Genomic DNA, 53,337 nt, shown 5'->3' on the forward strand with positions numbered 1-53,337 from the left:
TCCCCATAACACGTGGGGAGCACCGTCGGTGATCAGCGGTTCAGTTCAACGGGGCCTTTCCGCCATCCGGCGGCAACCACCACAGCATCTCGCGCAACCCCGTGTCGCGCCGGATGCCGGAAAAACCCTTTTACGTTAGACCGCACGAGCCGGAGCAGTGACGTCGATTCTCTTGGTTCGGCACGCCCACGCACCATGGTCTACGGATGAGATGCGATCGCTCTCCCGCAGGGGTCAGCTCGATGCCGATCGCCTGGCAGACGAGTTGGCGGTTCTTCCCATCACTGCGGTCTACTCAAGTCCCTACAGACGCTCGCTGGAAACCGTATCACCGCTAGCGGCTCGCCTTGACCTGCCGGTACAAGAGCTGCCGGACCTTCGCGAGCGTGCGCTCGGCTCGTTCAACTCCCGCTCATTCGAGCAGGCCGTGGCATCAACGTGGGCGGACCTTGACTTCGCTCACGCCGGAGGAGAATCCAACCGTGAAGCACGCCACCGCGGCATCTCGACGATTCGATTCCTTGCCACCCGCCATCCAGATGACGTCGTAGTCGCGGGGACCCACGGGAACCTGCTCGCCCTCATCCTCAGCGCCTTCGACGACCGCGTCGCCTTCGACTTCTGGCGATCGCTGAAGTTCCCCGACGTTCTGCGACTGGATCTCGAACGCTCAGGAAAAGGCGCATACCATCGCCTCAGCTCGCGTGCGGTCAACACCTATAAGGCCTCCGTTGTCAAGAAGACGCGGCGGTAGCGCCACGGGGGCGGGGGGCGCTCGCGGGAAGCAGACGCGGCGGGCACGCTGAGGAGGGTGAGCCGACTTCGTTTCACAGCGGGTGCCATGGGCCAAAGAGCGGCGCGATGAACTAGAAGCGGGCAAAATCGACACCGTCCTTGCGGAGCTACGTGTCCATGCCAACATCATCGACGAGGCCCGCAAGTGTATCGACTACCTCACCACCAACCGCAACCGGATAGGCTTCCCGGAGTTCCGCGCCCAGGGGCTATGCACCTCGACCGGCGTCGTGGAGGCCGGCTGCAAGACAGCCGTCGGCACCCGGCTCAAGCGCGCCGGCATGCGCTGGACCGTCACCGGTGCCGACGCAATCATTGCCCTGCGCTGCTGCGTGCTCCCTGGCCGCTTCGAGGATTTCTGGGAGCGGCGCTCAGCCGTGGCTGCCGAGGCCACGTAGTGAGGTCACCTCACAAATGTGTCGTGCGCCCCCACCGCGTGGGTGGCGAGGAAGTTGCTGACGGTGGTGGCTATGCGGCCGCGCGTTCGTGCTGCGGCGCGCGCAGCTCTTTCCAACAGCGCGGCGTGATCGCGTCGATTCGGCTCATCGGGTGAGTGCTGACGAGAATCGATGGGGTGCCGGCTGTTGCTGCGTCAGGCAGTGGAGTGTGCCCAAGCCCCAGACGAGATCGACGGCATGGATACCGATGGTTTCACGGGTCGGAAACAACCGGGCCAGGGTATCCAACGCGAGGCGGTCGTTCGGGTCGTTGAAGGTGGGCACCAGCACCGCCACGTTGGCGATGTAGAAGTTGGCGTAGCTTGCCGGCAAGCGCATGCGCTCGTAACGGATGGCTTGCGGCAGCGGCAGCTCGATCACCTCGAACGGCCGCCCGTCCTGATCGCGCATGCGCTTGAGCCGGCGCAGGTTGTCGGCCAACGGGGCGTAGTTCTCGTCGCGCCGATTGCTCTCGACCGCGGCCACCACCGTGCGCGGGCCGGTGAACCGCGCCAGATCATCGACATGGCCGTGGGTATCATCCCCTGCAATTCCGCACCCCAACCACAGAACGTTGGTCACGCCCAAGCAGTCGCCCAAAACCCGCTCGAGTTGCGCGCGCGATAGGTGCGGGTTACGCGCCTGGATCGGCGAGAGCAAGCATTCCTCGGTCGTGAGCAGCGAGCCGCTGCCGTTGACGTCGATGCTGCCCCCTTCGAGCACGACGGGTCGGCCGGCAACCGCGGGCGTGAATCGCGGCAGCCGTAAGCGCCGCGCCAGCTGCGCATTGACGGCGTTGTCGAGCTGCCAGTTGCGGTACTTCGCCCAGCCGTTGAACTTCCAGTCGGTGATTGCCAGCTGGCGGCCACGCTTGATGAAGAGCGGTCCGAAATCGCGCATCCAGCCGCGATTGGTGGGAATGACGAGGAACTCGACTTGCGCCGCCGGCACGTGCGCCTTAGCCAGCAACTGCTGCGCCCGCAGGCGCGCCGCCGGATCGCGCACGATGATGCGCACGCGCTCGCTGCGCGCCAGCACCCGCGTGATCTCGACGTAGACGAAGTGGATAGCGGCGATCTTTCCGGGCCAGTCCGCCGGCCGGTGCGGCCAGGCTATCCACGTCGCCGCGTGCGGCTCGAACTCCGCCGGCATACGGTAGCCCAGCTCAGCCGGTGTCATCTTGGCCTCTGCAGTTCGTCGCACAGCGGCGTGCCTATCGTCACTGACGAGCAATGACAATACTTTGCAGCGATCATCCGGGTTCCCATGGCGGCGATGCGGACCGGCATCGCCGCCGATGCGAGTGAGCATCGGCAATGCGGCCCCGCGGGGGCGACACCGCCTTTGATCGTGAGCCCGTGGTCGGCGCGCACTTGGCGCCGGCATTGCTCTTGACACTACCCAGCAACGCGCCGGGCAGTACCCCTGCGACCGGCGGAGTGCGTATGCAACGTGATGACAGCCAAGCACCGCCGCCTGCAGCCCTCGGTACCCTGAGAGTGATGGAGTACGGCACCGGTGTCGCCACCGCCTTCTGCGCCCGGCTGCTCGCCGACTTCGGGGCCACGGTCTTCAAGATAGAACCCCCCACGGGCGACCCCCTGCGACATCACGGCCTGTTTCCCGGCGATAAGCCGCATCCCGATCACAGCGCTCTGTTCGCTTACCTCAACGCGGGTAAGCAAAGCGTGGCGCTCACGGGCGATCATGAGGCTGACCGCACGCTGCTAGCCCGGCACGCCGGCGGTGCCGACGTGCTGGTAACCGACCTGCTGCCGGCCGAGCGTGCGACCTGCAATCTCGACGAGATCAGCGCCGGTGGAAACATGGTGACGGTATGCTTGCCCGCCATCGGCTCCTGGGGTGCCTTTGGTGGGCGGCGCGCTTACGACCTACAAGTCTGCGCGCTGTCGGCGGCCAGCATCATCCTGGGTGAACCCAAGCGGCCGCCGCTGCACTTCCCGTTTCACTTGCCGGCGCTGCAAGCCGGTATGCACGGGGCGGCGGCAGCGTTGAGCGCGTTGCTGGCGCGGCGCCGCTGCGGGCGGGGGCAGGCAGTCGAGGTCGCTGCTACCGACGTGCTCGCCTTCTACACCGGGGGCATGTCCCGATTCATTCTCGGCTCCGGCGGATCATGGCGGCGACGTGGCTTCGAGCGCCACGGCACGATGTATCCCTCGGGCTTCTACCCGTGCCGGGACGGCTTCATCTTCATCGCCACCCAGACCCGCGCGCAATGGACCGGTTTCCTGCGCCTGATGGGTAACCCGCAGTGGGCGCAGCAGGACCCCGTGCTGCAAGACGGCGTGCGCATCGGCTGGGCACGCGCCGACGAGGTCGACCTGCACTTCATTCCCTGGCTGACGCAGTACACCCGGCGCGAGTTGGCCGACATGGCCCGCCAGGCCGATTTGGTCCTCGGCCCGATCAACAACGTCGATGACTTGTTTGGCGAGCCGCACCTGGAAGCGCGGCGCTTTTGGGCCGAGGTGAGCGTCGGCGAGACCACCGTGCGCATGCCGGGTATGGGGTACGCGATGTCGGCCACGCCCTGGCGCCTCGGGCGAGTGCCGAGGCTCGGCGAGCATGCCCAGGACGCCGTGGCCAGTGCGGTTGCCCCCGCGCGACCTCCGAGTCGACCGCCGGCGCGCATCCGCCGGCCGCTCGAGGGCTATCGCGCGCTCGAGTTCGGCTTCAACTGGGCCGGACCGCTGGTGGGACAGATCTTGGCTGACCTCGGCATGGAGGTGATCAAGGTCGAGACCAACGCACGGCTCGACTTCATGCGCCATTGGCAGCACGCGCGAAAGTTTTTCCACAACGCCAACCGCGGCAAGCTGAGCGTCTCGGTCAACCTCAAGCAGGCGGGCGGGATCGAGCTGGTGCGCCGCTTGGCCGGCCGGGTCGATGTCGTCTTCGACAATTTCGCCGCTGGCGTCATGGCCCGCAACGGCCTCGGCTACGACGACCTGCGCCAAGTCAAACCCGACCTGGTCGTGCTGTCGATGGCGATGGCGGGGCAAACCGGCCCGCTCAAACACCTGCGGGGATTCGCCACCATCGCCACCGGCTTCGCCGGTTTGGAGTCGGCCATTGGTTACCCCGATACTGGCTCGACCGGCCTGCCCTTGCTCGGCATTGGCGATACCAACGCCGCCATTCAAGGTGTGTACGCCTGCCTGGTGGCGCTGTGGCACCGCGAGCACACCGGTCAAGGGCAGTTCATCGACCTGTCGCAGATCGAGGCCGCCGCCACGCTTGCGGCCGAACCGCTGTGCGACTTCCAAATCAACGGCCGCGTGGCCGCACCGCAGGCCAACCGCCACCCCTGGATGGCCCCGCACGGCACCTACCCCGCTGCCGGCAAGGACCGTTGGGTCGCCGTCGCCGTCGGCAGCAACGCCGAGTGGCAAGCGCTGGTGCAAGCCATGGGCGAGCCGTCGTGGGCCAAAGAGCCTGCCTTCAACGAAGCCCACAGCCGTTACGCGCGACAGGCCGAGATCGACGCGCGGCTGGCCCAGTGGACTGCCGCGTTCGATCGCGACGCGCTGGTCGAAAGGCTGCAAGCTGCCGGCGTCGCCGCCGCGCCCGTGCTCGAGATCGACGAGGTTCGCACCCACCCCCATTTCCAGGAGCGGCAGCTGTGCCAGGAAATCAGGAGTTTCGAAGGCAGCCCAGAGCTAGTATACAACACGCCGTGGCATTTCAGTTTGACCGCACGCGGCGTGGACCGGCCTTCACCGCAGGTTGGGGAGCATAACCACTATGTCTTCGGAGAACTGCTCGGGATGACGGCAGAGGAGATTCAACACCTCGCCGAGCAGCAAGTGATGTGGTGAGCGATGGCGACGTTCCCGACCTTCCCGCCTGAGTATCGCCGGCGCTTTGTCGCGGCCGGCCTCTGGCTGGACCGAACGCTGTACGACTACTTCAGCGAAACCGTGCGCCGCCTGCCCGAGCAGGTGGCCATCGTCGCCGGCGCGCGGCGCATTACTTTCAGCCAGTGGGCGCACGAAGCCGAGCGCTTGGCCGCCGGGCTGGTGCGGCTGGGGCTGGCCAAGGGGGATATCGTCTCGGTGCAGCTGCCCAACTGGCCGGAGCTGTGCGTGCTGCAGGTGGCGCTGGCGCGCATCGGCGCCGTGATTCAACCGATGCACATGATCTACCGCCAGCGCGAGATCGCCGCGATGCTGCGCTTTTGCGACTCGCGCGCGGTCTTTCTACCGGCAAGCTATCGCGGCTTCGACTACGCCGCGGCGCTGGCCGGAATCCGCGGCGAACTGCCCCAGCTGAAGTATGCCGTCACCACGCGCGGCGCTCACGGGCCGTGGCCGCGCTACGACGACCTGGTCGCCGGTAGCGACGGCCTGGCGGCCTACGAGGCCGCTTATCCGGTCGTGGCCGACGACGTCTTCTACCTCAACTTCACCTCCGGCACCGAAGGCGATCCGAAAGGCTTTCTGCACACTCACAACACGTTACTGAGTGCGCTCAAGCGCTTCGCCGACATGCAGGCGCGCCATGATCCGAAATCGGCCGCCGACGTGATCCTGGCCAATAGCCCGATGTCGCACTCCTTCGGCCACCTGACCACGCATCAGGTGCTGCTGCGCGGCATTCGCATGGTTCTGGTCGAGCACTTCGAGCCCGGCGAGACCCTGCACCTGATCGAGCGCGAGCGCGTCACCGCCATCTCCGGCACACCGGCGCACTTGATCAGCCTGCTCAACCACCCCGATTTCGCCAAGCATGACCTCACCAGCGTCAAGAGCGTTGGCGTCGGCGGCGCGCAGTGCCCGCCGCAGTTGCTGGCCGACATCAAAGTCAAGTTCGGCGTCGCGACCGGCAACACTTACGGCATGGGCGAGAACATCGTGCACACCCGCACGCTGCCGTCCGACCCAGCGGAAGTCATCCGCGACACCGTCGGCCGGCCGGTGCCGGGCGCCGAGCTGAAGATCTTCTGCGAGGATCACCGCAGCGAGACCAGCCCCGGCACGGTCGGCGAGATCGCCTTCCGTGGCCCCACCTTGTTCGCCGGCTACTACAAGCAGCCCGAACTATCGCGGGTCACCCGTAACGACGACGGCTGGTTCTTCACCGGTGATCTCGGCTTCGTCGATGAACGCGGCTACCTTCATCTCGCCGGCCGCAAGAAGGACATGATCAACCGCGGCGGCACCAAGATCTTCCCGAAGGAGATCGAAGACCTGCTCCACTCGCATCCCAAGATCCTCAAGGCCGCCGTGATCGGCATGCCGGACTACCGGCTGGGCGAGCGCATCTGTGCTTACGTGGTGCCGCGGCCGGGGGAGACGCTCTCGCTTGATGAGCTGCGCGCGTATCTCACCGGCCTCAAAGTGACGAAGCACAAGTTCCCCGAGCGGCTGGAGGTCATCGACGAGTTGCCCATGACCCCGACCGGCAAGATCAAGAAGGAGCCGTTGCTGCGCGACATCGAGCAGAAGCTCGGCGCAGCCGGTGGCCGTTTCGACGAGTGAGCTAGCGCCAGAGATCGGAGCCAGCATGGAGTTCGGCAAGATTACCGAGGACGCCATCGCCAAGTTGAAGCGCCGCATCGGCGTCGAACGTAAAGGCAGCACCATGCACCGGCGCGGCCCGCTGCGCCTGCCCCGTGACGTCATCCGTCGCTTCGCCATCGGCTCGGGCGACGACAACCCGCTCTACCTCGACCTCGACTACGCCGGCAAGAGCCGCTACCGCACCCTCATCGCCCCGCCCAGCATCATCGGGTTCACCGAACGCACCAACGGCGCCACCGACGGACTGCCCGGCTGCCACACCATCTGGCGCGAAGCGATCTACGAGTGGTATTTGCCGCTCAAGATGGACGACGTGCTCGACTCCAGCACCTACCTGCGCCGCGTCGAGCTGATCCCGAGCCAGTTCGGCGGCGGCAAAGCCGTGGTGCAGGATTACGAAACCTACATCCGGAACCAGCGCCAGGAGAGCGCGGCGAACTACCGCACCTCATGGCACCGCTTCGAGCGCCACAGCGCCGCCAAGGCCGAGAAGTACAAACGCGAGCTGGCCAACTATACGCCCGCTGACATCGACAAGATCAAGGCCGACTACAAGCAGGAACAGCGCCGCGGCCGCGATATCCTGTGGTGGGATGACGTTCGCGAAGGTGACCAGATCCCGTTCGTCGTCAAAGGGCCGACCACCCAGATCAGCAAGTTCGCCTTCGAGAGTTGGGGCGGCCCGGGCGGCTGGTTCGTCGGCCACAAGCTCGCCTTCGCACTGTTCGAGAAACATCCCGGCCTGCCGTTCATCAACGAGCAGGGCATCCCCGAGGCCCCGGTGGCGATCCACTGGTCCAACGAGCGCTCGCAAAAGCTCCTCGGCCTGCCCGGCGCCTACGAGGCCGGTTACGAACGCACCAGCTGGATCGTCCACATGTTGATGAACTGGATCGGCGACGACGGCTTTCTGCATCGCCTCACGCAACGCTACCCGACCTTCAGTCTCTTGGGCGACACCACCTGGTGCCGCGGCACGGTGGCGGAGAAGTACGTCATCGATCAGCCCGTCGACGGCAAACGCCACGCGCTGCGCTGCGAGATCTGGACGGTGAATCAACGCGGCGACACTACCACCACCGGCGAGGCGGTGGTGCTGCTACAAGCACGCAACTGAGTATGCGCGTCGGCTTGCTCTACCAACACACCGGCCCGGACGGCGACTTCGCCCCGGTGATCGAACAGATCGCCAAGGCCGATCACCTCGGCTTCGACACCGTCTGGCTCGAAGAGCACCCCGGAGCGCCCGGCGCCCTGGGCTCGCTCGCCATCGTTCTCGGGGCACTCTCCAAGCGCACCCGTGCCATCCGCCTCGGCGGATTCAGCGCACTCGCCTTGGCGCATCCGATTCGCACCGCAGAGGACTTCGCGGTGGTCGATCTGCTCGCAGGCGGCCGGCTGAACTTCGGCGTCACTCCGTACGCCGATGCTGAAGGCTGCCGCCGTTATCGCGTGCCTGCCGCTGACTGCGCCGACCGCTTCCGCGAGGCGCTCGACCTCGTGCTGGCCGCCTGGGTGTTCGACGAGTTCTCGTACGGCGGCCGCTGCCACCAATTCCCCGCCCACACCACCGCCGGCACCGGCTTGCAACGCAAGCGACTGGGCGACGCCGGCTATCGGCCGCAGTGGGAACGCGGGCCGGAAACGCCCGACTTCCTCACCGTCACCCCCAAGCCGTTGCAGCAGCCGCGCCCGCCGGTGTGGCTGCGCGCGGATCAGCCGGAGTGGATTACCTTTGCCGCCGAACGTGGACACTCGCTGGTGCTGCCGGCCGGCGCGCCGCAACTGCTGCAAGCCGCGGCGCAGGCTTACGACAGCGCCCTCACCCGCGCCGGCCGCGATCGCAGCTCGGTGGAACTGGCAGTGATCACGGACCTGCCCTTCGACGGCAGTCGGCTGGCGGCCCACACCTTATCCGCGCTGCATCAGCTTCACGGCGCCAGCGGCTTGAACCACCTGATCTGGCGCGTGCCCTATCCGCAATTGCCGCAGCCAGACCTCATCGCCGCGCTGGCGCAATTCGCCGCCGAAATTCACCCCATGTTGCAGGCATGACATGAAGACAGCAATCGCGCTTTTCGCGCCGCGGATGTGACCATGGAGTTCTGGAGCGGCATCGGCGGCCTGGCCAAGTCACGGGTGTTCCCCCGCAACCTCGCGCTCGACTACGCCGAACTGGTCGATAGCGCTTGCCTGCTGGAGGAGATGGGCTTCGATGCCTTCAGCGGCTCGGAACATCACTTCATGTACGACGGCTTCTGCCCGTCGCCGCTGGTGGCCTTGTCGGGCTTGGCGCTGAGCACCAAACGGATCAAGTTCGTCACCGGTGCCCTGCTGCTGCCGCTGCACGACCCGCTGCGCATCGCCGAGGACGCGGCGACCCTCGATCGCCTTTCGGGCGGCCGTCTGATCTTAGGCCTCGGCATGGGCTACCGCCCGCTCGAGTTCGATGGGCTGGCGAGCGAGAAGCGCACCCGCGGCGCCCGCTTGGTCGAGATGATTCAGCTGGTGCAGCAAGCGCTCAGCCAAGAGCGCTTCTCGTTTGCCGGCAAGTACTACCAGTACGAGAACATCAGCGTCACCCCGCGCCCGCGGCAGCAGCCGCATCCGCCGCTGTGGCTGTGCGGCGGCACCACGGCCAAAGCCGCACGCCGCGCCGGCCGCGCCGGCCTGCCCTACTGGCTGGCCACTTCCACCTTCGAGCACGCCGAGCAGTGCGTGCACGCCTATCGCGAGGCCGGCCGCGCCGCCGGCTTCCCGCCGCAGGCGCTCAAGGTGGCGGTCTTCAAGGACCTCTGTCTGGCCGCCAGCCGCGAACAGGCCGTGAAACTGCGCCAGACGCTGCTCCGCGCCTTCTACGACGAGCACATCCTGGGCTACGGCTACCTCGTCGATGAAGCCGGCGAGCACCTCTATAACCCGCCGCGCAGCCACCCGCTTTACCAGCAGTTCGTTGCCAGCATCTTCGCCGGCACACCGCAGATGGCGATCGCAGAACTCCAGCGCTACGAAATGCTCGGCATCGAGGCCATGTACGTGGCGACGGTGCAGAAGGAGCTGTTCGTCAAAGAGGTCATGCCCGCCTTTCGCAAACCGTGAAGCGCGCGCCGACGCTGCCCCAGGAGCCCGCCATGGCAGAAGCTAAGCAATCGTATATCCAAGAGCAGATGCTCAGCCTGATCGATCCCAAGCTGGTCGATCAATGGGGTGATCCCAACAAACATCCGGAGACGCAGCTTTCCCAGGAGCAAGTCGACCAGCTGCTCGCGGCCGGACGCGAGATGTTCATTTCGCATCTCACTCGCGACGGCTTCCCCATGGTGACCGTCCACGTCTACTGCTTCATCGACGGCCAGCTGTGGAGCACCACCGTCAAGGGCCGGGTAAAGGCGGCGGCCTACCAGCGCGACCCGCGGTGCGCCCTGTGCATCTCGTCGTCGGGGCTCAAGCTGCCCTTCGGCGGTGCGCTCACGATCAAGGCCCGCGCCACGGTGATCGAAGAGCGCGCGCTGGTCGAGCGCGTCTGCCGCGAGCACGCGCGCCGCTATTACTCCGGCGAGCGGGCGCAGGAGCTGTTCTTCGGCACCCTCTTTACCCCCAATCGCGTCGCCCTGCGCTTCGACATCGACAAGATCATCAGCTGGGCCAACATCGGCGTGCGCCGCGACTGAGCGGGCAAGTCGGCGGAGCGCTTTGCACAACTAGAGGAACACGGATGCGCAGAATGAACCAACCACCGCGGCACCGAGAACACCGAGGAAGAGCTTCCCATTTCGGATTTCGGGTTGTGGACTGAGCAATGAACCGGAATGGACGCCCTAGGGCCGGCTGTGCCGGCCGATTCCGAGTTCCCTCTGCGCCTCGGCGGTTGATTTTCTATTTCCTTTACGGCCATGTCTGACGCTCCTGAAATCTGGGTCGTTGCCGAAGCCGACGGCGAGCGCTGGCGCGAAGTCAGCCTCGAAGCATTGTGCGACGCGCGCGAGCAAGCCGACCGCGCCCGCGGCACGGTGGCGGCGGTGACCTTCGGCCCGGTGCCGCAAGCGGAGCTAGAGCGGCTGGCCCGCTACGGTGCCGACCGGCTGTTGTGTTCGAGCGGCACTGCCGCCGAGGCACGATCCGCCGAGCGTTGCACCGCGGTGCTCGCCGGGGCGCTGGCGCAGTCGCCGAAGCTGGTGTTGTTTGGTGACACCGCGCTCGGGCGCGATATCGCCAGTCGGCTGGCCGCGGCGCACTCCCTGGGGTTTGCCAGCCACTGCAACTGGGTGCGGCTGACCCCTGACGGTTCGGCGGTCGAAGCCGCGCGCCTGGTTTACGGCGGTAAACTTTACGCCCGCGTGCGCATCCGCTCGACGCCGGCGTTGGCCAGTTTGCGCCCGGGAGCGGCGGGCGTGGGCAAGCCGGCGCCGCGTGCGCTGCAAGTCACGCCGCTGCCGCCGCTCGCCAGCGCCGCCACCCGGGTCGAGCATCTGGAGTTCGTCACCGCCGACCCGCGCACCGTGGACATCACCGAAGCCGAGCGCATCGTCGCGGTCGGACGCGGTATCGGTAGCCACCAACAGCTGGCGTTGTATCAGCGGCTCGCCGATCAGCTGGCAGCCTCGCTGGCGGCGTCACGGCCGCTGGTGGACGCGGGCTGGCTCGAGGCTGAGCGCCAGGTGGGCCAGACCGGCCGCATCGTCGGGCCGCGGCTGTACCTGGCCGCCGGCATTTCCGGTGCCAGCCATCACACGTTGGGCATGAAGTCGTCCGAGTGCGTCGTCGCCATCAACCGTGACAAGAACGCAGAGATCTTCAAGCTCGCCGACTTGAAGGTGGCCACTGATCTCAACACCCTGATGCCGGTGCTGCTGGAAAAGTTGGAGGCCAGGCGCAGCCCATGACGCCCGCGCGCGAGATTCTCGGCAACATCCCGCCGGGGCTGCAAGCCGCCATGTACGTGGCCACCCTCGGCGCTGCCGCGGTGGCGGCGCTGAAGATTGCCGCGCAGGTGCGGCGCTGGCGCCGCGGCGGCCCCGAGCCGCGCCTGCTGCCGCGGGCCGAGCGCCTGCGCGCCTTCGCCCGGCGCGCCGTCGCCCAGCGCGACATCGCCGAGCGCGATCGCCTCGCCGGCGCCATGCACCGGATGATCTTCTGGGGCTTCGCCGTCCTGTTTCTCGCCACCGTTCTCACCGCCATCGATCACGACCTCGGCATCCCGCTGCTGCACGGCCCATTCTATCTGTTCTTCGCCTTTGTCGTGGACCTGTTCGGGGTGCTGTTCATTGCCGGCCTGTTGCTGGCGGTCTACCGCCGCTATGTCGTGCGCCTCGCCCAGCTCGGCTACGGCCGTCCCGGCGACGCCGCGGCGTTGCTCTGCCTGCTGCTGGCCGGCGTCACCGGCTTCTGGCTCGAAGGTGCGCGCATCGCGCTCGACGGTTGGCCGGATTATGAACGGCTCTCCTTCGCCGGTTGGTTCAGTGGGCTGCTGCTCGAACCGCTGGTGTCGTCGTGGCCGTCGGCGCATCGGATCATCTGGAGCCTGCACATCGCCGCGGTCAGCGCGCTGTTTGCGTGCCTGCCGTTCACGCGCCTCCTGCACATGCTTGCGACGCCGGCCAACTTACTGTTACGTGCGCGCCCGTTGGGGGGGTTGCGGCCGGTGCGCGGCGAGGCCGCGCCGCAAGCCACGTTCGCGGCCTTCAGCTGGAAGCAGTTGCTCGAACTCGACGCCTGCACCAGTTGCGGCCGGTGCTCGCAGGTCTGCCCGGCCACTACCGCCGGCAAGCCGCTGTCGCCGATGCTGGTGATCCAACACCTGCGCGAAGCGCTTGCGGGCGAGCGGCCGGCCGGCGATCTCATCGGTGCGGTGGTCGCCCCCGACGAGCTGTGGTCGTGCACCACCTGCGGCGCTTGCGAGGAAGTCTGCCCGGTGGCCATCAATCACATCGATCGCCTGGTGGACTTGCGCCGCGTGCTGGTTGACCGCGGCGAAATTCAAGCCACCGGCGCGCGCGCGCTCGAAAGCATGTTGGGCAAGGACAATCCCTGGGACCACGCCCCCGGCGAACGCGCGCGCTGGGCCGAGCGGCTGGGCCTGCGCGTGCTGCGCGAGGGCGAGTCGTGCGACACCATCTACTGGATCGGCTGCGCCGGCGCTTACGACGAACAGGCCCGCAGCGTCTCCGAGGCGGTGGCCAAGCTGCTCCAGCGCGCCGGCGTGGACTTCGCCATCCTCGGCGCCCGCGAAGGCTGCACCGGCGACCTCGCGCGCCGGCTGGGCGAGGAAGGGCTGTTCGCGGAGCTGGCCCGCCGCAACACCGCTGTGATTCGCGCCCACGGCGTGACACGAATTATCACCCACTGCCCGCATTGCCTGAACACTTTTCGCACGGAGTACGATCTCGCGGGCATCGAGATCGTTCACCACAGCCAGTTACTACAGCAGTTGGTGAGCGCTGGCCGCTTGCAGCCGGCGCGGCCGGCGGCTCAGCGCGTCACCCTGCACGACCCCTGCTACCTCGGCCGCTACAACGGCCTATTCGACCAGCCGCGCGCCGCGCTCGCCGCGATCCCGCAGGTCGAGCTGAAGGAGATGCCGCGGGCACGGGCACAGTCGTTCTGCTGCGGCGGCGGCGGCGGCCAGGTGTTGATCGACGTAAAGGGCGGCCAGCGTATCCCCAACCTCCGCTTTGCCGAGGCCGCCGCCCTCGACGTCGACGTGATCGCCACCGCCTGCCCGTTCTGCAAGATCATGCTAGCCCCGGTGCCCGCCGAAGGCGGCCTCGAAGGCCGAGTGGTCGTGAAAGACATTGCCGAGCTGCTGGCCCAGGCGTGCCTATGAACATCGCCGTCTGCCTCAAGCAGGTGCTCGATGCCAGTGTGCCGCTGCGAGTGGTCAATGGCGCGGTGCAGCAGGACGCGCCCCGACCGATCATGCGGCTGGGTGCGGCCGATCGCACGGCGCTGGCGGAAGCGCTGGCGCTGCGGGCGCGCTGCGGCGGGCAGGTCACCGCCGTTAGCGCCGGCGCCGCCGACGCCGTCGACGCTTTGCGCTACGCCCTCGCCCGCGGCGTTGACCGTGCCGTTCAGATGACCGGTGCCGATCCGCTCGATCCCGTTGCCAGCGCCCTGGCGGCGGCGGTTGCGCTGGTTGTAGGCCCCGACCTGGTCCTCTGCGGCAATGCTTCCGGGGATGGCGCCTCGGGGCGCTTTGCGGCGGAGTTGGCAGCTCGTCTGGCGACACCGCTGGTGACGCGTGTCGCGGCGATCACACCCGCGCACGGGCGCCACCTATGGTTGGAGCGCCGCCTCGAACGCGGCGAGCGCGAACGCGTGCGCTGCCCCCTGCCCGCGGTGCTGGCGGTGGAGCCGGCGCTAGCCGAGGCCGGCTACGTGTCACTGCGGGCGCTGCGCGCGGCGGCGCTGCTGCCGATCGAGGTCCAGGTCGCTGTGCCTAGCGGCGCGGAGCCGCTGTGCGAGCTGATTGCCCTCGAGCCGGCACGGCCGCGCCCGAAGCGCATCAGCGCGCCGGCCGCGGGACTGTCGGCGATGGACCGATTGACCCACGCCATCACCGGCGGCATGCAGCACAAGCGCAGCGGTGAGTTCGTCGAAGGCGCCCCGGCGCAGGTCGCCGCCGAGATCGTGCGCTTCCTCGAGGAACGCGGCTTCAGCGGCGAGCGCCGAGGAGGAGGCAATGGCTGACTTCGACTACCTGTTCACCCCGATCAAGGTCGGGACAATGACGGTGCCCAACCGCATCTGCGAGACCACCTATTCCATCAACGCCGGCCGGGCCGACGGCTTGCCCGACGCCGCCTTCATCGAGCACCACTTGCAAAAGGCGCGCGGCGGCGTCGGCTGGATCGGCAGCCAGACCTGGCTGCTGCCCACGCCCTTGCCGCCGGGCCACGCCGGCGAGGTACTGGCGGGACAGGGGGCGATTTCGTTTGCCGTCTACCAGTCGCCGAAGTTCGTCGAGCGAGTCAGGCAATTCACCGACGCGGTGCGCGCCTGCGGCGCGGTCAGCGTCATGCAGCTCACTCACCTGCAATCGCTGATGGGCCCGTCGCCGGTGCCGATCTCTCTGCTGTACGATCACGTCCCCTCCGCACTCGAGCCGGAGCACATCGAGTTCATCCTCGACACTTATTGGAAGGCAGCGGAGAAGTTCCACGAAGCGGGGGCCGACGCGGTCGAGATCCATTGCGCTCACGAGACGCTGCCGCAGTGGTTTCTGTCGCCCTACACCAACAAGCGCGGCGATCAGTGGGGTGGCTCGCCGGAGAATCGCGTCCGCTTCGTCGTCGAAGCCGTCCGCCGCATTCGCGAGCGGGTAGCGCGCGAGTTGAACGTCGGGCTGCGCATCAACGCCGACGAGTACAAAGAAGGCGGCTATACCCTCGAAGACATGAAGGCGATGGCGCAGCTGATCTGCAGCCAGGTGTCGCTCGACTTCCTCAACGTCGACGTCGGCTCGCCCTGGGGCATGCCGAGCTACATTCCGCCGATGCAGTATCCGCTGGCGGCCTTCGCCTACGCCGCCGCCGAGATTCGCCAGGTGGTCAACCTGCCCGTGCTCTACGCCGGCCGCGTCAACGATCCGGTGTTGGCCGAGCGCCTGCTGGCGGAAGGCCAGGCCGATCTGATCGGGATGACGCGCGCCTCGCTCGCCGATCCCGACTTCCCGCGCAAGGCGCGTTCCGGGCAGCTCGACGACATTCGCAAGTGCATCGGCTGCAACACCTGCATCGGCAAGGTCATCCACGACGAGGTCAAGTCGCCGGTGTGCGCGGTCAATCCGGTCATCGGCCACGAACGCGAGTGGGCCGCGGTCGCGCCGGCCAAGACGCCCAAGCGCGTAATCGTGATCGGCGCCGGTGCCGGCGGGCTCGAAGCCGCGCGGGTGGCGGCCATGCGTGGTCACAAGGTGATCGTGCTGGAGCGCAACGCCGAGATCGGTGGCCAGCTGCTGATTGCCGCCAAGGCACCGCGGCGCGAGGGTTTCCTCGACTTTCCGCGCTACCAAGAATTTCAGCTGCGCCGGCTGAACGTCAAGCTGCGGCTCAATACCGTGGCCACGGCCGAAATGGTGCTCGGCTTGCAGCCCGAGGTGGTGATTGCTGCCACCGGCTCGCTGCCGCGAACGCTCGAGGTAGCGGGCAGTGGTCAGGACAACGTCGTGCAAAGCTGGGACGTGCTGCGCGGCACCCGCGAAGTCGGCGGCCGCGTCGTCATCGTCTCGGAGGACGACGGCATGGAAACCCCGAGCGTGGCCGACTTCCTCGCCGCCCAAGGCAAGCAGGTGGAGATCTTGCACAAGTGGCTGATGATCGGCAGCCGCATCGAGCGCTACACCCAGGGCATCGTCTTCTACTGGCTCTATAAGAACGGCGTCGTGATCAGCCCTTCGACCCGCGTGCGCGCTATCGAGGGCTCGACCGTTATCGCGTACAACTCACACACCAGCGCAGAGCGGCGCATCGAAGGCGTCGACCACGTCGTGCTGAGTCTCGGAAGCCAGGGCGACAACGGCTTGTACCGGGCGCTCAAGGGCCGGGTGCCGGAGCTCTACCTGGTGGGCTCAGCCTTCGCCCCGCGCCGCCTGGTCGAGGCCACCCAGCATGGCGCCCGCATCGGCAAGATGATCTGAGCGCATGGACCTGAGTTACAGCCACGAAGACGAAGAGTTTCGTGCCCGCGTGCGCCGGTGGTTGCGGCTGCACCTGGCTGAAGCCGCCAAGGCTCCACGCGAGCCGTCGGCGGCCATTGAGCACGCCAAGGCTTGGCAGCGCCGGATGTACGAGGCCGGCTTCGTCGGCATCGCCTGGCCCGAGGCTTACGGCGGGCAGGCGGCATCGCTCACCCAACAGGTGGTGCTCAACGAGGAGCTGGCGCGCTCCGGCGCACCACCGCTGATCAACACCATCGGGCTCAACATCCTCGGCCCGGCGTTGATCCTGCACGGCAGCGAGGAACAGAAGCGGCGCTTCCTGCCCCGGATACTGGCTGCCGAAGACATCTGGTGCCAGGGCTTCTCCGAGCCCGATGCCGGCTCTGATCTCGCTGCGCTGCGCACGCGCGCGGTCGTCGACGGCGATGTCTTCATTGTCAACGGCCAGAAGCTGTGGACCAGCCTCGGGCCGATCGCCGACTGGTGCTTCTTGCTAGTGCGCACCGACACCGCGGTGCCGAAGCAGGAGGGCATCAGCTATCTACTGATGGATATGAAGTCACCCGGAGTTCGCACGGCGCCGATCCGGCAGATTACCGGCAAGCGCCACTTCAGCGAGTTATTTCTCGACGACGTGCGCGTACCGAGAGCCAATCTGGTGGGCGAGCTCAACCGCGGCTGGCTGATTGCCAAAGCGACGCTATCGTTCGAGCGCTCCGGTTTGGCGGGCGTGGTCGAGCTCGAACACCACCTCGAGGGCGTGCGGCGACTGGCCGGGGCGCTGGGGCGGCTACAGGATCCCCTCATCCGCCAGCGGCTGGTGCAGTTGCTGATTGAGAAGGAGACGTTGAAGTACACCGGCTATCGCGCCCTGACCCAGCAGCTGCGCGGCGCCGCGCCCGGGCCGGAGTCGGCCGTCGGCAAGCTGGCCTCGTCGGAGCTGCGCGCGCGGGTGATGGACCTGGCTCTGGAAATCGAAGGCGCCTACGCCGGCATCGGCCGCGGCAATGCCCGCGCCCTTGATCGCGGCCGGTGGCAGGGGCTGTATCTCGACGCCCGCGCCTACACCATTGGCGGCGGCACCTCGGAGGTGATGCGCAACATCATCGCCGAGCGCGCCCTCGGCCTGCCGAAAAGCACTGCCGGCTAGTTGGTGGTGCGAGGCAGAGAAGACCGGAGGCTTACAACGGATTGAGCGGGTGGGGTGGATTCGGAGCGGATGAGTCCAATGGCGACATCGAAGCCTTGGCCTTTGTGCCAGTCCGTCAGCTGGCTGATCCGCCGAATAGCCGGCGAAAGAAGCCGGCGATGGCCGACCAGATTACGTGCAGGACAATCGGCACGATCCGGATCGGCTTGGCCTCCGCCGCTGCCGGTGGTGACGTCGATTGAGCGGCGCCTGCCTGCGCCACTTCCAGGCGGGCTTTGACGCTGGCGGCGAACTGCTGGAACAGCTGGTGAGCGACGCCCTGGATCATGCCGCGACCGACCTGGACGATGCGGCCGGTGAGATCGACGCTGGCTTCGGCAACTACTTCGGTCTGGCCGTCGGGCAACGGCCGCAGCCGGCTGCTCAGGTTGCCCTTGGCGATGCCGCCGCCGGTCTCGCGCCCCTCGGCTACCATTCGCATGACGTAGCTCGGCTCGTCGATTTCGGTGAATTGGACGCGGCCCTTGTAGGTGGTGGTAATGGCGCCCACCTTGATCTTGACGTTGCCCATGAAGGTCCGCTCATCCACCACGCTGTCGAGCGCAGCGCCCGGCATGCAAGCGACCACCTGCTGCGGATCCATAACGAAGCGCCAGACCTCGGCGATGGGTGCGCGTACTTGAAAGGTTTCCTGTATCTCGATTGCCATCAGCTTTGCCTGCGTTTCCGTGGCTGCCCTTATCTTCTGCCCTCAGTCGGGTCAACGCCGCCGGCAACGGTGCGGTTCGGCAGGTCGGATCTCACCCGCCCAACGCGCGGTAGGCTTTGTCGAACTCCCACACGATCAGCGCACCGGCGAGGGCGACGTGACCGCTGCGGCCGATGCGCACGTAGGCCGCCGTCGCCGCCGGGTTACGGTCACCGAGCACGATCACCAGCGGCGCGCCGCTGGCGGGGTGCAGCTCGATCTCCGCCTGCGGCGATTCCAGTCCGTAGTCGCGCAAGGCCGCGGGGCTGTCATCGAGCCGCATCAGCTCGCCGAGCTGACTGAGGTTATCGAGGAAGTCGGGGATAGCGTTGGCGCGCTCGGCGCCGCTCCAGCCCTCGCCTGCCCGCACCGCTTCCAGCCGGCGTCCCTGGCGGGTCAACACCACGCGCGTGATCTCACGCGCAGTGAAGCTAAGCAACGGTGGCGCTTGCTGCGTCGGGTCCACGGCCTTGGGCTCGCCCAACAGGTCGGGAGGCTGGGGCCGCTCCGGCGGCGGCGGCGGCTCCAAGAGCAATACCGCCGCCCCCGCCGCGACCAGCAGCGCCAGCACCAGCGTGCCGCGCCCGCCGATCATGTGCCGCCCCGCCGGCGCCGGCGGGCGGTGACCACGATACCAATCAGCAGCAGTACCGCCGGCTGTACCACCACCGCGCTCCAGAAGATCATGCGCCCCTGACGCGCGGTGAGCGAGATCGGCGACAGGCTGCCGTGCTGCAGGCCTTTGCGCCGCACCGCCACCAGGTCCTCGTCCTCCGCCAGCACCGCCACCGTGCTCATGAACAGGTCCTTGTTTCCCATCAGGTTCAGGTACAGATTGCCGGCGAAGTCGGAGTCGCCGAACACCGCCACGCGGCCGGGCGCAGCGCTCTGGCCGCCGTCGCTCTCGGCGGTGTTGGTGACGTTTGCCATCACCGCCACCGGCAGCGGTCCGTTCTTATCGACGGTGGGGCGAAAGCGCACGTTGCCCTCCGGCGGCGCCTGGGTATCGATGCGCGCCCAACTCTCCGGGCTGGTCAGCGCCAGCAACGAGACCACCACGCCCGCGCGGTTCTCTTCAACCGGTTCGAGGCTGCGGGCGAGCGAGAAGACGGCCGCGGTCTCGAGGTTCTTGCGGAACGTGCCTTCATCGAAGATCGGCACCCGCGGCATGAAGCTATCGGCGCCGAAGAAACGATTGCGCTCGTCGACGATCAGGTCGGGGTTGAGCTTGATGTTGAAGCGCGCCAGCAGCGCCGCCACCGCGGCCGAGGCCTCGGGATCGACCAGGAAGAAGAGCCGGCCGCCGCGCCGGGCGGCGGCTTCGAGTTGATCGGCCTCGCCGGGAAACAAGTCGCGCGTGGGACCGGCCGAAATCACCACCGTGCAATCCGCCGGCACGCCCTCGGGGGGCAGCCGCTCGATCACGCGCACGCCGAAGTTCTCGCGTTCGAGCGCTTTGGCCACCTCGCTGTAGCCGCGCCGTTCACTGTTCTCACTCGGGCTGTGTTCGCCGTGCCCGGTGAGAAAACAGAGCGTCCGCGGCCCGCGCGCGCTCAGCTTGAGTAGGGCGTTGGTGATCTCTATTTCGTCGAGGGAACTGAGCGGCACCACCCGCTGCCCGCCCTCGATCACGCCGGTGTTGTAGCTGGCGATGGTGAACTTCTTGGCCAGGCCGGGGCTGCGGTCGAGATCATAGAGGCCGAAGTCGATGGCCGGCGAAGCGGCGCTGAACTGCTCCAGCAGGTCTTCCACCTGGCGGCGCTGCCCGGCCTCCTGGCTGCTGCAGAAAGCGTAGATCTTCACCCGCTCGGTCACCTTGCGCGCGATCTTCAACGACTGGTCGGAGAGTACGAAGCTTTGCGTCGGCGTCAGGTCGTAGCGCCGGTTGTGCCGCTCGCTCAACACGATGGCGATGCCGCCCAAGGCCAGCGCCAGCACCACCTGCACCGCCAACAAGGCGGCCTGGCGGGCGGCGTGGCTCGACCACGGCATGCGCGCCATCTGCGCCGCCCCTCACCGCACCCCGCGCCAAGCGCGCGAGCCGAGCGATTGCAGGGTGAAGAACAAGAAGAGCGCGGTGAAGACGGCGAAGAACACCACGTCGCGAATGTCGATCACCCCGCGTGAGAAGTTGAAGAAGCGGTCGAAGAGCGACAGCCGCAGCAGCGCTCGCACGATCCGCTGCTCGGCCACCTCCTCGTTCCAGGTCACGAACCAGAAGAACACCAGGATGCCATAGGTCACCATCGCGCTGACCACCTGGTTCTCGGTCAGCGAGGAGATGAATAGGCCGCAGGCGATGAAGGCGGTGCCGAGCAGCACGATGCCGAGATAGGCCGCCGCCAGCGGGCCGATGTCGAACTGGTAGAAGCGGTAGAAGACGGCCGGATTGAGCAGGGTCGGCAACAGCATCGCCAGAAAGAAGAGCCAGGCCGCCAAGAACTTCCCGAGCACGATCGCCGCGTCGCTCACCGGGTAGGTCCACAGCAGCTCGATGGTGCCGAGTTTCTTCTCTTCGGCAAATAGCCGCATCGTCACCAGCGGCAGCACCAGCAAGGCGCACAGCCGCATGTCGAGGAAGACGTACTGCCACAGCCCGGTCGGCAGCACGTAGCCGCCGAAGAGGACGAAGAAGATCAGATCGCTGTAAAAGAAGTAGCCGCTCAGCAGCAGGAACACCGCCAGTAGCACGTAGGCGATGAACGAGCTGAAATAGGAGCGCAGCTCACGCCGGCAGATGACCAGTGCTTTCATTGGCGCTGATCCGCGGTGGTGGTCTCGGCGGGAGTTTCGGAATGAGACACCATGGTGAGAAAGATGTCTTCGAGCGACAGCGTCAGCGGCCGCAGCTCACGCAGCCCCCAGCCCGCCGCGGTGACCGCGGCGGCGATGTCCGCGCGCAGATCGCACTCCTTGGCGGTGCTGACGGTGAGGGCAACCACGCCGCCCTCTGGTGCCGGTTCGAGTTCGGGCTCGAGGCGCAATACCCCCGGAATAGCGTGCAGCCGGCGGCGAACTTCGGCCGCGGGTCCGATCACCTCGAGATGAATCTCCGAGGTCCGGCGCAGCCGCTGGTTGAGATTGCGCGGCGTGTCCACCGCCAGGACCCGGCCTTTGTTGATGATGATGACGCGATCGCAGGTGGCTTCGACTTCGGAAAGAATGTGCGTCGACAGGATCACCGTGCGTTCGCCTTGCAGGCGGCGGATCAGGGCGCGCATCTCGGCGACCTGCTCGGGATCGAGCCCAGAGGTGGGCTCGTCGAGAATCAGCACCTGCGGCTCTCCTACCAGCGCCTGGGCGATGCCGACGCGCTGGCGGTAGCCCTTCGACAGCGTGCCGATGATACGATGCTGCATCTGGGCTAGGCCGCAACTGGCCAGCAAGTCGGGCAGTTGGCGGCCGGCCTGGGCGCGCGCCATTCCCTTCATCTCGGCGACGTAGGTGAGGTAATCGCGTACCGTCATGTCGAGATAGAGCGACACCCGCTCCGGGAAATAGCCCACCACGCCGCGCGCCTGCTGCGCCTGCGCGACCACGTCGTAGCCCGCCACCAGCGCGCGCCCGGCCGTGGGCGGGAACACCCCGGCCAGGACGCGCATGGTGGTGCTCTTGCCGGCACCGTTGGGCCCCAGAAAACCGACGATCTCACCGCGGCCGACCTGGAACGACACGCCGGCAATGGCGGTGAATGCCCCGAACTGTTTGGTTAGACCTTCGGCCAGGATCATGCGCGTCTGCAATCCTAACGAAGCCCGCGCGCGGGCTCAAATCCGTGCGGCGGCTCGTGCAAGCCGCGTGCAAGTATTGCTCGGCCGGCGGCTTGTCAAGTGCCCGCCGCGGATGGTGCCCACCGCAGATGGCTGCGTGCGCGTGCCGCACTGGCGCACCACGCCTCGGCTGCATACAATGCCGCGCATGACCAAGCTCAGGGCGATCGCTCCCGCCGCGCTGCTGTTGGGTGCCGCGATCTACGCCTGCACCAGCGCACCCTACACCGGGCGCTCGCAACTGGTGCTGGTGTCGGAGTCGCAGGAAGTCCAGCTCGGTATCGACGCCTACCGCCAGGTGTTGAGCAAAGCGGTGCTGGTGCAAGAAGCGCCGGTGCTCGCTTTGGTCCGCCGCGTCGGCGAGCGGGTACAGGCCGCGGCCGACAAGCCCGACTACAAGTGGGAGTTCAACGTTATCGACGACGACAGCATGATCAACGCCTTCGCTCTGCCCGGCGGCAAGGTGGCCGTCTACACCGGGCTCTTCGAGGTGGCGCAGGATGAAGCCGGCTTGGCCGCGGTCATCGGCCACGAAGTCGGCCACGCGCTGGCGCGCCATGGCGCCGAGCGCATGAGCCAGGGGCAGCTGGCCCAGATCTTTGGCACCGGACTGGCGCTGGCGCTTGGCGGCCAAGACCCGTACGCAGCGGAAGCGGTCCTGCAGGCTTTCGGGCTTGGCGTACAGTTGGGGGTGCTGCTGCCGTATAGCCGGGCGCAGGAGTCGGAGGCCGATCACATCGGGATGATTCTCATGGCCAAAGCCGGCTACGACCCCGAGGCAGCGCTACACCTGTGGGAGCGCATGGAAAGGGCGAACGACAAGGTCCCGCCCGAATTCCTCTCCACCCATCCCAGCGCCGGCACCCGGCAACAAGACATCAAGCGCTGGCTGCCCGAAGCTCAGCGCCACTACCAACCCGATCCCAACCGGCAAATCGCCAAGCTGCCGACTCTGGCCGAGCTAGAGGCGTCCGGCGATCACGGCGAGGCGGCGTGCAAACGCTACGCGCGCACTATCGACGAGAAGGCGCGCGCGCCGCAGGCTGCGCGCATCTTGCAGGAGGCGCTCGGCAAGACGTTGGGGATTCCGGCCGCTACCGTGGACCGCCGCCAACTCGACACCCGCATCAGTCTCGGCGAAGTCGCCGTCGCCAGCGCGCTCGCCCAGGCGGGCGCCGGCAGCTTCGACGAAGTCGTCGCCGCCTACAAGCAAGGCAAGCGCTGGTCGGCGATCGCGAAGGATGACGACAAGGTGATCCGGGAGGCCATCGGCTCGCTACGCAGCGCGCTAGTTGAAGCTCGCGCCCTCACCCGCAAGTACAGCCGCCCCCGCGGGCGCTAGCGCCCACTAGCCGGCAACCTTCGTCTCATGCGCTGCCCTGCGCTGCCCTTGCGCTGCCCCCTGAGGCTTTCAGCTCGCAGACAAAAAGTGATATAGGGCATGATCGCGAACGAGGAGGGCATCGTGAGAGCGTCACTACAGCGGGGCTTCGTTCTCGGGTTGGCGGCGCTGGCGGCAGCGTGCAGCCCTACCCGCACCATCAGTGAAGGCGTCGCCGACCGTGGCCCGGCAGTCGCCGCGGCACCGTTGCCCGAAGCCGAGCGGATGCAGATCGCCATCGGCCGCTTCACCAACGAGTCGAGCTACGGAGCCGGTCTCTTCACCGACGAATCCGGCGATCGCCTGGGCAAGCAGGCGAGCGACTTGCTGAGCAACCATCTGGTCGAAACCCAACGCTTCGTCGTTGTCGAACGGCCTGATCTCGGGCGGCTGAGAGCGGAAGCGAAGCTGATGGGCCTCTCCGAAGAGGACTTCAGGAAGAACCTGAAGGGCGTCGATGCGCTGATTCTCGGCTCGATCGCCGAGCTGGGGCGGGAGACCACCGGCCGCTCGTGGTTCTTCGGCCGCTCGAAGCAGCAGCGCGCGCGTGCCCGCGTGGTGTTGCGGTTGGCCGATCCACGCACCGGAGAGATCTTCTATACGCAAGAGGGCAGTGGCGACGCCACCATCGAAGCCGCCAGCACGCTTGGCTTCGGCGGCAGCGCGGGGTGGGACTCGACTCTGGACGGCAAGGCGATCGACGCGGCGATCGTCAACATGCTGAACAACGTCGTGCGCACTCTCGATGCCCGCCGCCCGCTCAAGGGGGCGGCCCGATGACCGCGCCGCGGCCGGGCGGTAAACCGGCGCATCCCGATCACGCACAGAGCTGGCTTTACCTGGCGCTGGCCTTCGCGTGCGTAATCGTCACCGCGGGTTGTGGTCCGACGGCCCTCTACGACTGGGGTCAGTACGAAGACAGCCTGCAGGCCAGCTACGTTGCTCACGACGAGGTCAAGGCGCAGGCCGCCCTCGAGGCGACCATCACCTCGGCGCAGCAGACCGGGCGCCGCGTTCCCCCGGGCGTGTGTGCCGAGTACGGCTTCCTGCTTTACAAGCGCGGGCAGCCCGCGCAAGCCATTCAATACTTCGAGCAGGAGGCCCGGCTGTTCCCGGAATCGAAGCCGTTGATGGACAAGTTGATCACCAAGGTTCGCCAACAGGCCGCGGCTAACATGCCGCCGTCGGCCGGGGGCGGCTCGCTGCAATGATGCCGCGGTGCATCGCTGTCGCCTTGGCTCTGCTTGGCGTGGCCGGCTGCGCCGCCAAGAAGGACTACAGCGCCTATTTCGCGCATGAGCCACGCTCGATTCTCATAGTGCCGGCGCTGAACGAAACGACCACGGTCGAGGCCCAGCCGGTGTACATGACCACGGTGTCGCGGCCGCTGGCCGAGCGCGGCTTCTATGTGTTTCCGGTCTACCTGACGGAGCTGCTCTTGCGCGACCTCGGACTGCCCGAGGCCGGCCTGGTGCACCAGCTCCCGCTCGATCGCTTCCGCGAGCATTTCGGCGCCGACGCGGTGCTGTTCGTTACCATCAAGGACTGGAGCAACCGCTACGCCGTATTGCAGACATCGACCACGGTTACCGCCGCGTTTACACTGAAGGATACTCGCACGGGCACACTGCTGTGGGAGAGCACGCAATCGGTGGCACACAATTCCGGCGACGGTGGTGGCAACTTGATCGGCATGTTGGTCGCAGCCGCCGTTACGTACGCCGTCAACGAGATGATCGAGGTCGACTACCGCCCGCTGGCGCAGCAGGCCAACACGCAGGCGTTCGTCATGCCCGGTACCGGGCTTCCGGCCGGGCCGTATCATCCTGACTTCGGCGGTGACAAAGACCGCTACTCGCGCTAGCGGGCTTCACCCGCAGCCCAAAGCCGAAAGCACCGGCTTCCTCGCGGCCCCAGCTTGACCCGTCCCCAACCCGCCGGTAGGGTCCGTGCCTATGCCGAATTGGGTTCGTGGAACGATGGTGGCGGTCGTGGCCGGTGCGTTGGTGGCGTCGCCGGCGGCCGCGCTGACTTATGCCGGGCGCGTGCGCGAGCAGGTGTTGCCGAACGGGCTCAAGCTGCTCTTGCTCGAAGAGCATAAGGCGCCGGTGGCAGTCTTCCAGGTGTGGTATCGGGTCGGCTTGCGCAACGAGACGCTCGGCCGCACCGGGCTGTCGCACCTGCTCGAACACATGATGTTCAAGGGCACGGAGAAGGTGGGGCCGGAGGAGTACTCGAAGATCATCCAGCGCAACGGCGGCAACACCAACGCCTTTACCACGCAGGACTACACCACCTACTTCGCGACCATGGCCAGTGACCGCATCGGCGTGGTCAACGAGTTGGAAGCCGACCGCATGGCGCACCTGCAATTCCAGGAGGATCTCTTCGCCCCTGAACGGCAGGTGGTCATGGAGGAGCGCCGGCTGCGCACCGACGACAGCCCGGTTGCGGCGCTGTTCGAGGCCATCAGCGCCGCCGCTTACACCGCCCACCCTTACGGCTGGCCGGTGATCGGCTGGATGGAGGACATCCGGCAGTCGAGGCTGGCCGACCTCAAAGAGTACTTCCAGCAGTACTACACCCCCAACAATGCCGTGGTGATCGTGGCCGGCGATTTCGATACCGCGCAACTGGCGGCCGCGATCGAGAAGGCATTCGGTGCTATTGCCGCCGGCAGCCCGCCGCCGCCGGTGCGGGCGGTCGAGCCGCCGCAACAGGGCGAGCGCCGCGTCACCGTGCGCCGGGAAGCGCAACTGCCTTTCGTCGGCCTTGCTTATCACGTGCCCAATCTGCACCAGCCCGACGCCGCTGCGATCGAAGTGCTGGCCGGCGTTCTGGCCGGCGGTAAGAGCGCACGGCTGTATCGGGAGCTGGTCTATCGCCGGCGCCTGGCGCGTGAGGCCAACGGCAGCTACGAGTACACCTCCAAAGACCCCGGCACCTTCACCCTCTACGCGCAACCGCTGCCGGGCAAGACCCCCGCCGAGCTGGAGAGAGCCTTGCTCGCTGAGATCAAGAAGCTGCAAAGCAAACCGCCGAGCGAGCGTGAAGTCGAGAAGGCCAAGAACGGTATCGAGGCCGGCTTCGTCTTCGCGCAAGACTCGCTCTTCTACCAGGCGTTGTTGCTCGGCCAGTACGAGATTGCCGGCGACTGGCGGCTGATAGATCAGTACCTGCCGCGGGTGCGCGCGGTGAGCGCCGAAGACGTGCGCCGGGTGGCGGCCACTTACCTGATCGCCGACAACCTCACCGCCGGCGTGCTCGATCCCTTGCCCCCACAACCCGGCAAGCGCATGGCTCCGGCGCCAGCGCCGCACGGGATGGTGCACTAATGCGCTGGACGATGGGCTTGGGTCTGGTCGCGCTGCTCGGCCTCGGCATCGGGGCGGCGCGGGCGGGAACACCCGCAGCCACTTACAGCACGCTCGGCAACGGTGTCACCCTGATCGTCTCCGAGCAGCGCAGCGTGCCGGCGGTGATGGTTCAGGTCACCTTGGATGCCGGCGCCCGGCGCGACCCGGCCGGCAAGGAGGGCGTGGCGCATCTCGCCGCTGAGTTGCTGACCGAGGGTACCGCTCGGCGCAGCGCCTCGGAGATCAGCGACGCCATCGATTTCCTCGGCGCCTCGCTGGAGTCGGCCGCGGATGCCGACATGGTCACCGTCTCACTTGCTGTGTTGAGAAAAGATCTCGACGCCGGCCTGGACTTGCTGGCCGACGTGCTGCTCCATCCGGCCTTTGCCGAAGCGGAATTGACCCGCCGCCGCGAGGCCGTGCTAGCGGGTATCCGGGCACAGGAAGACCAGCCCGGCGCGGTGGCGGGCAAGGCCTTCCAGCGCGCGCTCTTCGGTAGCGAGCCCTACGGCCATCCCGACGAAGGCACCTTGCACTCGGTGCCCAAGATCACCCGCGCCGACGTCGTGGCCTTCTACCGGCGGCACTATCGCCCGCGACAGGCATTGGTGACTGCGGTCGGCGACGTGGCCACGGCGGAAATCCAAGCCAAGCTCGAGGCCGTGCTCGGTTCCTGGGACGGCGGCCCGGCCGCAGCCTTCGACTATCCTGCGCCCCAACCGGTGGCGACATCACCGGTATTGATCGACAAGCCCCTGACCCAGGCCAACATCATCCTCGGGCACCGCGGTGTGGCGCGCGACAACCCCGACTACTACGCCCTCACGGTCATGAACTACATCCTGGGCGGCGGCGGCTTCTCTTCCCGCTTGCTCGACAATATCCGCACCCGCAGCGGCTTGGCCTACTCGGTCGGCAGCATGTTCTCGGTCAATAAGGCGGCGGGGAGTTTTCAGGTGGTAATGCAAACCAAGAATGCCTCGGCTCACGACGCCATCGCCCGTGCACGCGAGGAGATCGACCGCATCCGGCGCGAACCGGTGACCGACGATGAAATCACCGAAGCCAAACTCTATCTCACCGGCAGTTTTCCGCTGCGGCTCGATAGCAACCGCAAGATCACCGGCTTCCTCTCGCAGGTGGAGTTCTACGGCTTGGGCCGCGACTACGCCGAGACCTACCCCCAGCGCATCAACGCCGTGACCAAGGAGGAGGTCTTGCGCGTGGCGCAACTGTATCTCAAGCCCGAGCAGCTGCTGCTGGTGGTCGTCGGCAACCTGAGTGAAATCTCGTTGTCGAGTGCCGCGCAGGCACCGTGAGCCGAGCACGACCAAGAGAGGGCATCATGGCCGAAGGATCGAAGCACCGCTCTGCTAGCGATGCGCGCAAGGCGCAGCTCCTGGGCGCGGCGCAAAATGAACAGCAGCGGCTGCTGGTCGGCTGGTTGTTCGATGGCTTCGTGGCCTTGGAGCAGACCGAGTTCGGTGAGCTCGAGCCGATCGGCGTCAGCGCGCCGCTAGAGTGCCGGCGATGAACGAGCTGCCACTGCTGACGGCGAGCGAGCTGGTTGCGCTGCTGGCCAAACGCAAGCTGGGCGCGGTCGAGCTGACCGCGGCGTTTCTCGATCGCATCGAGAAGCTCGATCCGCTGATCAACAGCTACATCACGGTTACCGGCGAGCAGGCCCTGCGCCAGGCCCGCCGGCTCGATCGCGCGCGTGGCCGGCGCGGGCCGCTGCACGGCTTGCCGCTGGCGGTCAAGGACCTCTGCGCCACCCGCGGCGTACGCACCACCGCGGGCTCGAAGATCCTGGCCGACTGGGTGCCTGACTTCGAGGCCACGGCGGTGGCCCGTTGGCGCAGCGTCGGCGCCGTCGTGCTGGGCAAGCTCAACCTGCACGAGTTCGCTTACGGCGTCAGCACCGACAACCCTCACCACGGGGCCACCTGCAACCCGTGGGCGCTGGACCGCATTCCGGGCGGATCGAGCGGCGGCTCGGGCGCGGCGGTCGCGGCGTCGCTATGCGCCGGGGCGATCGGCACCGACACCGGCGGCTCGATCCGCATTCCTGCCGGCGCCTGTGGGGTGGTAGGGTTGAAGCCGACGTGGGGTCGGGTCAGCCGCTACGGCGTGGTGCCGCTGAGTTGGTCGCTCGATCACGTCGGACCGCTGGCGAAGACGGTCGAAGATGCGGCGCTGCTACTCGCGGCCATGGCGGGTGCGGATGATCATGACCCGACTTGCAGCACCCGGCGAGTTGGGAACTACCGCGCCGCCTTGAGGCAGCCGGCGCAGGGTCTGCGGGTGGGCGTGCCGCGTGAGTTCTTCTTCGACGTCGTTGGTGACGAGGTGCAAGCGGCGTTCGATGCGGCCCTGACGACACTGAAGCGGCTCGGTGTGCGCGCCCTGCCGGTGTCGCTGCCGTCGCTGTTGCAAGCGCAGCCGGCGCATCTGGCGATCATGATGGCGGAGGCTTCCGCCTATCACGCCGTCAACCTAACCCGGCGCGCGGATGACTTCGGTGCCGATGTCAGGACGTTCCTGGAAGTGGGCAGGCTGATCCCTGCCACCGCCATGATCGCGGCCCAACGCCTGCGGGCGCGGCTGGCGGCCGAATGCACGGCCGCCTTCGCGCGCGTCGATGCGCTGGTCGTACCCGGCATCGCCGTGCCGGCGCCACGGCGCAGCGACACCTTCGTCAACATCGGCAACCAAGCGCTCGACGTCGGCAGCGCCCTGTCACGCAACATGGGGCCGTTCAATCTCACCGGCCTGCCGGCCATCAGCGTGCCCTGCGGCCAAGCCCGCACGGGTCTTCCCCTTGCCTTTCAAATCGCCGGTCCGGCTTTCGCGGAGAGCACGATCCTTCGCCTGGCTCACGCCTACGAGCAGGCCACCGAGTGGCACACCCTCCGGCCGCCGCTGAAGTAGCAGAGCGGTAAGCCGCGGCCTCAGACGTGGCGCAGCACGTCCTCGGCCAGGCGCCGCATGACGTCCTCGCCGCTGAACGAGAACAGCACTTGGGAGACGCCCCACTCGCGCTGGCGGCGGCGTAGCTCGGCGACGCACTGCTCGGGCGTGCCGATCAGCGCCATCGGCGAGTGCAGCATGCCCTCGGCGGTGGTGTTGAACATCGGCGCCATGCCTTCGGCCATCATGCGAGTGGCCTCGGGCGAGTCGGTGACCACGGTGGAAAACACCATGTTGCTGATTTGGATCGCGTTGCCGTCGCGGCCGTGGCGCGCGGCCTCTTGACGCAAGAAGGCCACCTTGGCGCGAAAGCTCTCGTCGGTCAGCTTGGCCACATTCTCGAGCTTGATGTAGCCGGGCTTGCCGGCGTCGGAGATGACGTTGACGATATCGGCATGCCGCGCTGCCACCCGCAGCAAGCCTTTACCGCCGCCACCGAGCATGATCGGCGGATGCGGCTTCTGCACCGGCTTGGGCGACAGCACGGCCTCGTCGAAACGGTAGAACTCGCCGCTGAAGCTGGTGCGTTCCTTCGTCCACAGCGAGCGCATGCAGGTCAACGATTCGTCCAACATCCGCAGCCGCGGGCCGATTTCCGGAAAGGCGATGCCGGTCATTTTGAATTCGCTCTCGGTCCAGCCCGTGCCTATGCCGGCGATCAGCCGCCCGCCGCTCAAGCGGTCGAGCGACATCAGGCTCTGCGCCGTGATCGCGGGATGACGGAAAAGATTGCACAAGACCAGGTGGCCCACCCGAACCTTCTTGGTGGCCTCTGCCATCAAGGCGACCTCGATCATCGGGTCGTACGAGAGATAGTCGGCGTTGACTTGGCGCTCGGGCCCCTCAGCCACGATGTGATCGGGAACAAGCAGTGCGTGAAAGCCGAGCCCCTCCGCGGCCTGAGCGACGTCGCGCAGCCGTGGCCACTCCAAGCTGGCCAGTTGTAGTCCGAACTCCATGACTTCTCCTCCGTTGCGTCTAAAGAAATCGCCGGCGGCCGAGCATAGCGGCCGGGCCGCCGCTTCAATTACAGCAGTCCGAGCTTACGCGCGAGCACGTCAGCCGCCAGGCCCAGCAGGAACAGGCTGCCGAATCGGCGGGTGTGCTGAAAGGCGAAAGCGGAGTACCACAGCGGCCAGATGTTCGGCGGGTATTCCGGCGGCGGCCCGGCCGGCCGAGGGTGGGCGTAAACGCGCACGGCGCGCCAGTACCACTGCAGCGCGAACAGCACCGCCAGCAGCAGCACCGAGAGGTAGCCGCTCCACACCAGCACCGCGACCAGCACGTACTCCAGCGTCAGCATCCCGATAGTGGCGTAACGCGCATTGCGTTCGCCCAACAGCACCGGCATGGTGCGGATGGCCTTGGCCGCATCGGCATCGAGCTTGTCGATGTGTTTACCGAACAGCACGGTGGTGGCCGCCAGCGCCACCGGCAGGCTCGCCAATATCACCAGCAGCGAGGTCTGCCCGCTGATGACGTAGTAGCCGCCGCCCACCATCAGCGGCCCCCAGACGATGATCACCGCCACCTCGCCCATGCCGATGTACTTAAGCGGCCAGGTGTAGAAGAGCACGAAGAAGGCGCCGAGCGCGAGCAGCGCCAGCGTGGCCTCGCCGCGCACCGCCACCAGCGCCGCCCCGGCACTCAACGCGATCAGACCGGTCACGGCCATGTAGCGCAGCGCCTGGGCGCGTGTCATCAAGCCGTGTTCGAGCGGCTGGGGGCCGTACTGGGCGCGGAAGTAGTTGTCCTTGTCGACCCCTTTGAGATGATCGGTGAAGTCGTTCACCAGGTTGTTAGTGGCGTGGGCGAAGAGCAGCCCGACCGTCACCAGCAGCCATAGCAGGGCATCGAAGTAGCCGTCGCGCGCCGCCAGCAAGCCTGCGATCATGGCCGAGATCAGCGTCATCACCAGCACGGCGGAGCGGGTGGCGATCAGCCAGCGCGAGATCACATCGAGGCCATCCCACTCTTGCTTGCTCACGCGCGGGATGACGTTCACCGCTCTGGCCCACATGGAAACGTTCATGATGGAATCCTTCGACGCTGGCAGCAGCGATGTCAATCCGCCGGCAACGCGGCCTCGCCGGCGATGGCGTAGAGCGCAATCAGCGGCGTCACCACCGCGCCGAGCGCCGCAGCAAAGATCGCCTTGAAGGCGACGAAGCCCCAGAAGCTCTGTTGTGTGACGCCGCCGGCAGTGAGCGCGGCGATCGTGGCCGGCGCCACACTGGCCACGGTCAAGGCCCCGAGCAGAAGTCCGCGCCGGAACGTGCCCCGCGGCAGCCAGCGCATTGCCGCCGGCAACGCCGCTAACGGCGGCACCGCCCCGGCGCGTACTTGCCGGCGCGCCAGCGGCGTCACAATCAGGCAGGTGAACAACGGCAGCAGCAAGGCCGTGCCGATGGTGTCGCCGGCAATGCTTTGCTGCCCCCACAGCGGTACCGCGGCCGCGCCGCGAAACATAAAGAAGGCGATCACCCCGTTGATCAGCAGGTTGACGACGATCGACCCGACCCCTTCTTCGAGCAGCAAGAAGCGCTTGTGTGCCGGCAACATGCCCGTGCTTATAAGCCAGTGCCGGTACAAATGGAAAGCCGGGGCCGGTGCTTGCTACGGCAAAGGCGCCGCCGGCGTACCGCCGGCATGGGTGAGGATTCGGGAGACGAGGTGATCGACCAAGTCCCTGCGCGCCGCCGGCGGGGTACGCCGGCCGCGTGCCGCGGCCAGCGGCAACTCCCCTAGCTCGGCAGCACTGCCGATCCGCCGCAGGCGGCCAGTGGCCTCCAGATGGGCGTCGAGCACTCCCGCTTTACCGCGAAAGATACTGATTGCCGGCACCCCCAGCAGCGCGGCCTCACGCGCCATCGTACCGCCGCCGGAAATCACCAGGTCGGAGTGCCAAATCAGATTGAGCCCGTCCACCGGACGCTCGGGTAGGCAGACGCGGGCATCACCGCGGCACATCGCTGCCACCGCCGCGCGCTGCTCGGCGTCGCGGGCGGTGATCACCAGTTGCGCTTGCGGTTGGCAAAGCAGGCTGCGCACAACCTCGAAGAAGAGCGCGTTGCCCTCGGCGCTGGCGTAGTGCGCATGAAACGAAGGCGGTCGAACGGTTACCACCAGGCGGTTCGGATCAAGCCCGAGGCTCGCATAGATGGCCGCGTCGGGCTGGAATTCAGCGAGATAAAGCTCCTCCTTGAAGCCGTCGTAAGGTGTTACCTTCCTGAGATCGGCGCCCGACGGCCGCAGGTGTTGTTCGAGCAGGACGCGCGGCACCAGCACCTCGCTCGCCCAGCGATGGACCAGCGCTTTCGAGGCGTGCTCGTAGTCATAGCCGGTCACGCAGGGAATCCGCAGCCCAGCCGCCGCCAGCAGGTGCGCGCGCACGCCGTGACTAACAGCCACCGCGAAGCCGCGGCCACGAGCCCAGCGCGCCAGCGCCAGTGCACGGCTCAGCACCGCCGCTGCCCGCGCCAGCCGCGACGAGTGCTGCACGGCACCGACAACGCTGAAGGGTTCACCCGCTGCCCGCTGCAGCGCTACGACTTCGCCGTAGTCACGCACCGTGACCAGCACCTCGGCCCCGCGCGCTCGCAGCGCCGGCAACAGCGGCCGAAAGAACCACGCTTGCGGCGCATTCTCGATATCGACCCACACCCGCACGCCCGCGCTTATATACGCCGCGGCGCGCGCGAGCCACACCAGGGGAGATCACGAGAACACGATGCTCCGAAAGCACGAGAAGGATCCGCTTCCGCTTTCGTGTTTTCGAGCTTTCGTGCTGTCGTGATTGAGCCTGTCACCGGCCGCGGCGGCTTCGCGCGGCACCTCAGGAAGCCGGCGCTTGTCATGGGCGTCCGGCACAGGTAATAGAGAGCTGCCCGCAACTAGCGGAGGAGAGGAGGAAGCTCGCCAATGGAGTACCCGACAACGCGCCGTGCCATCCCCTTGGGCGCTTTGGCGTTGCTGGCCGCATGCGGCCCGAGCGCCGAGGACGTTACCGAGCTGCGCAGCCAGCAAAAGCAGATCCTGGCCAAGCTCAACGACCTCGAGAAGAAGCTCGACGCCCGCCCGGTGGCCCCACAAGCGGCTGCCCGCCCGCAGATCGATCCCAACAAGATCTATGACATACCCATCGGCGCCTCGCCGGTGAAAGGAGCCAAGGAGGGCCGGGTCATCATCACCGAGTTCTCCGACTTTCAGTGACCATTCTGCGCCCAGTCCGCCAGTTTGGTGGACCAAATGCTGAAGGAATACCCGAACGACACACGCTTCGTGTACAAGCAGTACCCGTTGCCGATGCACCCGTTCGCGATGGATGCGGCCAAGGCCTCGCTGGCCGCCGGCAAGCAAGGCAAGTTCTGGGAGATGCATGACGAGCTGTTCGCCAACAGCCGCGCCTTGCAGCCGGACAAGATCAGGGAATACGCGCAGAAGGTCGGCCTCGATGTCGCCAAGTTCGAAGCCGACATGAAGTCGCCCGAGATTCAGCAACAGATTCAGGACGAGATGAAGCTTGCCACCGACGTGCAGGTAACCGGCACGCCCACCATCTTCGTCAACGGCAAACGCCTAGGCAGCCGTTCGCCCGAGGGCTTCCGGGCGATGATCGACGAGATCATCAAGGGCAAGAAGGGCTAAGCTACCTTGTTCGCTGGGGGGAGCACAACCGTGCGCCCCCCAGCGCCCGACTTGTTCCCCGCCAACGCCCCCGGCCTTTTCGGCTCACGTCCGGTAGGCGGAATTGAAGCGCACGTAGTCCGGTGTCAGGTCAGAGCACATGCGGTGAGCGACGGCATGGCCGGCGTGCAGATCGAGCATCAAGGCGAATTCCGGCCGGGCCGTGATCTGGGCCGCGCGCCGTTCCACCTTGCCCGTCAGCTCGACGCCGCGGCGGACCACCTGGACGTCGCCGAGGAAGATGTCGAGGCGCGCCGGGTCGAACACGGCGCCGCTGTAACCGGCGGCGCAGACGATGCGGCCGGTGTAAGGATCACCGCCGAAGAACGCCGTCTTGCACAGCGGCGAGCGGGCGATGGTATCGGCAACCCGTTGTGCGTCGGCGCGGCTGCGAGCACCACGAACGGTGATATCAATCACCTTGGTGGCACCCTCGCCGTCCTGCACCAGCATGCGGGCGAGCGCCCGCATGACGCGCCCGACCGCGCCGGCGAACTCGGCGAAGCCGGCCGCGGCCGGCGTCAGTGTGCGGTTTCCGGCCACGCCGTTGGCGAGCAGTAGCAGGGTATCGTTGGTGCTGGTGTCGCCATCGACGACCGCGGCGTTGAACGACTGCGGCAGGCCGAGCGCCAGCGCCCGCCTCAAAGCCGCCCGCGACACCCGGGCATCGGTGACGATGTAGCTCAGCATGGTGGCGTGCAGCGCCATACGCGGCGCGATCATGCCGGCGCCCTTGGCCATGCCAGCGATGGTGACCTCGCGGCCGTCGAGCACGACCCCTTCGACGGCGAATTTCGCAAAGGCGTCGGTGGTCATGATGCCTTCTAGGGCCCGATGAAAGCCGCCCGCACTGGCGTCACGGCAGGCCGCGATGACACCGCGGCGGACCTTTTCGAGCGGCAGCGGAATTCCAATCCGCCCGGTCGAGGAGGGCACGACGAGCTGCTCGCGGATGCCGAGTTGCTGCGCCACCACCCGGCACATAGTGCGGGCTGCGCGCAAGCCCTCGCGCCCGGTGTAAGCGTTAGCATTGCCGCTGTTCACCACCACCGCTTGCAGCCGGCCGCCGCGCAAGCGCTCGCGCCCGAGCTGCACCGGCGCCGCTTGCACGCGGTTGGTCGTAAACGCGCCGGCAGCGGTCGCCGGCACTTCGGAGATGATCAAGCCGATGTCGCGTTTTCGCGTCGTCTTCAGCCCGCACGCCGCGCCCCCGAAACGAAACCCCGGCACCGCGATCGGTACCTGTTGCACCTGCACCTTCATGCGCCGAGTTGGTATCGAAGCGCCGGCGGCGGCGCAAGCTCACGCGGCCGCATGCTGCCGGTGCAACAGGAAGTAGACCAGCGGCACCACTACCAGTGAGAAAGCGGTCGAGGCGAAGATGCCGAAGATGAAGCTCCAGGCCAAGCCGGAAAAGATCGGGTCAAGGGTGATCACGACGGAGCCGGACATGGCGGCGCCGGCGGTCAGCACTATCGGGCGCAGCCGGGTGGCGCCGGCCTCGATCACCGCCTCGGCCAGCGACCGGCCGTCGCCGCGACTGCGAATGTGCTCGATGAAATCGATCAAGATGATCGAGTTGCGCACCACGATGCCGGCCAGCGCGATCATGCCGATCATGCCGGTGGCGGTGAAAAACACCGGCGTGGCGTAGGCGCCGACCGGTTCGGTGAACAGCAGATTGAGCACCCAGAAACCCGGCATGATGCCGATGACGGTGAGCGGGATGGCGATCATGATTACCACCGGAATCAGCAGCGACTGCGTTTGCGCGACCAGCAACACGTAGATCATCAGCAGCGCCGCACCAAAGGCGAGACCGAGATCACGGAAGACATCGACCGTGATCTTCCACTCGCCTTCACCGGCCAGGTCCAGGCTGTACCCCGCCGGCAGCGGGTGCTGGCTCTGCCAGCGCTGGAGATCGAAGACCGCCTCGACCGGACTGCGCCCGGCCATCTCGGCGATGACGAAAGCCACCGGGCGCAAGTTCTTGTGATAGATGGTGCGCTCGCCGCTTTCCTCGGCAACACTACCGATCTCACCGAGCGCCACCAGCGCGCCGGCACTCGATTGCACCTGCAGCGCCAGCAGATCGGCGGCGGCGCTACGCTGGGCGCGCGGCACGCGCAGCGCCAGCGCCAGCGGCAGCCGCTCTTCGGGTACGTGCACTCGACCCACCGGGCTGCCGGCCAAGGCGATCTGCAATGTCCGGGCCGCGGTCTCGACGCTGACGCCGGTGAGCGCCGCTTTGTCACGATCGAGGCGGTAGTGCATCTTGCTGTGCTCGGCCTCGGCGTAGTCATCGACATCAACCACGCCGTCGATCTGCTCGAGCGCATGGCGTACCCGTTTGGAGACGGCGACCAGATCGTCATTGCTGGCGCTGAGCGGCCCATAGACTTCGGCCACCACCGTGGCCAACACCGGCGGCCCGGGCGGGGCCTCGACGATCTTGACGTTGGCGCCGTAGCTGCGGCCGATGCGCTCGACCTCCGGGCGCAGGCGCAAGGCGATTTCGTGCGACTGCTGCGTGCGCGCCTCCTTGGGCAGCAGGTTGATGCGCATGTCGGCAACGTGGCCGCCGCGGCGCAAGTAGTAGTGGCGCACCATGCCGTTGAAATCCATCGGCGAGGCCAGCCCGACGTAGCTCTCGTAGTCGGTGACCTCGGCAACCGTCGCCAAGTAAGCGCCGAGGGCGCGGGTTACGGCATCGGTGTCTTCCAGTGCCGTGCCGCGCGGCATGTCGATCACCAGCGCCAGCTCGTTCTTGTTGTCGAACGGCAGCATCTTCAGCGGCACCGCGCGCGTCACCGCCAGCAAGGCCGAGCCGGCAAAGGCCAGCACTACCGCCAGCAAAAACAGCGCGGCCCGGCGCGGGCGGGCAAGCAGCGGCGCCAGCACGGCACGATACCAGCGATAAGCCGCCGACTGCGTAATCGCGAACGGCGCCGCGCCGCCCTTGCCGTATTCGCCCTTGAGCAGGTGGTAGCTCGCCCACGGCGTCACCGTGAACGCCACCACCAGTGACGTCAGCATCGCCACCGGCACGTTGAAGGCCATCGGCGCCATGTACGGACCCATCATGCCGGTGATGAAGAACATCGGCAGGAAGGAGACGATGACGGTGAAGGTGGCCAGAATCGTCGGCGGCCGCACCTCATCGACGGCCGTGAGCGTGGCCTCCAGCGGCGGCTCCTGGCGCAGCTTGAAGTGGCGGAAGATGTTCTCGACGTCGACGATGGGGTCGTCGACCAGCAGGCCGAGCGACAAGATCAAGGCGAAGAGCGTGACCCGGTTGATGGTGTAGCCGAAGATCAGGTCGAGCAGGAGGGTGATCGCCAGCGTCATCGGCACCGCCAAGGCGACGATGAACGCCTCCTTCGGCCCCAGCGCCAGCGCCAGCAGCACGATGATGGTCGCAATCGCGATCAGTAGATGCTTGACCAGCTCGTTGACCTTGTGGTTGGCGGTCTCGCCGTAATCGCGTGTGATATGCACCGCAACGTCGTCGGGAATAACGCTGCCGCGCAGCGCCTCGACTTCGCGGATGACTTCCTCCGCCACGCGCACGGCGTTGGTGCCCTTGCGCTTGGCGACGGCGATGGTCACGGCCGGGCGCTCCTCGCCCGGGCGCGGCGCGCTCGAGTCGTGCAGCTGAGCGGGGGCGAGTTCGCCGTGCGGCTGGCCCACAACCCGCGCTTGGGCCGCGGCCGGGCCGAAGCCAATGCGGCTGTAACTCTGCACCTCCTCGGGGCCGTCGATCACTCGGGCGACGTCGCGCACGTACACCGGGTGCCCGGCGGGCGCCGCCAGCACGCTGTTGGCCACTTCGTCGGCGGAGCCGAAGAACGGCCCGGCTTCCAACAGCACCTCGCGCCCGCCGCGCTCGAAGCTGCCGGCCTGGACGTTGAGGTTGGCGGCGCCGAGCGCGCGCACGACTTCGAGCAGTGACAGACCGCGCGCCGCCAGCTTCACCGGATCGGCGTAGACCGTCACCTGGCGCCGCTGGCCGCCGACCACCCAGCTGCGCCCGGTGTTGGGGACACGGGTGAGTTTGTCGAGCACCTCGTCAGCGACGCGCCGCAGGTCGCCGCCGCCGGACCCGGCCGCAGATAGGGTGAACAAGACGATCGCTACATCGTCGATCTCGACCGGCTTGACGATCCAGCTCGTCACCCCCGGCGGCACCGCGTCTTGATTCGACATCACCTTGTTCCACACCTTCACCAGGCTCCGTTCGCGGTCCTCGCCGACGTAGAAGCGCACCGTCGCCACCGCCTCGCCCGGGCGCGACATCGAGTAGACGTACTCGACGCCGTCGATCTCCCACAGCTTTTGCTCCAGCGGGGTGGCCACCAGCTTTTCCGTCTCTTGCGCCGAGGCCCCGGGAAACTGCACGAACACGTCGGCGAACGGCACGACGATCTGCGGCTCCTCCTCGCGCGCTGTCACCAGCAGCGCCAAGGCGCCGGCCAGCAGTGAGGCGATGAGAAAGAGGATCGACAGCTTCGAGGTGATGAAGACTTCGACGACTTGGGCGGTGAGGCCGCGTGTGGGCCGAGGCGGCGCAGTCATGGCGCGGGGGGCGGGCGCATCTGGGCCAAGCGGCGGAGCCGGCGCACTAGGGTTGGGCCTCGACCACTACCTGCTCACCCGCGCGCAGGCCCGACAGCACCTCGATGAGGTCGCCGAAGGTCTTGCCGGTGCGGACGTGGCGCACGTGGGCGCTGCCGGCGCTGACCACGCGCACGCTTTCGAGCTGGCCGGTGCGGGTGACGGCTGCGGCCGGAATCAACAGCGCCGTGTGCTTGGCGCAGGGAATGCGCAGGCTGCCGTAAGTGCCCGGCCGCAGACCGGCGCCGGGCGGCAGGCCGGCGCGGATCAAGAAAGTGCGGCTGGCGGGGTCGGCCATCGGGGCGATCTCCTCGACTTGCACGACCAGCTCGCGCTCGGGGGCATCGAGGTGCGCAACCAGCTCGCGGCCGAGGCTCAAACCGCCAGCGCATTGCTCCGAGACCCGCGCTTCCAGCCGCAGCGATGCCGGATCATGGATGACGACCAGTGCTCGCCCGGGCGTGGCGGTGTCACCGGGGTCGACCAAGCGCTCGGCAACCACGCCGTCGAACGGGGCGCGCACGGTGGTCTCGCCGAGCAAGACGTCGGCCTCGGCCAGAGCGTCACGCGCCTGCGCCGCCAGGGCGCGGGCGCCTTTGGTGCGGGCATCGACCGCGTCGAGATCCTGCTGCGTGGCGACTAGCTGCTTGAACAACGCGCGCAGGCGGCGTTGATCGGCTTCTGCGTGCGTCGCCTGGGCCTCGGCCGCCGCCAGCGCCGCCCGCGCCTGCTGCAGGCGCGCTTGCACGTCACGATCATCCAGCGCGGCCATTACCTCGCCGGCTTTGACCGCTGCCCCCGCGACCACGTGAACCGCCAGCACGCGTGCCATGACTTTGCTGGCAACGTTGGCGACGCTGCGCGAGCCGACGGTGCCGGGCCAGTCGATGAGATCGTCGACTTCGCGCACCTCGACGGTGACGCTGCGGCCCGCTTCCCCAGGCTCGGCTCCCAGCGGTACAACACCGGGAGTTACCTTCGCTCGGCCGAAGGTGCCCTGCAAGTACAACAGCAGCAACACCAGCGCGGCGATGGCAGCGAGGGCAATCAGAGCTTTGCCACTGATGCGCGGGCGGTCTGGGCTCACGGCTGGAACTCGGCGCGGCGCACGCGCTCACGTGGTACCGAGCTTGCGCAAAACGGTTTCGGCCGGGCAAATCCCGGTAAACGACGACTGGATCAGGTTCAGCGCCACGAAGGCGGCCAGCAGCAGCCACACCTGCGAGAGCGTGACGCCGAGCAGCAGGCTGATACCCACCAGGCTGCCGGCCAACAGTCGAACGGCTCGTTCCGTTGCCATGGCGATCATCCCCCTTTCGCGACCTGCGATCACTCCTGCCGCAAACCGCGAGAAATTTCCAGAGGGTCTGGTAATCATCGCGCCCTACGCGTTTGCCGGCGCGCGCGGCGCCGCAACGTACTCGGCGTCAAACCGGTAGCTGACGGCGCGGTCGCCTCCACTCGCGGTATCGAGTTCGGCCACCTCGCTGGCCAGGCCAACGCCGCTCAGGCCGCCTTCCGGATTAGCTGCCAGCGCCTCACAGTCTGCCGGCATTCCGCTGGCGCTGGCAGGGCAAGACACGCCACCGCAGTCTTGGCCTGGGCCGATAACGACACCTGAAGTGTTGTCGGCATCGAGGATCGACGCGGTGGCGCTGCCGGTGGTGGTGAGCAAGTGAGTAGCCTCGCCGTGTACCACGGGCGGGTCGTCGGCGTTGCAGGGAACGCCGTCGGGACCCTTGGCGGCGACGCACTCGCCGCCGCCGGTGCAGGCGCTTGCCGTCAATGTGCACACGGTGCCGGGGTTGCCACCGCCGCTGCAGACCTTGGTGACAACTTCGACGGCACAGCTACCGCCGTCGGCGATCTGGCCGATGCGCTGGCCGCGCTCCAGCAGGATCGAGCCCGGCGGACCTTGACCGGACTGCACCAATACCGGCGGGCCGTTGCACACGCCGGGGTGAGCCGGGTTGGTGTCGAGCGTGCCGCCGGCAGCCCGGCAGTCCGCTTCGCTGAAGCCGTCTTCGCCGACGACGCCGATGTTGTGATCGACGACCAGGTCGATATTCACTCCCACCAAGCCGGCGGAGCCGCAGCCGATCTGCCCGGCAGCCGCGAGATTGGAGCTAGCTCCGGCCAGGACCGCGCCGCGCAGGCAGATACAGACCAGGCCACTCACCGGCAGAGGATCGAACTCGACATCATCAAGCCGCACCGCCACCGGTATCGCGCCCTTGTCGGCGGCGCGGGCTTTGCCCGTGCGCCAGGTCTCACGGCCGCTGACGGGGCCGAGCACGATGTTGAAGGCAGGGGTGTCGAGCGTGAGGTTGGTGGTCAAGTCGAAGTTGAATGGGCGTGCGGTCTCCGGCGTACAGTTCACCGCACAGCCGTCACCGCCGGTGTTGTTGCCGTCATCACACTCCTCGTCACCTTCGCGCAGGCTGTTGCCGCACAACGGTACGGGCGTGGCCGTGGCCGTGACGGTTGCGGTCGGCGTTGAGGTAGGAGGCGGCGGTGTCGGAGAAAGGTTGGCAGTCGGCGACGGCGGCGGGGTCGGCGTTGGCGGCGCCCCGTCGTTGCCATCACAGCCGCTAAGAACCAGCGCCAGCGCCACAGCCAGCAACTGCGGCAAGACCCGTGACTTCATCAAAGGCCTCCTGCGCGTAATGTCACCGCGATGTCACATTGTCGGCCCGGCCCAGTGCCGCAGTCAAGCAGCAAGTTTGCGTGCGGATCAACTACCTGCGGCAGGCCGGCCGGGCGGGTTGAGGGCAGCTCGTCTCCAGCTTCCCTCCTGCCGGTTCTCGGAAATCCTGCAACGCAAGGCGGCTTGCGGTTAGCCCGTAGGGCAGACTGCGCCTGCCACATCCCGGGTCGAAGAGGGACGGCAGGCGCAGCCTGCCCTACTGCTGCTGGAGGTGAGCTTGCTCGCTTCTCGGCGGCAGTTGCGCGCGCGCACAAAGGCGCTATAGAGGACCGGCGACTGAGTGACCACGCAGGCGTGAGGAGAAACTAAGAGGATGCGAGCCTGGACCGTGCGCGACAGCCTGGAGCTGTACAACGTTACCGCTTGGGGTGCCGGCTTCTTCTCCGTGAACGACACCGGGCACGTGGAGGTGCGGCCGCGCGGTAACGGCGGGCCGGGAGTCGATCTCCTCGATCTGGTGCAGGACCTGCAGCAGCGCGGCTTGCGGCCGCCCATCCTGGTGCGCTTCTCCGATATCCTGGCGGCGCGCGTGCAGGGCCTGTGCGGAGCCTTCGGCCGGGCCATCAGCGAGTATGGCTACAAGGGGCAGTTTCGCGGCGTTTATCCCATCAAGGTCAACCAGCAGCGCCACGTAGTCGAGGAGGTGGTGCAGTACGGGGCGGCTGAAGGCGTCGGCCTGGAAGCCGGCAGCAAGCCGGAGTTGCTGATTGCGCTCGCCGTGCTCGATACGCCGGGAGCGTTAATCATCTGCAACGGCTACAAGGACCGCGCCTACATCGAGACCGCGCTGCTGGCGCAGCGGCTCGGCCGCACGCCGATCATCGTCGTCGACCGCTTTCGCGAGGTCGAACTGATCATCAAGATCGCCGGCGACCTCGGCATTCGCCCGCACATCGGTGTGCGCGCGCGCTTGACCACCAAGGGGGCGGGCAAGTGGATCGAATCGACCGGCGACCGCTCGAAGTTCGGCCTCACCGCCGTGGAAATGGTCGAGGCCGTCGAGCGCCTGCGCGCGGCCGGCATGCTCGACTGCTTGGAGCTGCTGCACTTCCATATCGGCTCGCAGATCACGGCGATTCGGGCGCACAAGGATGCCCTGAGCGAAGCCAGCCGGCTGTTCGCCGGCTTGCATGAGATGGGCGCGCGCCCGCGCTACATCGACGTCGGCGGCGGCCTGGGCGTGGACTACGACGGCTCGCAGACCAACTTCCACTCCTCGATGAACTATTCGGTGCAGGAGTACGCCAACGACGTCGTCGCCTCGATTCAGGAGGCTTGTGACGGCAAGCAGATTCCCCACCCCGACATCGTCACCGAAGCCGGCCGGGCCATGGTCGCCCACCACTCGGTGTTGATCTTCGACGTCCTCGGGGTCAACGAAATCCTCTCCGGCAAGCCGCCCGAGCCGGTGGCCGAAGGCGATCACAAGGTGATCAAGGACCTGGCCGAGACTTGGACCACGATTTCGCAGAAGAACGTGCTCGAGGCCTATCACGACATTCTCCAGCTACGCGAGGAAGCTTCGACCTTGTTCTCGCTCGGCTATCTCGACCTGCGCGGGCGGGCGCGCGCCGAGCGCTTGTTCTGGGATTGCTGCGAGAAGATCCTGCGCATCGTGCGCGAGATGCCCTATGTGCCCGATGATCTCGAGCCGCTCGAACGCGGCCTAGCCGACACCTACTACGGCAACTTCTCCGTCTTCCAGTCGGCGCCCGACCACTGGGCGGTCAAGCAGCTGTTCCCGGTCATGCCGATTCATCGCCTGGAAGAGAAGCCCAACCGGCGCGGCGTCTTCGCCGACCTCACCTGCGACAGCGACGGCAAGATCGACAAGTTCATCGATCAACGCGACGTCAAGGACGTGCTCGAACTGCACGCCTGGAACGGGCAGCCGTACTACATCGGCGTGTTCCTGGTCGGCGCCTATCAGGAAATTCTCGGCGACCTTCACAATCTGTTCGGCGATACCGACGCGGTGCATGTCCGGCTCGGCGCCGACGGGCGCTACGCGGTCGAGCACGTCGTCGAGGGCGACGAGGTGACCGAGGTGTTGCAGTACGTGCAGTACGACAAGGGAACGTTGATCGAGAAGGTGCGCCGCACGATCGAGGACGCCATGCGTGCGGGTCAGATCACGCTCGAAGACTCCGCCCGCCTGCGCCGCCACTACGAGCAGGGGCTGACCGAATACACCTACCTGGCGCGCGACGAGTAGCGGGCGCGGCGTCCCGATCCGCCGCGCTGATCGCTGATCCGTAGCCCCGTCTCGGTGCCCTCAGTGGCACGGAGATCGGCCGGCACAGCCGGCCCTACTTCTTTGGACCTTGGACCTTGGACTTTGGACTGCGTTCGAGGAGTAAAGGAGTAAAGGGGCCAAGCCACACCCGACTGGTCACTGGTCACTGACCACTCGTCACTGCTTCCGGGTCCTGGGCACACCGAAAACCGATGCTGCGGAAGCGGTCGTCGGGATGGTTGCCGATGCGGCACGCGGCGCGCAGGACGTCAGCATCGTCGTCGAACGAGCCGCCGCGAAGAGTCTTGGTGTCCTTGTCGTTGTCGTACCAGGAGTCCGTCCACTCCCACACGTTGCCCGCCATGTCCATGAGGCCGTACGGCGACGCGCCCGCCCGGCAGCTCCCGACGGGAGCCGGCTGACCACTCGGGTTACCGAAGACCGCGCGCGACGGATCAGGGTCGTCCTCGCCCCATGGGTAGCGCCGTCCATCGGTTCCCCGTGCCCCTTTCTCCCACTCCCACTCCGTCGGCAGACGCAGGCCCGCCCACTGGCAGTACGCTTGCGCGTCGTGCCAGTTCACGCCGACCACGGGTTGCTGCGGCTGGTTGAAGCGCTCATCGTCCCAGGACGCGGGCTTCTTCGCATGCGGCTTGGCGTTCAAGAACTGCGCGTACTGAGCGTTCGTCACCAGATAGCGCGCCAAGTAGAAGGGCGCGTCGATGCTCCGCTCGGTTGGCGAACCTCCTGCCAGGAACGGTCCGGCGGGTATGAAAACCAAGTCTGTTCCGTCCGTCGGGTTGGTGCGCTGCAACGGCAGCCCCGTGACCTGATCGACTGGAGCGCCGGAAACCTCTCGGGCGACACCTTCCGCCGACAGGATGCCAGCAATGAGAGGTCTCAACGAAGGGTCGCGGCGGGCGATTTCCTCCAAGCGATCCGCGACTGCCTCGATCGTGTGTCTCGGCATCGCACGCAACGCCAGCAAGGCCGCGTAGCGGTGCGCCGCCACGTCAACGCCTCGCAGACGGGCCGTGAATCGTCGCCATCCCGTCAACGGACGAGCCGCCTCAACGAACGGCTCAGCGGAAAGCCCTTGTGCATCCCGGATGCACTCGGCAGTAAAGGACTCGTGCCCGCGCAGCTTGCCGGCTGCGGCGACCGCCCGCATGAGATCGGAGAAGAAGCTGGGATTGTGCAGGCCGGCGAACAGGCGGGTCACCTCGCGCCACCAGCTCTCATCGTAGTGGTCTATCAGAACCTCGAAGCGGCGCTGATTGCGAATTTCCTCCGCCGCCAAGTACTCCTGGAAGCTCAGATGGAGGAAGCCGTACTCATCGGTGCCGTAGCCGGTGAGCAGGCCGCTGCGGTCACGCACGCTATCCAGAAACGCTTGCGTATCGATCTCGCGGTGTAGGCGCGTGGCACACTCGCTCAGCACCGGCCGGATCTCGTCTTCACGTGCCGATCGGCGGTCGCACTCGCCGTGCATCCACAGCGCCAGCGGTTGCAAGAACTCTCGCGCTTCCTTGGCCCGGAGCCCAGTGTCGAGTCGCCTGGCCTTGTCCCAGTGCTCCAGCAGCATGTCGACGCACTTCTCGTACAACTCGACGCGCTTGTCCGGCAGATCCCCGCCTTGATAGCGCACCAGCGCGATGAGCTGCAGAAGCATGGGGTTGACCGCCAGCCGCCGCAACGCCTCGTAGTCCCAGATGCGCTCCGCAAGTGTGCTGGCCTCACGCTCGGCTTGCTCCAAAACGGCCGCGGACCCGTCTTTCAGAAAGGAATAGACGACGCGGTACCAGCGTCGCAGGAAGTCATCCACCTCTTGCCTCCGCAACGGCGCAACGTCTAGCTGGAGATGCGGTGCCTGCAACGGGGCAGCGCGATACCCGGCGAAGCGCGAGGTGACCACGATGCGATTGTCCGGATAGCGCTCGGCGAGCCGCTCGATCCACCGCGACACCTCGATCCGCTGATCGCGGTTGGCAACCTCGTCCAGGCCGTCGCACAGGAGCAAACAGCGGCCGTCGGTCAGCGCGGGTGCAAAGAAACGCGGCGGGAAGTCCTTGATCGCGGGATCGCTCGCCGCCTGCAGCGCTGGGGCAAAGTCGTCGTCGACCCGCACGTTGCGCAACGGCACGAAGACCGGCAAGGTGTCGGCACCGAGACCCAGCTCGCCCTGCCGGCCACCGGCGCAGAGGAGAGCGAGATGCTTGAGCAGCGTCGTCTTCCCCGATCCCGGATGACCGAGCACCGCGACCAGGTGCAGGTCGCGTTCGAGAGCGAACTGCCAGGCAGACGAAAAATCACGCGCCTCGCCGCTTGCTTCCGTCAGCGCGGCCCGCTCGGTGGCGCGATCGAGCATCGCGATGGTGGTACGAATCGGCACCAAGACCTTGTCGAGATCGATCGGCATGGTCAGCGCGGTTGGGAATCCGGCCAGTGAGAGATGGCGGTGTTTGTCGACCAGCTTCAGGTACTCGGCGCGCAAGTCCGCCCGCTCGCCGCCGAACGGCGCCGCCACCGTCGCGCCGAAGCGTTGCGCGCACCATTGCACGAGCAGCTCGCGCAACGTGCGCTCGAACGCTCCGACCTCCTCGTACGTCGTGACGAACCAGGCCGGCTCGCGATCGGGCGCCTCATACCGGGCGCGGAAGTTGGTGACCTTCTTCCACTGCTCCAGCCCGTCCGGAGTCCGCAGCGGCTTCGGATCCGGCCGTGCGTTGGAGAAGAACATCCAGATCGTGGGACGATCCCCAGTCTCCTTGCGGGTCGCTTCGGCGACGTTGAACTCTTCCTCGGTGCCCGACTCGGCCACGCTGGTCGGCGTGCCGAATCGGGACCACAGGATGCCGACGAAGATGTCGCAATCCCGAACGTGTTGGTTGATGGCCGCCTGCGGGCGCACACCGTCCTTGAGCGCGTGGGTCTCCCAGCGGACCGCATCGAGTACGAACCCTTGCGACTCGCCCATACGCCGGCTCACCGCGAGGACGGCACTTTCGGCGATTGCTCTCTCGTTGGTCACGTCGCCAGGCGAGGCGATGAAGACGCGAATCTTTGTCACTTCGGAAGACATGAGGGCCTCACCACCCACCCGGCCGGGGGATTCGGCGTGGGCCTACTACCGCCGGCCGGGCTACCGCCGCTGTTTGGCCGTGCCCTTCCATCGGAGGCACGGCATCACCTCTGCCGTCGCGGCGGCACTGGCTGGGGCATAGCCGGGATAACGACCAAATCGAATGCGCGCCCGTCAGCCAGGCGCACGGCGCTGAAGTGGCGAACGTCGCGTGTCGCGAGGCGTCGAAGGTCAAGCTCGTCCGCAAGTGCAACAATGGTCGCGTCAACCAGCCCGAGCTGCAGGTCGGCATATGCGGCGTCGATGGCGATGGCACGGCTGAGCTGCGCGTCTGTCGGGGGGGCGTAGATGAACGCGCCGCGGCGGATGTCAGCAATCAGGCTGCGCATGGCCTGGCGTTCTGCGCGCAGGAAGTAGTCGATCTCCGCGAGCACGAGCCCCGGAATGTAGCGAGCGCGGGCCGCATCTATCGCCGCACGGAAAACCCGGTGATCGGGAGCAGACTCGACCAGGTAGTCGACGAGCGCTCCCGTATCGCAGATGACCGCCGGCTGGCTCAACGTTCAAGGTCCCGAAACAGCTCGCTCTCGTCGGCGCATTCTCGCAGGCGTCCCTTGATGACGCCAGCGGAGCGCGGCCGCGGATGCTCGCGGAACTGCTCCAGCGCCCGCCGCAGCTGTCGGCGGACGAACTGGGATCGGGAGATGCCCTGCTCGCGCGCCGCCCGATCGAGTAGCCGCGTGGTCTCGGCATCCAGGGTGATCGTCGTGACAGGCTTCGCTCGCGAGAGTGTCATGGTCGCACTATACCCTCGCACCCGAGGGAGTTGCAAAGCTGCCGTTCGCTCATCCGATGACCGGCGCCTTCCTGAACACTCGCCACCGTTTCCGAGCCGCCTCCCGTCCAACCTTCTGCGCCGGCCGCTTCTATGTTGTAACCGCGGTGCAAGACCCGAGACACGGCCGGTACAGCCGGCCCTACTTCTTTGGACCTTGGACTTTGGACTGCGGCCAAGGAGTAAAGGGGCCAAGCCACACCCGACTGGTCACTGGTCACTGGTCACTGACCACTCGTCACTGCTTCCGGGTCGATACCGCGAATTCCACGAGCCGCTTGCGAGCACCTCTAGCTCCGGCTGGTCAGCGCTTCGTAGCACCCGGCCTGCTTTAAGATGGGAGCGAGCGCCGACTTGTCCGCCACGGCGGCGTAGCGGGCGCGCAAGGCGGCCAGCGACTTGGCGTGGTATTTCTGCGTCTCCTGCGTGTACGGCTTGCCGGCTAGGGTCATCGAGAACTCCTTCTGCCCCGCCGCCAGAGCTTGCGCGTTGGCAATCGTCCACGGCAGGAAGATGGCACCGATCTCATCACGGAGCAGCGGCATCAGGGTCGGTGCCAGCGCCGCCCACGGCTCGAATTGGCCTTCGTTGCTGGGATCGAGCATGCGCCGGGCCCAAGCCAGAACGTTGGGCGCCTTCTGCTGCATGAGCGCGGCCGGCGTCGGGTCGGTGGAGCACTGGTAGAGTTGCGCGTACAGTCCGAAGTCACCGAAAGCGGGCCGGCCGCCGAAGAGATACGGGCGCCGCTCCAGGTGGGCGTCGAGAATGGCGAGCTGGCGCAAGAACGAGCCCTCAATCTGTTCTTTGGTTTCGGCACATGAGCCGACGAACTTCAGCCGCGGAATCATTCGCCCCTTGATCATTTCAACGGCGCCGATCAGCTCGTCTTCCGGCAACTCCGGCATCATGCTGCGGGCGAGGCGCTGCGCGGCCGACTGCTGATCGGGCTCATACCACCAGCGGTAATGGAACATCGGCTTGTTGCCCCACTCGTCGCCGTACTCCTCGATCAGCGCCGAGATGAACGCCGGCGCGGGGTCGGCGGGATGGATCGACGACTCGGGATGGAGCGCCTCGAAGTGCTCGATGATCGGAGTCGAGTCCTGCAGGCCCTGGCCCTCAGGCGTGACCACCAGCGGGATCAGCGGCAGCTTGGCGTAGCGGCGAAACTCCTCCTCGGTGGCGGGGTTGCGAATCAACCACTGGTGCGCGATGCGCTTGTAGCGGAAGTAGGAGCGGACCTTCACCGAGTAGGGCGACAGCTCGTTACCGAAGATGCGGTGGACGTTGGACATGATACGGCCTCCTTTCGCGCCGGCGTCTGACTCGGCGTAGCTGGTTTCGGCCGTGGAGTCGATGCCACGCTGGGGTTACAGCGCCGACGGCGGCGCAAGATCTTCGTTGACATAGCTTGCACCCTCTCGCTAAGGACAGTGGCGACATCGCCCCCGGGCGCCGCCCGACACAGGAGCCGCTATGAACTTCGACTTCTCCGATGACCAGAAACTGCTGCAGAAGACTGCCCGCGAGTATCTGAGCGAGCACGCGCCGCTGAGCCTGTGCCGGGCGGTGTTGGAGTCGGCGGCGCCGTACTCGGAGACGCTGTGGCAAGGGGTGGCGCAAATGGGCTGGCTGGGCACGGCGATTCCCGAGGAATACGGCGGTGCCGGCTTCGGGCGCTTGGAGCTGGCTGTGCTGGCTGAAGAGGTAGGGCGTGCCTTGGCGCCGATTCCGTTCTCGTCGAGCATCTACTTGGCGGCGGAAGCGTTGCTGCTGGCGGGGTCACCGGCACAGAAACAGACCTACCTTCCAAAACTCGCCAGCGGTGAGTGGGCCGCCACCTTCGCCCATGCCGAGCAACCGGGTGAGTGCGGTGCCGCGGCCATCACCACCAAGTTCGCCGGCGGCAAACTCACCGGCAGCAAGGTCCCAGTGCTCGACGGCGCGGCTGCCCGCTTCGCCGTGGTTACGGCCACCGGCAACACTGGCGTGGTGCTGGCGTTGGTTGACCTGACCGCGACCGGGGTCGAGCGCACCGCCGTTCGTTCGATCGATCCCAGCCGCTCCCTGGCCGGCATTCGCTTCAACGCCGCGCCCGCCGAGCTGCTCGGCGATGTCGGCGCGGGTTGGAGCACGGTGCAGGCGGTGCTCGACCGCGCGGCGGTGTTGATGGCGTTCGAGCAACTCGGTGGGGCCGAGCGCGCCTTCGAGATCACGCGCGAGTACTGCTTAAGCCGCTACGCCTTCGGCCGCCCGATCGCTTCGTTCCAGGCGCTCAAGCATCGGCTGGCTGACCTCTACGTCGAGATCGAGTTGGCGCGCTCGAATGCCTATTATGGCGCCTGGGCGCTGAGCAACGACCGCCCCGAGTTGGCGGTAGCCGCGTGCGGCGCGCGTGCCGCCGCCAGCGAAGCCTTCGAGCTGGCCAGCGCCGAGATGATCCAGTTGCACGGCGGCGTCGGCTACACCTGGGAGTTCGACTGCCACCTGTTCTATCGCCGCGCCAAGCTGCTCGGCGTCGCGCTCGGCAGCGCGCACCATTGGCGCGAACAACTCATGGAACGATTGGGGGCGTGATTTGGGAGGTCAACAACGGATTCAACGGCACGTGCATCACTGCCGGAATCAAGAATCCGTTCAATCCTTTAATCGGTTGTATTCTTTGTCCCGCATGAAGGAGTGACTGATGGATTTCAATGATACTTCGGAAGAAGCCGCTTTCAGGGCCGAGGCCCGGGCCTGGCTCGAGGCCAACGCCGAACGTCTGAAAGCCGGAGAGCGCGCCCCGGGCCTGGCCGAGGGACGGGCCGATCAGGAGTTGATTCAGCGCTCTCAGCAGTGGCAGGCAAAGAAGGCCGACGCCGGCTGGGCCTGCATCACCTGGCCGAAGGAGTACGGCGGCCGTGGCGCCAGCGCCATCCAGAGTGTGATCTGGAACCAGGAAGAGAGCCACTACAAGATTCCACCGAACATCTTCGGCATCGGTCAGGGCATGCTCGGGCCGACGATCATGGTGCACGGCAGTAGCGAACAGAAGCAACGCTATCTGCGGCCGATGCTGCGCGGGGACGAGATCTGGTGCCAGCTCTTCAGCGAGCCCGGTGCGGGCTCGGACTTGGGCGGCTTGCGCACCAGCGCGGTGCGCGAAGGTGACCAGTGGGTGATCAACGGCCAGAAGATCTGGACCACCGGTGCCCAATATTGCCGCTGGGGCATGATCCTGTGCCGCACCGATCCCGGCGCGGAGAAGCACAAGGGCATCACCTACTTCATCGTCGACATGAAGTCTCCCGGCATCGACATCCGACCGATCAAGCAGATCAACGGGCTGTCGGGTTTCAATGAGGTGTTCTTCACCGACGTGCGCGTATCTGACGACAATCGCGTCGGGGCGGTGAACGAGGGCTGGCGCGGGGCGCTGACCACGCTGATGAACGAGCGCCACTCGATCGGTGGTGGTGCCGGTGGGCCGGACTTCGGCGATCTGCTGCAGCTGGCGAAGGAAACCTTGTGGGAAGGCCGGCCGGCATTTGCCGACAGCGCCGTGCGCCAGCGGCTGGCGCGCTTCTACATTCGGCTCAAGGGACTGCAGTATACCGGCTATCGTACCCAGACCGCGCTGTCCCGCGGCGCAATCCCCGGGCCGGAGAGTTCTATCGGCAAGCTGGTCGGGGCCCCGCTGCGGCAAGAGATGGCGAGCTTCGCCGTCGACCTGCAAGGTGCCGCCGGTGTGGCGATGGATGGTGCCGCCAGTGCCGATGACGGCCTGTGGCAGTTGATGTACCTGGCCACGCCCGGGCTGCGCCTGGCGGGCGGCACGGACGAGATTCTGCGCAACATCATCGCCGAACGCGTCCTCGGCCTGCCCCCCGAGATCCGCGCCGACAAAGGTATGGCCTTCAAGGACGTGCCAACCGGTCCGAAGAACACCTGAACGCAGCGGCCGGCGGAAGTTGATTCGCGCCGTTGACATGGCCTTGCCAGGCTGCGGGTGACGCGCCCGCTCGGCCCACCGGTAGTCAGGGGCGCGGGTGTTCGCCTCGGCCTTGGCTCGATCCTCGTTGCGGTGTTGATCTTCTAGCGTATTTTGAGGTCGTGTAGGGCAGGTTCTCCATGGCGCGTTTTCTGACCAACCGGAATTTTCTCGCCACCCACGGCGAACGCTACCGCGCGCTATGCGCGCACGGCGGGTATGACGCCGAGCCGATTACGCTGCCCGACGACCCCACGGTGCGGCTCGACCCGGCGGAACTGACCGAGATCGAAATCGCCTGCTGCACGGATGACTTCGAGGCGGATCCGAGCTTTACCCGGCGCTTCCTGGGTAGCGCGTTGCGCGCGCCGAATCTGCGCTGGCTGCAACTCCCCAATGCCGGCATCGATCACCCGGTCTTCGGCCAGCTGCTGGCGCAAGGCGTCACGCTGACCACAGCTTCCGGTGTTACGGCCGAGCCCATCGCCCAGACTGCCATCGGCGGCTTGCTCGCGTTGGCCCGCGGCTTTCCACGCTGGGAGGAGGCGCGGCGCCGTCACCAGTGGCTGCCCCACCCTAGTGGTCAGCTGCCGCGTGATCTGCGCGGGCAGACTATGGTCATCGTCGGCGTCGGCGCCATCGGCAACCAGATCGGCCGACTGGCGCAAGCGCTCGGGCTGCACGTGATCGGAGTGCGCCACCGAGCACGTACGCTCGCCGATCATGTTGACGAAATGCATCCGCCCTCGGCCCTGGCCGCGCTGCTGCCGCGAGCCGACTGGCTGGTGCTGGCCTGCCCGCTGACGGATCGGACGCGCGGCTTGGTCGGTGCCGCTGCGCTGGCGCTTCTGCCCGTAGGTGCGTACCTCATCAACGTTGCCCGCGGGCAGATCATTGATGAAGCGGCGCTGGTGGCCGCCTTGCAAAGCGGCCGGCTGAGCGGTGCCTACCTCGACGTGTTCGCGGTCGAGCCCTTACCCGAGGACTCGCCGCTGTGGGAGCTGCCGCAGGTGATCATCTCGCCACACGACTCGGCCGCGGCCAGCGGCAACGCCGCGCGCATCGCCGAGCTGTTCTTGCGCAACTTGCGCCACTGGCTGCAGCACGAGCCGCTGGAGAACGCGGTGGCGGCGCCGGGCTGATTCGCCGCCGGCCGCGGGTGCGCGACAAATTTGTGGGTAACGTGGTTCGGTGTTATGGCCGTCATTCCCGCGAAAGCGGCCGTCATTCCCGCGAAAGCGGGAATCCAGTTTGGCGTTTGGCGCTATGGACAAGCCGTTCTGCGTTTACATCCTGGCCAGCAAACGGAACGGCACGCTGTACATTGGGGTGACCTCACAGCTGGCAACGCGGGTGTGGCAGCATAAGAGCAAGGTAGTGGAGGGTTTTTCGGCCA

Annotated in this window: 47 protein-coding genes; 28 read left to right on the plus strand and 19 right to left on the minus strand. The window is 66.9% G+C overall.

The genetic code is table 11. From position 1 onward, the window contains the following. Window positions 1-157 precede the first annotated feature (157 nt). Both HY699_17485 and HY699_17490 read left to right on the plus strand, forming a co-directional pair. Window positions 158-754, plus strand: coding sequence for a histidine phosphatase family protein (locus HY699_17485; GenBank protein ID MBI4517600.1), 597 nt, complete (start codon window positions 158-160; stop codon window positions 752-754). A gap of 82 nt (window positions 755-836) precedes the next feature. Further along, window positions 837-1,193 carry a hypothetical protein gene (locus HY699_17490; GenBank protein ID MBI4517601.1) on the plus strand — a complete coding sequence of 119 codons (357 nt, stop codon included), beginning with the start codon at window positions 837-839 and terminating at the stop codon, window positions 1,191-1,193. Window positions 1,194-1,337: 144 nt separating this feature from the next. On the opposite strand, the gene HY699_17495 is transcribed toward HY699_17490, so the two are convergent. Next, the gene (locus HY699_17495; GenBank protein MBI4517602.1) at window positions 1,338-2,411 is read right to left on the minus strand and encodes an agmatine deiminase family protein; all 1,074 of its coding nucleotides are present in this window, start codon (window positions 2,409-2,411) and stop codon (window positions 1,338-1,340) included. A 266-nt stretch (window positions 2,412-2,677) separates the two neighbouring features. Here HY699_17495 and HY699_17500 point away from each other — a divergent pair, with 266 nt between their 5' ends. The 11 genes from HY699_17500 (at window position 2,678) to HY699_17550 (ending at window position 17,580) form a co-directional block, all read left to right on the plus strand. Further along, window positions 2,678-5,071: a CoA transferase gene (locus HY699_17500; GenBank protein MBI4517603.1), complete on the plus strand. Its 2,394-nt coding sequence runs from the start codon at window positions 2,678-2,680 to the stop codon at window positions 5,069-5,071. 3 nt (window positions 5,072-5,074) lie between these two features. Then, window positions 5,075-6,733, plus strand: coding sequence for an AMP-binding protein (locus HY699_17505; protein ID MBI4517604.1), 1,659 nt, complete (start codon window positions 5,075-5,077; stop codon window positions 6,731-6,733). Window positions 6,734-6,758: 25 nt separating this feature from the next. After that, window positions 6,759-7,892: a MaoC family dehydratase N-terminal domain-containing protein gene (locus tag HY699_17510; protein ID MBI4517605.1), complete on the plus strand. Its 1,134-nt coding sequence runs from the start codon at window positions 6,759-6,761 to the stop codon at window positions 7,890-7,892. A gap of 2 nt (window positions 7,893-7,894) precedes the next feature. Next, window positions 7,895-8,830 carry an LLM class flavin-dependent oxidoreductase gene (locus HY699_17515; GenBank protein ID MBI4517606.1) on the plus strand — a complete coding sequence of 312 codons (936 nt, stop codon included), beginning with the start codon at window positions 7,895-7,897 and terminating at the stop codon, window positions 8,828-8,830. Between the two features lie 42 nt (window positions 8,831-8,872). Continuing rightward, the gene (locus tag HY699_17520) at window positions 8,873-9,874 is read left to right on the plus strand and encodes an LLM class flavin-dependent oxidoreductase (GenBank protein MBI4517607.1); all 1,002 of its coding nucleotides are present in this window, start codon (window positions 8,873-8,875) and stop codon (window positions 9,872-9,874) included. A gap of 32 nt (window positions 9,875-9,906) precedes the next feature. Next, on the plus strand, window positions 9,907-10,446 hold the full coding sequence (locus HY699_17525) for a pyridoxamine 5'-phosphate oxidase family protein (GenBank protein MBI4517608.1): 540 nt from the start codon (window positions 9,907-9,909) through the stop codon (window positions 10,444-10,446). A 222-nt stretch (window positions 10,447-10,668) separates the two neighbouring features. Further along, a complete protein-coding gene (locus HY699_17530; GenBank protein MBI4517609.1) occupies window positions 10,669-11,658 on the plus strand; it encodes an electron transfer flavoprotein subunit alpha/FixB family protein in 990 nt (329 codons plus the stop codon). Continuing rightward, complete coding sequence (locus tag HY699_17535) at window positions 11,655-13,598, plus strand: respiratory nitrate reductase subunit gamma (protein ID MBI4517610.1); 1,944 nt, start codon at window positions 11,655-11,657, stop codon at window positions 13,596-13,598. Before HY699_17530 ends, HY699_17535 begins: the two co-directional genes overlap by 4 nt. Next, window positions 13,595-14,461 carry a hypothetical protein gene (locus tag HY699_17540; GenBank protein MBI4517611.1) on the plus strand — a complete coding sequence of 289 codons (867 nt, stop codon included), beginning with the start codon at window positions 13,595-13,597 and terminating at the stop codon, window positions 14,459-14,461. The genes HY699_17535 and HY699_17540 overlap by 4 nt, the downstream gene beginning before the upstream one ends. Next, window positions 14,454-16,409, plus strand: coding sequence for an FAD-dependent oxidoreductase (locus HY699_17545; protein MBI4517612.1), 1,956 nt, complete (start codon window positions 14,454-14,456; stop codon window positions 16,407-16,409). Before HY699_17540 ends, HY699_17545 begins: the two co-directional genes overlap by 8 nt. Window positions 16,410-16,413: 4 nt before the next feature. After that, window positions 16,414-17,580: an acyl-CoA dehydrogenase family protein gene (locus HY699_17550; GenBank protein ID MBI4517613.1), complete on the plus strand. Its 1,167-nt coding sequence runs from the start codon at window positions 16,414-16,416 to the stop codon at window positions 17,578-17,580. A 115-nt stretch (window positions 17,581-17,695) separates the two neighbouring features. Here the strand turns inward: HY699_17550 and HY699_17555 are convergent, their stop codons facing one another. The 5 genes from HY699_17555 to HY699_17575 all read right to left on the minus strand — a co-directional run bounded on the left by HY699_17555 (window position 17,696) and on the right by HY699_17575 (window position 22,059). Beyond that, entirely contained in the window at window positions 17,696-18,289 is a 594-nt protein-coding gene (locus HY699_17555) for an SRPBCC family protein (GenBank protein MBI4517614.1), read from the minus strand. Window positions 18,290-18,380: 91 nt separating this feature from the next. Continuing rightward, window positions 18,381-18,923, minus strand: a complete 543-nt coding sequence (locus HY699_17560; GenBank protein MBI4517615.1) for a DUF4340 domain-containing protein — start codon at window positions 18,921-18,923, stop codon at window positions 18,381-18,383. Continuing rightward, on the minus strand, window positions 18,920-20,329 hold the full coding sequence (locus HY699_17565; GenBank protein ID MBI4517616.1) for a GldG family protein: 1,410 nt from the start codon (window positions 20,327-20,329) through the stop codon (window positions 18,920-18,922). The genes HY699_17560 and HY699_17565 overlap by 4 nt, the downstream gene beginning before the upstream one ends. 12 nt (window positions 20,330-20,341) lie before the next feature. Continuing rightward, window positions 20,342-21,082 carry an ABC transporter permease subunit gene (locus HY699_17570; GenBank protein MBI4517617.1) on the minus strand — a complete coding sequence of 247 codons (741 nt, stop codon included), beginning with the start codon at window positions 21,080-21,082 and terminating at the stop codon, window positions 20,342-20,344. Next, window positions 21,079-22,059, minus strand: a complete 981-nt coding sequence (locus HY699_17575) for an ABC transporter ATP-binding protein (GenBank protein ID MBI4517618.1) — start codon at window positions 22,057-22,059, stop codon at window positions 21,079-21,081. Before HY699_17575 ends, HY699_17570 begins: the two co-directional genes overlap by 4 nt. 178 nt (window positions 22,060-22,237) lie before the next feature. Here HY699_17575 and HY699_17580 point away from each other — a divergent pair, with 178 nt between their 5' ends. The 8 genes from HY699_17580 (at window position 22,238) to gatA (ending at window position 29,766) form a co-directional block, all read left to right on the plus strand. Then, window positions 22,238-23,440, plus strand: coding sequence for a M48 family metallopeptidase (locus HY699_17580; protein ID MBI4517619.1), 1,203 nt, complete (start codon window positions 22,238-22,240; stop codon window positions 23,438-23,440). A gap of 99 nt (window positions 23,441-23,539) precedes the next feature. Continuing rightward, a complete protein-coding gene (locus tag HY699_17585; protein MBI4517620.1) occupies window positions 23,540-24,259 on the plus strand; it encodes a curli production assembly protein CsgG in 720 nt (239 codons plus the stop codon). Next, complete coding sequence (locus HY699_17590) at window positions 24,256-24,690, plus strand: DUF4810 domain-containing protein (GenBank protein MBI4517621.1); 435 nt, start codon at window positions 24,256-24,258, stop codon at window positions 24,688-24,690. Before HY699_17585 ends, HY699_17590 begins: the two co-directional genes overlap by 4 nt. After that, window positions 24,690-25,343: a DUF799 family lipoprotein gene (locus HY699_17595; protein ID MBI4517622.1), complete on the plus strand. Its 654-nt coding sequence runs from the start codon at window positions 24,690-24,692 to the stop codon at window positions 25,341-25,343. The genes HY699_17590 and HY699_17595 overlap by 1 nt, the downstream gene beginning before the upstream one ends. Window positions 25,344-25,458: 115 nt before the next feature. Continuing rightward, window positions 25,459-26,814: an insulinase family protein gene (locus tag HY699_17600; protein ID MBI4517623.1), complete on the plus strand. Its 1,356-nt coding sequence runs from the start codon at window positions 25,459-25,461 to the stop codon at window positions 26,812-26,814. Next, window positions 26,814-28,154 (plus strand): insulinase family protein, encoded by a 1,341-nt coding sequence (locus tag HY699_17605; protein ID MBI4517624.1) that lies wholly within the window; start codon window positions 26,814-26,816, stop codon window positions 28,152-28,154. The genes HY699_17600 and HY699_17605 overlap by 1 nt, the downstream gene beginning before the upstream one ends. Window positions 28,155-28,180: 26 nt before the next feature. Then, window positions 28,181-28,369, plus strand: a complete 189-nt coding sequence (locus HY699_17610; GenBank protein MBI4517625.1) for a hypothetical protein — start codon at window positions 28,181-28,183, stop codon at window positions 28,367-28,369. Next, entirely contained in the window at window positions 28,366-29,766 is a 1,401-nt protein-coding gene (gatA, locus tag HY699_17615) for an Asp-tRNA(Asn)/Glu-tRNA(Gln) amidotransferase subunit GatA (protein MBI4517626.1), read from the plus strand. Before HY699_17610 ends, gatA begins: the two co-directional genes overlap by 4 nt. Window positions 29,767-29,786: 20 nt before the next feature. Here the strand turns inward: gatA and HY699_17620 are convergent, their stop codons facing one another. From HY699_17620 to HY699_17635, 4 genes are all read right to left on the minus strand, one after another. Continuing rightward, window positions 29,787-30,764, minus strand: coding sequence for an LLM class flavin-dependent oxidoreductase (locus tag HY699_17620; protein MBI4517627.1), 978 nt, complete (start codon window positions 30,762-30,764; stop codon window positions 29,787-29,789). Window positions 30,765-30,832: 68 nt separating this feature from the next. Then, window positions 30,833-31,837: a prenyltransferase gene (locus HY699_17625; GenBank protein ID MBI4517628.1), complete on the minus strand. Its 1,005-nt coding sequence runs from the start codon at window positions 31,835-31,837 to the stop codon at window positions 30,833-30,835. A gap of 32 nt (window positions 31,838-31,869) precedes the next feature. Beyond that, a complete protein-coding gene (locus tag HY699_17630) occupies window positions 31,870-32,367 on the minus strand; it encodes a hypothetical protein (protein ID MBI4517629.1) in 498 nt (165 codons plus the stop codon). Between the two features lie 54 nt (window positions 32,368-32,421). After that, window positions 32,422-33,513: a DUF354 domain-containing protein gene (locus tag HY699_17635; GenBank protein ID MBI4517630.1), complete on the minus strand. Its 1,092-nt coding sequence runs from the start codon at window positions 33,511-33,513 to the stop codon at window positions 32,422-32,424. Window positions 33,514-33,726: 213 nt separating this feature from the next. Here HY699_17635 and HY699_17640 point away from each other — a divergent pair, with 213 nt between their 5' ends. Further along, a complete protein-coding gene (locus HY699_17640) occupies window positions 33,727-34,017 on the plus strand; it encodes a hypothetical protein (GenBank protein MBI4517631.1) in 291 nt (96 codons plus the stop codon). A 36-nt stretch (window positions 34,018-34,053) separates the two neighbouring features. Continuing rightward, the gene (locus HY699_17645; protein ID MBI4517632.1) at window positions 34,054-34,452 is read left to right on the plus strand and encodes a DsbA family protein; all 399 of its coding nucleotides are present in this window, start codon (window positions 34,054-34,056) and stop codon (window positions 34,450-34,452) included. 84 nt (window positions 34,453-34,536) lie between these two features. Here the strand turns inward: HY699_17645 and argJ are convergent, their stop codons facing one another. The 5 genes from argJ to HY699_17670 form a co-directional block, all read right to left on the minus strand. Then, window positions 34,537-35,754 carry a bifunctional glutamate N-acetyltransferase/amino-acid acetyltransferase ArgJ gene (gene argJ, locus HY699_17650; GenBank protein ID MBI4517633.1) on the minus strand — a complete coding sequence of 406 codons (1,218 nt, stop codon included), beginning with the start codon at window positions 35,752-35,754 and terminating at the stop codon, window positions 34,537-34,539. A 39-nt stretch (window positions 35,755-35,793) separates the two neighbouring features. Next, window positions 35,794-39,069 carry an efflux RND transporter permease subunit gene (locus tag HY699_17655; protein MBI4517634.1) on the minus strand — a complete coding sequence of 1,092 codons (3,276 nt, stop codon included), beginning with the start codon at window positions 39,067-39,069 and terminating at the stop codon, window positions 35,794-35,796. Window positions 39,070-39,115: 46 nt separating this feature from the next. Next, complete coding sequence (locus tag HY699_17660; GenBank protein MBI4517635.1) at window positions 39,116-40,195, minus strand: efflux RND transporter periplasmic adaptor subunit; 1,080 nt, start codon at window positions 40,193-40,195, stop codon at window positions 39,116-39,118. Window positions 40,196-40,222: 27 nt separating this feature from the next. Beyond that, window positions 40,223-40,408: a DUF2892 domain-containing protein gene (locus tag HY699_17665; GenBank protein ID MBI4517636.1), complete on the minus strand. Its 186-nt coding sequence runs from the start codon at window positions 40,406-40,408 to the stop codon at window positions 40,223-40,225. 84 nt (window positions 40,409-40,492) lie between these two features. Beyond that, window positions 40,493-41,755, minus strand: a complete 1,263-nt coding sequence (locus tag HY699_17670) for a hypothetical protein (GenBank protein MBI4517637.1) — start codon at window positions 41,753-41,755, stop codon at window positions 40,493-40,495. Between the two features lie 373 nt (window positions 41,756-42,128). On the opposite strand from HY699_17670, the gene speA reads away from it, so the two are divergent. Further along, window positions 42,129-44,030: a biosynthetic arginine decarboxylase gene (gene speA, locus HY699_17675; GenBank protein ID MBI4517638.1), complete on the plus strand. Its 1,902-nt coding sequence runs from the start codon at window positions 42,129-42,131 to the stop codon at window positions 44,028-44,030. Window positions 44,031-44,214: 184 nt separating this feature from the next. Here the strand turns inward: speA and HY699_17680 are convergent, their stop codons facing one another. The 4 genes from HY699_17680 to HY699_17695 all read right to left on the minus strand — a co-directional run bounded on the left by HY699_17680 (window position 44,215) and on the right by HY699_17695 (window position 49,263). After that, window positions 44,215-47,133, minus strand: coding sequence for an SUMF1/EgtB/PvdO family nonheme iron enzyme (locus HY699_17680; protein MBI4517639.1), 2,919 nt, complete (start codon window positions 47,131-47,133; stop codon window positions 44,215-44,217). Between the two features lie 104 nt (window positions 47,134-47,237). Then, complete coding sequence (locus HY699_17685; GenBank protein ID MBI4517640.1) at window positions 47,238-47,693, minus strand: PIN domain-containing protein; 456 nt, start codon at window positions 47,691-47,693, stop codon at window positions 47,238-47,240. Next, complete coding sequence (locus HY699_17690) at window positions 47,690-47,929, minus strand: ribbon-helix-helix protein, CopG family (GenBank protein MBI4517641.1); 240 nt, start codon at window positions 47,927-47,929, stop codon at window positions 47,690-47,692. Before HY699_17690 ends, HY699_17685 begins: the two co-directional genes overlap by 4 nt. Window positions 47,930-48,258: 329 nt before the next feature. Next, window positions 48,259-49,263, minus strand: a complete 1,005-nt coding sequence (locus HY699_17695; protein MBI4517642.1) for a glutathione S-transferase family protein — start codon at window positions 49,261-49,263, stop codon at window positions 48,259-48,261. 181 nt (window positions 49,264-49,444) lie between these two features. Between HY699_17695 and HY699_17700 the strand changes: the two genes are divergently transcribed. From HY699_17700 to HY699_17715, 4 genes are all read left to right on the plus strand, one after another. After that, window positions 49,445-50,545 carry an acyl-CoA/acyl-ACP dehydrogenase gene (locus HY699_17700; protein MBI4517643.1) on the plus strand — a complete coding sequence of 367 codons (1,101 nt, stop codon included), beginning with the start codon at window positions 49,445-49,447 and terminating at the stop codon, window positions 50,543-50,545. Between the two features lie 109 nt (window positions 50,546-50,654). Then, a complete protein-coding gene (locus tag HY699_17705; protein ID MBI4517644.1) occupies window positions 50,655-51,902 on the plus strand; it encodes an acyl-CoA dehydrogenase family protein in 1,248 nt (415 codons plus the stop codon). Between the two features lie 179 nt (window positions 51,903-52,081). Beyond that, complete coding sequence (locus tag HY699_17710) at window positions 52,082-53,083, plus strand: D-2-hydroxyacid dehydrogenase (protein MBI4517645.1); 1,002 nt, start codon at window positions 52,082-52,084, stop codon at window positions 53,081-53,083. Window positions 53,084-53,207: 124 nt separating this feature from the next. Beyond that, window positions 53,208-53,337 (plus strand): GIY-YIG nuclease family protein (locus tag HY699_17715; protein MBI4517646.1); only part of this gene is annotated, 130 nt, incomplete at its 3' end.

The sequence above is a fragment of the Deltaproteobacteria bacterium genome, assembly GCA_016210005.1.
In the GTDB taxonomy this organism is placed as follows: Bacteria; Desulfobacterota; Binatia; order HRBIN30; family JACQVA1; genus JACQVA1.

Coding starts and splice junctions, on each gene's coding strand:
- HY699_17505 (MBI4517604.1), top strand. CDS start 5,075: ATGGCGACGTTCCCGACCTTCCCGCCTGAGTATCGCCGGCGCTTTGTC.
- HY699_17590 (MBI4517621.1), top strand. CDS start 24,256: ATGACCGCGCCGCGGCCGGGCGGTAAACCGGCGCATCCCGATCACGCA.
- HY699_17560 (MBI4517615.1), bottom strand. CDS start 18,923: ATGATCGGCGGGCGCGGCACGCTGGTGCTGGCGCTGCTGGTCGCGGCG.
- HY699_17700 (MBI4517643.1), top strand. CDS start 49,445: ATGAACTTCGACTTCTCCGATGACCAGAAACTGCTGCAGAAGACTGCC.
- HY699_17640 (MBI4517631.1), top strand. CDS start 33,727: ATGGAGTACCCGACAACGCGCCGTGCCATCCCCTTGGGCGCTTTGGCG.
- HY699_17620 (MBI4517627.1), bottom strand. CDS start 30,764: ATGGAGTTCGGACTACAACTGGCCAGCTTGGAGTGGCCACGGCTGCGC.
- HY699_17575 (MBI4517618.1), bottom strand. CDS start 22,059: ATGATCCTGGCCGAAGGTCTAACCAAACAGTTCGGGGCATTCACCGCC.
- HY699_17670 (MBI4517637.1), bottom strand. CDS start 41,755: ATGAAGTCACGGGTCTTGCCGCAGTTGCTGGCTGTGGCGCTGGCGCTG.
- gatA (MBI4517626.1), top strand. CDS start 28,366: ATGAACGAGCTGCCACTGCTGACGGCGAGCGAGCTGGTTGCGCTGCTG.
- HY699_17530 (MBI4517609.1), top strand. CDS start 10,669: ATGTCTGACGCTCCTGAAATCTGGGTCGTTGCCGAAGCCGACGGCGAG.
- HY699_17605 (MBI4517624.1), top strand. CDS start 26,814: ATGCGCTGGACGATGGGCTTGGGTCTGGTCGCGCTGCTCGGCCTCGGC.
- HY699_17520 (MBI4517607.1), top strand. CDS start 8,873: ATGGAGTTCTGGAGCGGCATCGGCGGCCTGGCCAAGTCACGGGTGTTC.
- HY699_17695 (MBI4517642.1), bottom strand. CDS start 49,263: ATGTCCAACGTCCACCGCATCTTCGGTAACGAGCTGTCGCCCTACTCG.
- HY699_17525 (MBI4517608.1), top strand. CDS start 9,907: ATGGCAGAAGCTAAGCAATCGTATATCCAAGAGCAGATGCTCAGCCTG.
- HY699_17495 (MBI4517602.1), bottom strand. CDS start 2,411: ATGACACCGGCTGAGCTGGGCTACCGTATGCCGGCGGAGTTCGAGCCG.
- HY699_17550 (MBI4517613.1), top strand. CDS start 16,414: ATGGACCTGAGTTACAGCCACGAAGACGAAGAGTTTCGTGCCCGCGTG.
- argJ (MBI4517633.1), bottom strand. CDS start 35,754: ATGAAGGTGCAGGTGCAACAGGTACCGATCGCGGTGCCGGGGTTTCGT.
- HY699_17710 (MBI4517645.1), top strand. CDS start 52,082: ATGGCGCGTTTTCTGACCAACCGGAATTTTCTCGCCACCCACGGCGAA.
- HY699_17555 (MBI4517614.1), bottom strand. CDS start 18,289: ATGGCAATCGAGATACAGGAAACCTTTCAAGTACGCGCACCCATCGCC.
- HY699_17540 (MBI4517611.1), top strand. CDS start 13,595: ATGAACATCGCCGTCTGCCTCAAGCAGGTGCTCGATGCCAGTGTGCCG.
- HY699_17510 (MBI4517605.1), top strand. CDS start 6,759: ATGGAGTTCGGCAAGATTACCGAGGACGCCATCGCCAAGTTGAAGCGC.
- HY699_17705 (MBI4517644.1), top strand. CDS start 50,655: ATGGATTTCAATGATACTTCGGAAGAAGCCGCTTTCAGGGCCGAGGCC.
- HY699_17690 (MBI4517641.1), bottom strand. CDS start 47,929: ATGACACTCTCGCGAGCGAAGCCTGTCACGACGATCACCCTGGATGCC.
- speA (MBI4517638.1), top strand. CDS start 42,129: ATGCGAGCCTGGACCGTGCGCGACAGCCTGGAGCTGTACAACGTTACC.
- HY699_17580 (MBI4517619.1), top strand. CDS start 22,238: ATGCCGCGCATGACCAAGCTCAGGGCGATCGCTCCCGCCGCGCTGCTG.
- HY699_17585 (MBI4517620.1), top strand. CDS start 23,540: ATGATCGCGAACGAGGAGGGCATCGTGAGAGCGTCACTACAGCGGGGC.
- HY699_17545 (MBI4517612.1), top strand. CDS start 14,454: ATGGCTGACTTCGACTACCTGTTCACCCCGATCAAGGTCGGGACAATG.
- HY699_17665 (MBI4517636.1), bottom strand. CDS start 40,408: ATGGCAACGGAACGAGCCGTTCGACTGTTGGCCGGCAGCCTGGTGGGT.
- HY699_17680 (MBI4517639.1), bottom strand. CDS start 47,133: ATGTCTTCCGAAGTGACAAAGATTCGCGTCTTCATCGCCTCGCCTGGC.
- HY699_17655 (MBI4517634.1), bottom strand. CDS start 39,069: ATGACTGCGCCGCCTCGGCCCACACGCGGCCTCACCGCCCAAGTCGTC.
- HY699_17630 (MBI4517629.1), bottom strand. CDS start 32,367: ATGTTGCCGGCACACAAGCGCTTCTTGCTGCTCGAAGAAGGGGTCGGG.
- HY699_17600 (MBI4517623.1), top strand. CDS start 25,459: ATGGTGGCGGTCGTGGCCGGTGCGTTGGTGGCGTCGCCGGCGGCCGCG.
- HY699_17645 (MBI4517632.1), top strand. CDS start 34,054: ATGCTGAAGGAATACCCGAACGACACACGCTTCGTGTACAAGCAGTAC.
- HY699_17535 (MBI4517610.1), top strand. CDS start 11,655: ATGACGCCCGCGCGCGAGATTCTCGGCAACATCCCGCCGGGGCTGCAA.
- HY699_17625 (MBI4517628.1), bottom strand. CDS start 31,837: ATGAACGTTTCCATGTGGGCCAGAGCGGTGAACGTCATCCCGCGCGTG.
- HY699_17500 (MBI4517603.1), top strand. CDS start 2,678: ATGCAACGTGATGACAGCCAAGCACCGCCGCCTGCAGCCCTCGGTACC.
- HY699_17565 (MBI4517616.1), bottom strand. CDS start 20,329: ATGGCGCGCATGCCGTGGTCGAGCCACGCCGCCCGCCAGGCCGCCTTG.
- HY699_17570 (MBI4517617.1), bottom strand. CDS start 21,082: ATGAAAGCACTGGTCATCTGCCGGCGTGAGCTGCGCTCCTATTTCAGC.
- HY699_17515 (MBI4517606.1), top strand. CDS start 7,895: ATGCGCGTCGGCTTGCTCTACCAACACACCGGCCCGGACGGCGACTTC.
- HY699_17610 (MBI4517625.1), top strand. CDS start 28,181: ATGGCCGAAGGATCGAAGCACCGCTCTGCTAGCGATGCGCGCAAGGCG.
- HY699_17595 (MBI4517622.1), top strand. CDS start 24,690: ATGCCGCGGTGCATCGCTGTCGCCTTGGCTCTGCTTGGCGTGGCCGGC.